Source organism: Neobacillus niacini, from assembly GCF_048572935.1.
Classification (GTDB): Bacteria; Bacillota; Bacilli; order Bacillales; family Cytobacillaceae; genus Neobacillus; species Neobacillus niacini.
Window position 1 is genome coordinate 3,947,884 of sequence record NZ_CP183883.1, and the last position, 57,671, is coordinate 4,005,554.

Here is a 57,671-nt window from a genome sequence, read left to right on the forward strand (position 1 = left end):
GTCGAGGTATACCCGTTATTGCACTTCTAAAACATCATCGTAGAACTGATCAACATTTACCTTGCTGTTTGCATCATAAAGAGTAGAAAGCAGTTGCACTAAAAAATGGTTAGCGTTCTGAACTCCCCCGCCGAACATTCCTGAATGCAAATCCGTAATCGCCGTTATAAGGGAGACCTCCAGAGCACACAGACCTCTTAAAGAATACGTAATAGCAGGAACTCCTTTATCCCACATATCAGAATCGGATATGACCACTATATTACAGGCAGTTTTTCTTTATTTTCGGATAAAAACTGTGGAAGATGAGGACTTCCGACTTCTTCTTCTCCTTCGTTGCAAACTCTTACTTATAGGTGTTGGGAGTTACATACTAATATCCAAATTTATTTATCTTGGTAACAGGTCTAGTCCCTGATATATCTTTGTTCTGATTGTTTCAGGATTTGTAATTTCAACTAATGGAATATCTCTTGAAACGGCTTTTTGTATACCCCAATATCGTTTTTGTGCTTTTTCTATCGGCACGCTTGTCCAAAGACCATTCTCTTCATTGATATTAAACAAATTATTGTACCTAAAAGGACCATAGAATATCCAGTGATCTGAAATGGATGGCATTTTGGTCCATTTTGAATAATCAAAAGTGTATCTTGTTAGAGAGATTGTCGGATAGTCATTGGATTCTAAATCGATCTCCAATCCAAATAAGGAGCCAGATTTCAATTCTAATTCTCCTGGAACATCAGGATCTGTTTCCAATTGATATAATTTAATAAAATTAGTTGGTAACCACCCAGTTGGATCAGTATCTGATTTCCAGCGTAAAAATCTCGGTGTAAGAGAGATAAATCCTTCTTCTTCACCAATTCTATCTAACTCCACAAACAAGCTATCTAAGTTTTTATATGTTTCTAGTAAAACATTTACTGCATTGTTAATATTTTGCCCTAGATTATTGGTTACTAAACACATAGTAATCCTCCTCGTATATGTTTTGGTTTGACCAATTATAGTTATGTAATTTTGTAATAGTTGCATTAAAACAATAGAAATCATATTTTTCCACCGTTTTAGAATGAATATCTGTTGAGAGTCCCTTGTATCTCGAAAACCCTTTTTTAAGTAAGAGATTTCGTAAATCATTGATGATCATTTGTTGACCTGGATCTAGAGAAACAGAATCAATTTCCCGTAGTGAATCGAGAACGTCCTCCCAGCATAAAAATCCAAGAAACACACCAGGGGCAATTATAGAACGTGACTGTATTGAATGCATTACCTCCCGCATTATTTTAAATGGAGCTAAAAAAATTAAATATGGTGTTTTATCATGGGAGATATCCTTCAACATCCTTGAATAACGTGCTAACTGATTACAGCTATCCTCATACTCCAAACCTACTTCGGTCTTTTCATCCTCTGAGGAAATGCCGCTTAAATATTTAATCTCTATTCCAATGTTGATCGTACCAAGTGGGATAAGCAAATCAATTTCTCCTTCTTCATGGCGGTACCAAAACTGCATGTCTGTCAAATAACCATTTTCTAAATGTATACGATTCATCCAATCTTGAGAAATCTCTTTTACATTAAATCTAACTGGTAGAAGGATTGGTTTCATCCCTATTTCAAAGGGAAGGTAACGCATAATACCAAAAAAGTCACCTGTTAATTTATCTTCAGACCGTTCTAGGTTATTGCTCTCAGCAGAAATTTTATTATGCAATTCTGCGATCAACTGACACACCTCCATAACAGTAAAATTTCTCTAACTACTTTTCTTCTATACTAATAAGCGATTATTCCAAAGGGTAACGACAATATCCATCTGGGAATTGTGTGCCTTAACTTCACCCCCAACCACTTTGTCCCAAAGTTGGTTCACATCATGGACCAATGATGGATCTTTCTTAATTAGTGCTACTGCCCTAATCCCATATTCTTTGTTTTTTGTAGACTTCAAATGATAATTACCTGCAGCTACTCCTTTTATGCATCCCTCTTCAAATAACCCTAAAAATGTACTTCTTGGGCACCCTTTTAATTGACTGGATGTCCCCTTCCCGAAGATGTCAGTCGTAGCTTGATTCCATGCCTCCCTTGGTGTTACCAAAGGATTAGTGCTTAATAATGAGACTGCTTCGATAGCAGATTGTCCATATTTCCCCATGGAAACTTCCACCTTTTCCACCAATTTAATTTGCATTCTTATTCGTGCTTTATAGGCTTTTAAATTACTTGACTTAACTAAACCGATATATCATCCTTTGATTCATCTGTTAGGTTAAAGTCTTTTTCCATTATAGTAAGTACTATTTCATAGGCTTCGTACTGACCTATTAGGTATCTTCTATTTGAATGGCCCACTTCTCTTTTGACCTTCTCTTTTGTATGATCTTGGAAAATTTTAATTAAATGATATAAATTTTCTATCTTATCTTTTTTATAGGTTTTTGCCATACAACCATCTCCTTCAGTTTTGTAATCAATAAAAATGTGTTCTATTTGCTTCATCTATTAAATTCAATGCAAAAGAGAGATTTTCCCCAACATAGCAATACGTTACTCCCCCAGCATGAAGAGATTTACGTTCGTGATCAGTAAGTTTCCAAACTTTGCTTTTAAATTCATCCAAGTGTGAAAGTCCATCCAAATTTACATAATTAAGTTCCAGATATATCCTAGAATTATTATCAAATGCTATTTTGCCAATACGGGCATTACTTCTCTTGCCGTTCGGAAGTAAGAGAATCCAGCCTTAATTTCTTCTCATTAATAGATGCAAACCGATAAGTAATTTATTATCCTCTCTGTCTGACTATAAAGTTGTGACGAAACAATTGTAATCTGATGTGTGTCATTCAACTTATTTGGTAAACTATCTTCGAATATTTTTAATATTTAATCATATGAAAGATTCTGAACCCTGGAAGCATAATCTAATGCATAGGCAACTACTTCTCGAGGTGTTTTATTTTTCTTTAATTCAATAATATGTAGTTTTCCATCTCCATCTATAGCGAGCATTTCAAAATATTTACCATACTCAGTTTGAACTTGCCTACCAATTAATAAAAGACCATTAGAAGAAATGAAAATCTTTCTACATTTTACCTTCTAATATTATTTCTGATTCAATAACAGAGAATTCCACTTTTTTTATACCTTCATTAATCTTCCATATCCCAACTTCATAAGCTTTTAATCACAATTCTATATTATTTAATTTATTAAAGAGAAAAAACTATCATTTTTAACACTTAATGTTGTAGTATAATATTACCATAATTTTCTAGAAGAAAGGTGAGCAATGTTGTCAAATACTAAATCTTTAACACACGATGCCATAATGAAAGCTTTAGATTGGTCTTATGATAAAGCAATTAATGGGGGTGTCCCTGGAATTGATACCGCTTTAGAGTTAGCTGATAGTTATTTGCAAAAAAATGGTACATTAGATGAAAAAATTAAAAATTTAATACTATGGCAAAACACCAAAAGTGCTACTAGTGGATTTTTAACAGGTTTGGGAGGACTTATTACATTACCTTTTGCTGTTCCCGCAAATATTACGAGCGTTATTTTAGTTCAAATGAGAATGGTTGCAGCCATTGCCCATATGGGTGGTTATGATGTAAAAGATGACCAGGTTAAATCTTTTGTTTATGCCTGTTTAGCTGGAAATGGAGCTAAAGATATTCTTAAAAATGCAGGCGTTCAGATAGGAAAAAAACTTGCAGTAACCGGTATTAAAAAAATTCCTTTCGAAGTAATAAAAAAAATCAACCAAGCTGTAGGCTTTCGTTTACTAACAAAGTTTGGAGAAAAAGGAGTCATAAATTTAGGTAAGATGGTGCCTTTAGCAGGAGGAATTATTGGCGGTACCGTAGATGCAGTTGCTACAAATACTATAGGAAATGTTGCTTACAAGGTGTTTATTCGAGAGCAAAACGCTAAAAGAAATGATGAACCTGTAATTATTGATATGTTATAGCATTACATTAGTAGGTCTGTTTTAAATAAGTTGGAGGATCTATAATGATTAATCTTCTCAATATTATTTGTACTACATACATAAACCCTTTGCTAAAATAGCAAAGGGTTATCTTTTATCCAGGTCTGGTTTCTTATTTCATGTCCATCTTGTTTAGACATAAAGGAGCTGGTGTATTAACTTAAATATCTAGGAACTTTATCCTACCTCCATCGCAGGTATTATAAACTATTGATATCAAATTTTAATAAAAAAACTTGGAGTGGTTGTATTAGGAATTGTAATGATGTATTTTTCCGAAAGATAATGAAATGATTACTTTCTCATTCTCCACGAATTCCCTTCCTATTTAGTAGACGATTTAACCCTTAAATAATTTCTAGGCAATTAATGTAATAGCGAAAAATCAAGTATTAAATTTAATTATTAGATACGCCCTCTGGTTATTCATATTTAAATATTAAAGATACATGAATAATTAATTCTTAGAAAGAATCTCATTAAAGGCAATGATAACCTCGATTTCCGATTGTATCTTTAGAATATACTCATAATCTAACTTCATCCTTTTTTGTATTTCCTCGGGAGCATTTTCGATATTTTTTTTATTTTCCTTTAACTGTTCCAAGGTATTTTCTTCCTCTGAAGCCTGCTTTTCTGAATTGTCCCATATCTTAACCACATCAATTGCATCGGAAACGACCATTTTAATGTTTTGTTTTTGATAAATTAATGTAGCGAATGTATCAAAAGTATCTATCGATTCATTAGTTAATTTCTCTAAGTCCCCAATTAAATATATATAGTTTGTAGTTAACTCTTTATTGATTTCATGTAGTACTACTATATTCTTTGTTTTATCGTATTCATCACGTAAAGTTATAATTTTGTTTATTGAACTGTTTAATTTCTTACTTAATTCCAAAAATTCATTTAATTCTTTTATGTTAGTTATGATTTCACTAATAGTTGCTGAAAGATCTCCTATAGGACTAACTTCGGAAACCTTTTTTACCATCTCTAACTTACTTAAATACTTTGCCTTATCTGTAATATTTTTGATTGCTTCAATATCCTCAAAATAAGGATCTAATTTTTCATTAAACCAATTCGTTTGTTCGAGTAAAAGTTCAGAAGTAACCTGGTAATATTCATAGTTTTTTGCTAACTTATCAAGTTCCAATTCTAAATCTCTAATAGATTCTTTTTTCTTGTTTAACAACTCTTCTTGAGATACATCATTTGTTCGTTTATTTGTTTCCCCCTTAGCTTCAATTGTCGTCCCTAGTAAAAATAATGTTACTAGGCAAATTGGCAAATATGTAAACAATATTTTTTTCCTTGTTTTCTCTCCCCACATTAATGTCCATTTAGGTTTAATTAAACCGCTTATACCTAACACAAAAGAAAGTATAGACACAATCGCTAGTATAATAATATCTATCACTGTTTCTTTCCTCCTAAAAAAATGATGAAAAAATTCTGCTAATCTATAGAACAGAAGTAAAATAATCTGAAGACTATTATCATTCTAGTATATTTGTTTGATATGATAACTTTTACAATAAACCCGGTAATTAAGTTTGGACTTTTTCTATATGGGTCTATCATCATCGATTTGTCAGATTGTGACGCAGTATCTTTTTAAGTGACTGATGTAACCTTCTTTTCTGGTTCCGGTTCCTTATATGCAGTCAAATGAAAATCCAACTTTTCATATACTTGGGTAAGCCATCCCCCCAGTTTAACGCTGCCACTAACAATCTTTTTGCCTCGCTAGAAGATCCATAATTCAGTTCATGAACAGCCTTATTCCCTATAAACCGCATGGAATCTAACATTTCATAAACTTCAGGAGTAATAATTCCTTCCTTTAAAAGGAGGTCAATTCGTTCCTTTTGACTCATTCTATAGGGTTCATACAAACTTTCAAAAAGAAATATTTGTTTGACTACTTACTCACCAAATAATCGTAACTTAATGAGTGCCGCATTAGGATCTGTTTGAACGGACTTTTCCGCTTGGCGAGCAACCTCATATAATTCACGCCATTTTTTTGATAGAAAAATAAAATTACTTCCCATTTTTGCCCACACTTTCTATTAATAATCATAGTCGCATAGCAACTTAATAAATAATAACCATGACTTTAGATTCACACTACTCCTTTCATTCGCCACAAAATGACAAAATTCCTTCTTAATCCACAGTCTTTAACCTTCTGGTATTCAAACTTATCAAACTTTCCATTTTTCTTTACAGGAAATTATGTCATAATATGGGTAATATTAGTATAATAATACTAGTTTTGAGGATGATAGTATATTTGTTAAAAAGCTTTTGTCCAGAAGAGTATGGAGATTATTTTAGGAGGCAGATGAATTATCTGGAATGGACGATGATAGAGATACTGGGCGGCTTTATTCAGCAATTTAGTAACAAAAAAGGCACCCATAAACATTGTTGTTTCAACATTTGTGAGTAATTAATCGTTTTAACCAGGAACTATTACCTTTACCCTTCTGAATCCACCAACAAATTAGAGTTTTAACTCATGCCGACTTCAATCCTAATTTCTTTTGATCCTTCAAATTGTTATAATAAAGTCATTGTATATTCTGCTAAAGGGGGGGGACTTCTTGAACTATATGAAGGATTTCATTATTCTAATTTTACTTATCATTATTGCACTTTTATTAAACTTTAAAGTATTTAATCTTAGCTTAGGTGAAGGAGATTTTATAGCTTTTGCTGGAACTATTATAGGTGCAATAATAACAATTTTTGCTATTCAAACTACCATAAAAATTCACTCTGAACAAACTCAACAACAATTAGATCAAATGAGAATTGAATCTGAACGTATAGAGAAGGAAAATCAACGAATTAGAAAAGAACGTTATATGGAAAAGGCACCAATATATATAAAAAGTTTAGAAGAAATAGAACAGGAAATTAATAAACTATTAAAATTTGAGGGTGAGTATAAAACTGAACATTTTGTTTTATCAGAATTTAAATTATCGCAATTTTACTCTTCAAAATTAATAGAAGTAGACGGTGTAACTTACGGTATTTTAATGCGACTAACACAGTATTTTGACGATCCGCGGTACAAAGCGTATGAGGAGTGGGCTGATCGAAAAGTAACTATTACTGCTTATCTAAATTCCCTTCGCGATCATAAAAAGATCTTAATTAATAATTTGGTCAATTACTCAAAAGAGGAAATTGAAGAAATAATAAAATAAAAATAAGTCGTATAATTTCTCGAATTAGAAAAATGATGGTTACATAAATTAATCGTAGGACTTTATCTGCTAAATAAAATAAACGAAGCAGAAGTTTTAATTCCTGCGTTGTCAATTTACTCTAAGATTATAGTAAACTCTAAATCATTAAACCTTTTATTGTCAGTTGCACCTGCAGTTGCTTTATTAATTTCAGATAAATTATTCCCTACATGATGGTATCTTGTATCTAAAATTGTCATGCCAAGAGTGAGATGTTTTTTTGTTTCAACACCTACTTTCGCTCGAATTGAGGAGATTAAAGTGTCATTAATGGCAGCAGCAATTGCCATAGAATCTATGAGACACTTTACGATTCAAATCCTCTATTCGTTACAAACTCTATCATGTTTACTAGAAAGGCAGAATTCTTAGTTATCAGATTTTTAAAACCTTTTTAATCCGATTAGAAATGTTGACATCAAAATGAGTCGCAATAACTATTCCAATTGCTTCTTGTATTAAACACAATCTCAGCACCTTTTGTTGCAATCACCAAGTCAATACCGTAGAGTATAGTCATATTTTGCTTAAATAGATAATTTAATTATGACTCCTTTTAAATGAACATGGTAAATGGGATTCCCCGTTGCATTAAAAGCAGTAGTTCAATGGGGGACTGTACCCATTAATCTCTTATCATAAAAATACAAATATCTTTAATCTTTAATTACATGATTTAGTCTATGGTTAATCTTTTCATGGCTTTTGTTCCTTTCCTTTTGATTGTCTACACATGTTTTCATGTCCTCATGTTCAGGATCATTTACATCTGCCATAATTCGTAGATACTCCTCATATCCCCCTTCTCCTCCTACATCCTCAGGCGGTCTCTCTCCAATTATGCCAATCAAAAACGGTTTGAATAATATTATGTAGATGTCTAAAGGAATAAGTATAAGGTACTAAACCCTGGCGCAAAATTACATGACCTTCTAAATTGATTTTTATTTTCAGTTGATACATGTCGATTTCAAGAACATTTTCTATAGCTTCATGATCCTTCTGACCAAAATTAGGCCGAGGCATTTGAGCATTTATTCAATCGAATAGTACCCTGATTTGTTCGAATACCTTGTTTTATTATTCATCAAAACAATCAATATTGACAAAATTACATACCATGCCATGAAACTAATAGGGCTGCTCATTCCCTTTTGGAGAATTCAGCTCACTATTCTTTTTTCCAAGCTGATTATGCAAGGATATCGTAGATTGGATTAAATTTTTTCATCTTCTCATTTTTTGATTTCTTCATCCATTAATATTTATAATACAACAAAAAAAGAGTGCTAAAACCTTTGAAGCTTTTGCACTCCATTTGGAATATTATGTTTATTTTCTCCTCAAGAATGGAACAACTTCCTTTTCAACAGTCTTCTCAAAATTGATCTATGCCAAAATCGACTCAATTTTTTCAATAACCTCACTCGTAAGTCAATTTCAACGGCTTTGACATTTTCTTCTACTTGTCTTGGTCTACTTGCACCAATTAATGCGTTAGAACATTGGGCTGACGTAAGTTCCATGCTAAAGCAAGGCTAGGTAGAGTAATTTCTAATTCTTTGGAGATCTTCTCTAACTGCTCTACCTTCGTAAAGGTAGCCTGTTACAATTCCCTGAGCGAGAGGAGAAAAGACCACATGTCCGATCCCATGTTTTGAACTCACCGGAATAATTCCCTTTTCAATATAGCAATTTAACATGGACTATTTCTACAATTATGAATTACTGCAGGATTTGATATGACCTTGTCCACTATAAATCAAGAAAATAAATCCGGTTTTTCTTTTAGTAAGTGATTCAGCAAGTCTGTCATTTTCACTGTGTCACACACCCTTACTGTTGCGTCCCCAAATTGTCCTTTGTACATAACTTGATTTTTCAGAAAAACATCTTCAACTCGATTGTATTTTTCAGAGGTATGACCCATATGTCTTCTTTGCGGTATCGAAATTTCCGTTTTATCCGGTAATATGGTGTAAAGCATTTCGTGATCATCGGTCAACCGACCTGGTATGTCAAGCCACTCCTCGACCCCATGAATATATGTACATCTTCGTAAATCGACTCCGATTAACAAGATGGTTGCCTTCTGATCAAGTAATTTCCCCCAACTTGATTCGCGTGCACAAGGTGTGTCGAAGTGTTCATTTCCTGCAATAAATTCATGTGCTCCTTTTCCTAAGGCAGCTACCGAATGCGTTGGATGCCATGAGCGAACAACACCCGGACGTTTTCGAAACAGTTCCGTTAGTAATCCCACACAAGATGGTGAGTCATTGACATAAAATCGAGGATTCTCCGCCTTAATATACGACCATGTATGGGTAGGAAAAACCAAAAGACCATTTTTCATATATTCTGTAAGTGCATCAAGGACAGTATCCGCACCACCATCTACTTGTCCAATACTTTTCATGGATGAATGAACAAGTAATGTTCCATTTTCGTCGATTCCCAATTCTTTAAGATGCTTTAATAAATCTTGTTTATTGTACATTCCAATCAACCTTTCAATCTTTAAATACCAAAAGAATACCATATTAGGAATATTTGTCTATGTTTACAGGAGATTTCAGGAAATAGAGATAGAATTCTTATATGAAAAATCTGAATTCATGTTCTACACATATGACCATATATTCAGCAAACTGAATCAATCCTATCAGTACAGAAATGTGACATTTCTGTATAATCCTCACTTATTGAGTGATAGGTTTGATTAATAGGAAATTAACAACTGTCTTGTCTTCAATCTTTCAAAAAAAGATGCCAGGTACCTCCCAATTTCTCGGGTGATACCTGGCAGAATCTCGTGAATTGCATCAAAGGACAGTTCAGGTACAAGCATATTTTGATTCACTCAATCCATTTAATCTACAAAAACGCCCCAACCGTCAGAGTAACCACCATGTGGTTTACTTAAACTATTTAATTGATTCTGTATTTTGATTAATTCATTATAATTTAATAACATTCTTTTAGAGCAACAACATGCCCACTCTTCGGTTTCGTCATCTTGTTCTAAGAAACAATTGAACCCTTCTTTCTTTAGCACTTGCGTTAACACTTCACCTGTTGCTTTATCAGGCACGGCAACAAAAAAATCCACTGATTGTTGTTTTTTAAAATCTAATCCATCTTTATATAGACTATGTAAAGCCTCTCCATCAGCATCATTTGGAAATTTCATTTGTTTTCCTCCATATTCTAGTACATCATTGTTTTTATTATAATTTACTTATATCTTTTCGACTAACCATAAAACTTATTATTCCAAAAGATATACTCCTATGTGTAATTACCCCATTAATAATAAACAAATAAATATATTGTTTTGTTTAAAACTGTCACATTACGTTCTTGGATCAGCACCTAGTATGCTGCCAATTGTTATCTATTAAAGCACTAAGATAGGATTTACTGTCGGAAAAATACTTATTTGAAATGATTTCATTCGAAATCACATAGGTTCCAAATAAATCTCCCTTTGTTATTTCAAAGTAATAGGTTTTAGGCATAATTAGACTTACTCTTCTCTTTATATCATCCCGAATGATTTCTATCCACTGATTATTTTGTTGATCTTTGCCTTCATGGTCCACAATCGTGGACCAGATGGTATAATCGCTTTTTATTATAACGAAGAGATCTTTTTTGTGAATTGCGGTAGGATTTATATGGGCCATAATTGGATCAGCGTATACAGCAGTAAAGCCGCCAATGCATTCTACTTTTTCTCTGCTTATGAATTCCTTAATCATTAACTTCCTCCTAAACCAATAAAATTTTCTTTGTTTATTTCTTTGTCTCATCCAACTATTTATACGATAAAAATTGGAAAAAGTTTCAATAAAAGGACTCTATCGCCTTGTTATCAAATCCATTTTGGTTTATAAGATGAAATCTCTTATATAGGTACGGATTTTTCCTTATATTTTAGAACGGAGCATTCACTCTATCGAAAACTTGATTTTCCATTTCCTCATAAATTCATAAGCTTTTATACCCATCCCGGAAGCAAGGGCTAAAATAGTAAATAGTAGATTTCTATTAATGGGTTTTCATTTTTTTTCTTCTAAAAAATCAAAATTATACTTGCCTGAGTTCTTCTTAAGAAGCTGATGCCTTTTTGGCGGGTCCAGATATAAGAGGAGAGGACTAGCTTGAATCCCTCTTTCCTTCGTGAGTCGTTTTAATTGATTGGCTGTTTGTAGTTTATTGTTAATAGCAGCTAATTTTGCGTCGACAAGCAGGAAATAACCGTTGCTCAATTCTACCTCGGTCTTGTTGCCGATTGCTTTAGTGTTGACAATATGGTCGGGATTAAACCAGATGCAGTCTTGATTTTGAGGTGATTTGCTCGGAAAAAGGCAAACGCTTTGATAGGGATTTACAATAATTGGACACATAACCGTCTTATTAAGAATGTATTTTGCTCCGGCTATTGCTCCCCGTAAATCAAAGCCTATGTATTTTAATGTATCGTCTAATAAACATAGTGGCGGTCTGTCCACCAGTAAAGTCGTTTTTTCTAACATGATTCTGGAACACAGCTTTCCATTTTGATCATATTCACCCATGACAAGGATCACTTTCTTATCAATATAGAAATTTTTAATTATAATTGTACTCCACTCCTTAATTAAAAGATGTATGCGGTTCCCCACAAATCTACTAAACGCTAACTAGGACTTTTTTGCTGCAGACTATATTAAACAAAATTCGTCTTAATTCGGATGAGTTTTGACAAAGATGCGACATTTTTTTATGAATTGCTTACTTTCATGTCCTCCGAGGACAATAAAATCCTTTATTCATTTGGTTGCAACCAATCCCAGTTTGGCTCTATGCCATCTATAAAAGAATGTGATATAAGGGTTGGAGTCCCCACTGCAGATACCTTATCCAAATAGAATGTCTTGAAATAGTTCTTTAAAATGCCATAAAAGTAGGCGATTGGATTTTTTACAAGATGGGTCCTTTTTATTTTACCTATCAGTTGTCTAAAGGCATGAATGGAGATATCTAGTATCTCTTCTGTATCATTCGTACACTCAAAGCGAAAAGCAGTAATTTGCACCATATGCCAATATTCTTCGATGGTTTTTGCATCGCTGAAAAAGCATTTTACCAGGTGGACAAAAGGTTGTGGTACTCTGCTGCTTACATAGGAATAATCTAATGTTGACGGTTCTTCGTAACGTTTATTTATCTTTTGATTATTTGTTTTTAAAAGATTACTAGTTTTATATTGGTGGTTCATTTTTTCCTCCTTGGGTAGTTCATTCGATGGAAAACGATTAAACTGATATAAATTGCTAGACTGCGAACCGTTTTTCCTTTCTGTTTCAAAGACTGTAATAATCCCCAATTCCTTTGCTTTCAAAATCATTCGTTTAAAGGTAGACCTGGATATCCCATTATCATCATATTGTGCATGAATGGATTTTAAGATGGTTCCGATTTTGGCATTGCATACGCCGGGAACTTTGGCTGCAAATCGCACGAGCCTTTTTAATCCGACCAGCTCTCCCTTAGTAAAATCATGCTTGTGTTCTAATAACCACATTTCGGTATGCTGATTAAATTCCTGAAGCGAACTAAATTGAGAAAACTGCTTAAATTCTTCTGTATTCCTCGATTTTATACTCATGATTACAAACTCCCTCTCATCACCATGTTTTCGTTTTCCTTCGTGAGATTTTTACGTGAAAGCTCACGGCCGGCACTTCTACAGTAACGAGATTGGCTGAGTAAATCGAATTGCCCAATTCTACTTTTGAGGGCATTTTTAGGGCGAAACGTCAAAAAACGCCTTCAAAAATGATTTTTGAAGGCGTTTTTTGCATTTTGGGTGGATTTTCAATTGAATTTGGTTAATTTCCTCCTGTCGAATCTCAAATGCTACGATCCAAATGCGGCCATTCTAATTAACCCAAGTATTTATGGTATAGCGACTTTGCTTCAGTAATATCCTTTGTTCCGTGTACTAAAACCCTTCCGTCTTTAAAAATGACTAATCGGTGAGTATCCATTGTATAAGATAATAGGTAAGGATTTCGCTGTACCGTTCCCCCTTGATTTATGAATCGTTTTTCTAAAGCTTCCAAATTACGTACAACAGGAACTGAAGGTCGTATTTGGACAGAATCTCTTCCACAAAGTACAGCTGACTTTGTTTGATTTTCAAAGGATAAAAATGGATAAGTGCGTTTCACGCCACAAGTAGGGCAATCCTCATTTTTCAGTTTATCTACATTTATAGAAGTATAATGGTTTTTCCATACATCAAAAGAAACGAGTTTGTTTCTTAATGAATCCCAATCACCGACCAAAATTTTTAATGCTTCACTTATTTGATGAGAAACAACCATGTTAACCGCGGGATTAATAATTCCTGCTGTATCACACGTTAATCCTCCTAGCGGAACTGTTTCTAGTATACAAGATAAGCAAGGCGTTTTTTCTGGAATAATGGTGTAGGATATTCCATAGCTTCCAACGCAAGCACCGTAGATCCATGGAACTCCAACCTTTTGTGAAACATCGTTTATAATCATTCTTGTTTCAAAATTATCAGTGGCATCAATGATAAGATTCACCTTTTCAGCCCACGTTTCAAGCTCTGCGACTGAGGCATCCGCAATGAATGCCTCAATGTCCACAGTAGAGTTAATGTCTGTTAAACGATTTTTAGCAGCGATTACTTTGGGAATTCGATTATTTGCATCATTCTCTGTATATAATTGCTGCCGCTGTAAGTTAGACCATTCTACATAATCACGATCAACAATCGTTAGTTTACCGATTCCAGCACGGACGAGTGCTTCGGCACTTGCTGTTCCAAGTGCCCCTGCTCCTATTATGAGTACATGCTTATTGAAGATTTGTTGTTGTCCCTCTTTTCCAATAGGTGAAAATAGTTCTTGTCGTGAGTACCGATTATTCACCCGATACTCATTCCTTCCTTTGGACTGCTTGCTGAAGCGTATCTCTTTTTCTCGATTCGACCGGCTTCATAGCCCAATCGTCCAGCTTCAATCGCTAATCTCATTGCTTTTGCCATTTTTACCGGATCCTTCGCTGCTGATACAGCCGTATTTAATAACACACCATCGGCCCCTAATTCCATAGCCAATGCTGCATCAGCTGGTGATCCAATACCAGCATCCACGATAACGGGTACAACCGCTTGTTCGATAATAAAGCTGAGGTTAACAGGATTGATGATACCTTGACCAGAACCTATCGGCGAGGCTCCTGGCATAATCGCATGACAGCCTGCTTCTTGAAGTTTCCTAGCTAAAACTACATCGTCAGAGGTATAAGGGAGGACGATAAAGCCTTCCTTCACCAATTCTTCCGTTGCCTTTAGGGTTTCAATCGGGTCAGGAAGTAAGGTTTTATCACAGCCGATTACTTCCACTTTAATCATGTCGCATAGGCCTGAAGCTTTCGCTAGTTTTGCGATCCGGACAGCCTCTGCTGCTGTTTTCGCTCCAGCCGTATTTGGCAGCAGCCTATATTTATTGGTATCTAGCTGTTCTAAAAAATTAGGCTGGCTTGCTTCAAAAATTTTCATTCGTCTAACCGCAAACGTAAGAATTTCTGCTTCGGAAACTTCCACCGCTTCCTTTTGGATGTCAAAGCTTGGATACTTTCCCGTTCCAAGCAACAAACGAGACTGAAAGGATAATGAACCTATTTTTAACATATCAACCGCCTCCTACAAAATGGACTATTTCGATTCGATCTTTATCTGATAATCTAGTACTTTGGTGATCTACCTTGTTTACGATTTCACCGTTTACTTCCACAATAACGACCTTATTATGAATTTCATAATGTTCCAGAACATCGGATATAAATACTACCTGTTCTGGTAATTGGATTAATTCCCCATTTAATACTACCCTCATGTATTTACCTCCAATCCTACTTTTTCTTTGTGTCTTTCTAAGTGAAAAGCTGAGAGTAGATCATCATTTTGCAAACTGTCTGCTACTAAATCAGCTACTAATTTCCCTGTAATAGGACTTAATAAAATCCCATTTCTAAAATGCCCGGCAGCAACAAATAACCCCTTCCATCTTGGATGCTCACCAATATAAGGAAGTCCATCTCCTGTCTGAGGTCTAATTCCAGACCACACTCGCTCCCATGCAGCATCCTGAATCTGCGGAACCAGTTGAGTGGCTCTTTCTATTAATCTTGCGATACCCTTAGGTGTAACGGAGTTATCATATGTATTTTCAATCATGGTCGCACCGATATAAATTTCCCCATTCCGTTTTGGTACGAGATAACAGCGTTTATCTGAAAAAATCGTTGTGTTGATGATCGGCTTTTCCGACCTAACGGAAAAGCATTCGCCTTTCACGGGATACACATGAATCTCCATTCCTGATTCACGCATTAATTTTGCAGACCAAGCTCCAGTGGCAACGACAACTTGATCACAGTTTACAATGCCATTGCTGGTTATAACGCCTTTCACCTGACTGTTTTCAAATTTAAAAGAAAGGACCTCCGTATTTTGGCGTATTTCCGCCCCGAATTGGACAGCTGCTTTTGCAAAAGCTTGTGTTAACTTTGCTGGCTGCACATGACCATCATTCGGGAGATACATTGCACCAGCTAAACTAGGTGACAGGGATGGCTCCATTTCTCTTAATTCCTTTGTATCAAGCCATTTTATTGCCGGATCCCACTTCCTTTGAAAGGTGACCTGTTTTTTTACTTCTAATGCGATTTCTTCGGATTCTGCAATTTTAAACATTCCTTTATTCACATACTCAATATCGACTCCGCTGTATTCAAATAACTCACCAGAGAGATCAGAAAACATCTTCTGACTTTTTAAAGCCATCTGGAATAAGGGACCGTCTTGTTCCAGCTCCGCTTGTGCTGCTAGCATTCCTGCAGCTGCACTTGAAGCTTGGCAAGCCAATTGATTCTTCTCAATAATGATTACTTTTCTTCCTATTTTTGATAGCTGATAGGCAATCGAGGCTCCGTTAATTCCACCACCGATTATGGCAACATCAAATGAATTTTCCAATTTATTCACCCCCTTTATTTAATGCCTTACGATAAGCCTTTACTGCCAATAATGGGTCACGCGCTTCTAAAACACCTGACATAACAGCAATCCCTTTTGCCCCTTCCCGTAGAACCTGCTCCGTATTATCAGGTGTTATCCCTCCAATGGCAATCACATCAATATCTAAATTTGATAGCATTTTTAATTCCTCAAGACCTTTTGGGATCTTACCTGGTTTTGATTGAGAATGGAAAACATGTCCGTATAGAACGTAATCTGCACCCTTCTCTTTTGTTTTTAGACCTTCATGATAGGAATGGATAGAACTCCCTATCCTAAGCTGAGGAAAGTTTTCTTTTACACTGGCTGCATCTAAACTATGAAAGGCTAATTGAACGCCTCTCGCCCCTGTTACGAGTGCAACATCTGCCCGGTCATTAATCATGATCTTTGATAGTGGTATGTTATTTTTTGTTAAAAGTTCGACGGTTTGAAATAGTTCCCTAGCACTTTTTTGTTTTTCTCGTATATGAATGGCCGTTATATAGGGATGAATATCCTTTACAATTCCCACTAACTGTTCGATTGCCATTTTACCATTGGAGATAATATGTAACTCTTTGCCATGTACACTCGTTAAAATACAAGTCCCTCCTATATGAAGATTCTGCTTATCAATGATCAAGTAAACAGCAAAAAACCACTTCCTATAGTAAGAAAGTGGTTGAAAAATTTGAAATAAGCATTTGCTCTCCAAATATTGAATTTCCCACTTCCCTACGCTGGTATTACCCAGATCAGGTTCATAGAGTCCCGAAGTAGCACTTCAATCTCAGCCTTTTAAAAAGGCACCTCTAGCGGATTTGATTCATCTATTCATTTGAAATAATCACCTTACATGGTTAATATTAGCACACTGATTAGAAATGTCAATTTTCTGATTTTGATTATTGGAGGGTATAACAAGAGAAAAAAGGTGCGAGGGAGCATTAAAGGGATACCCCTAGCACTTTTCTTGTAAATGAATAAAACAAAAAGAATAGAGTTTCCAAATCATTTGAAGATTTAGCACTCTATTTGTAATGTCCTTTGATCCTCAACTATTTGTTTCGATTTCTGAAGGACTTCATTCGTTTTCCTTTCTTCTCCCGTTAACTGTTTTTCTACTTGTTCAATTACGGTATCTAAATGTCCCTTTACCAATTCTAGTTAATTTCTGATTCTGTTCCACACTAATCATGTAAAACCCTCCCGATAAAATCAGTTTTAAATTTTCTATAATTAGATTAACAGAATCTTTTTTTATATTTAAAATGTTTATTTTGTTTCTTATTTATAGCTTTTTTATATAAATCGAGACTAGGGGGACGGTTCTTAAAGTGGACAATCGAAAGTTTTGCGCGCAAAAAGGCACCACTAGTGGTTAAACCTAGTTGTGCCTTTGCTGTTTTCTAGGTAGAAAACCCTACGCAAAAGTTTTAATTGTCAGAGAAGAATGAAGTCGTGGTCCCTGGTCTATGGGAATTTAATCTTTTTGATGACGGGTAGACTCTGAGCTCGTTTCATTCTTGGAACCTGCCTAGGGTTCCTAATGATGAAAGAATTTATTAGAAGAAGGCAGTGATTTAGTGTTCACTGAACGAAAAAAGAAGGAGACCAAATTTTTGGTTGTCTCCTTCTTTTCGTTTCAATTCATGAAGTTGTCTTCTATATCGGTTTTTACTTTTTAAAAAAATGTCGCCAATGGCCCAATCTGACACGCCAAGGACATGCAACAGTTACCTGTGTTTTTAGAGAACTTCCATTTTCTGAGCACTTTTAATCAGCTTAATCTCTCCATTTTTAGGGATTAATTCACTGATGTTTTCATATTTGTCTTCCCTTTTTGACTGGTTTAAGTTCGCCGCTACATATTCCTTAAAGGAGTAGCAAAAGAGTTTACGGGCCACTCTTCCTCTTTCACCAATTAACTTAAACCAATTTTGCCCTACATAAAAAGGATTCGTTAGGATTCTATCAATAACATATGCTATACGGTCATCTTCTTCCCCTGGATTAAATCTAGTTTTAGTAGAAAGAGCCAAGATAAAATAATTTTTAAATTTATCTATTTCTAGTAAATGAAAATGGTACTTCTCACGCTGCATTTGATTAATATTTCTTAGAACGGTTTTGATACTTTTTTCAATATCAATCTCAAATTTACTCGCATCTCTCCAAGTTGATAAACGAGAATCAAAAATGGAAAGTGTTAGTATATAATATCCTGCATACTTTTTGGGATCAAATACTTCATTATTAACTTGGCTTTCATCTTCTGGTATTACAACAAATTTTTTATAGTCAGCAAAGAAATTTTCAATCATATCGAATCCCTTCTTTCATACCTAGTTTAATTTGCTGAATAAAATGACTTAATCTAAATCTCTCTACAGCTAATTTCATTATGGAAAAAGTACCAGGGTGATCTACTCATTTTCTTTTTTATAGCGCAGTTCTTCTCGTAAACTGTCAAAATAACTTATATGGTCCAATGAATCGTGGTTTGTATGTATATATTTCTTTATTCATATTTAAAGTCCTCCTTATTCTTTCAAAAATCCTCATCTTTCACGGTTTTTAATTAAAAAGTCCTATGAGCGAATTGATAATTTGTCGTAACAGGTCTTTTGGCCGAGCCTGTTCCAATACAAGGCAGGGATTATTGTAAAAAACAACAAAAATAGAGTGCTAAAACCTTTAAAGATTTAGCACTCTATTTTTAATGGTGTATTATTCTTCTTTTTAAAGATTGGCTCTGTTATAACTAAATGTTGATATGAAAAAATAAGCGGAGAAATTCCGACTGAATTGCGAAATATCCATATTTTCTTATATATTAAGAGGAGTTTTTCCTTTTATATGATCCAAACCTTTGGATTTTGTCCTATTTAGAGCAGTTAAGCGGAAAATCTCCGCTTATATTAGCTTTTTGAGCTTCCTCATATACATTAAAAGGAAATCCTCCGCCTATGATTTTCCATACCACCATGAAAATCAACAATGAATAATAACAGAGCCTAAAGATTAAACTGCTTACTTATCAATGGAATGAGCTAAAATTGTTTCTATGCCAAAATCCCCTCAATTTTTTCAATAACCTCACTCGGAAGTTCAATTTCGACAGCTTTGACATTTTCTTCTACTTGGCTTGGTCTGCTTGCACCAATTAATGCGCTTGAAACATTTGGCTGACGTAAAATCCAGGCTAACGCAAGGCTAGGCAGCGTGATTTCTAATTCTTTTGCAATGTTCTCTAATTGCTCTACCTTCGTAAAGGTAGTCTCATTCAACATCCCTTTCATGAAGTTGTTGATTTCTGCATTGGAGGCTCGGCTATCCTCTGGAATGGTATTTCCTTTATATTTTCCTGTTAAAATTCCCTGAGCGAGAGGAGAAAAGACCACCTGTCCAATCCCATGCTTTGAACTCACCGGAATCACTTCTTTTTCAATATAACGGTTTAACATGTTATATACAGGCTGGTTCACGACAATTCGATCTAAAAGGAATTTATCCGCTACAGAGACGGCTTCTTCAATCTGAGCCGCACTCCATTCACTTACACCAGCATAAAGAATCTTCCCTTGACGAATTAAATCATCAATGGCTCTCAATGTTTCTTCCACTGGCGTTTCTGGATCATAGCGGTGACAGTAAAAAATATCAACATAATCTAAGTTCATTCGCTTCAAGCTCGCATTGGCTTGTTCAATCACATGCTTCCTCGATAATCCGCGGTCATTCGGTCCTTCACCCATTGGCCAGAACGCTTTTGTCGTAATGACATAGGATTCACGTGGATATTCCTTTAATGCCCCAGCCATCACGCGTTCCCCTTCACCACGCTCGTAAACATTGGCAGAATCAAAGAAGTTAATTCCTAGTTCATAGGCTTTATGTATCGTTTTCTCAGCCGTGTTATCTTCAACCGTTTTTCCGTAGGTTAACCAGCTTCCTAAACTTATTTCACTTACCTTTAACCCACTATTCCCTAAACGTCTGTATTTCATCGACATCAAACCTCCCAGAAAAATTAGAAAAACGACCTTCAGATACCACTATATAAAATTCGGACTATTTTTACAATTATGAAATACTCCAGGATTTGATTTGACGTTGTCCCTATAAATCGATTAATCTGGGTTTTCTTCAAGTAAGTGATTTAGCAAGTCTGTCATTTTTACTGTGTCACATACTCTTACAATTGCATCTCCAAATTTTCCTTTATACATATCATGATTCTTTAGAAAAATATCTTCAACTCAAGCGTATTTTGAGGTAAATGGTTAGTGGTTGTGATCAACTATGTTTTTTTAATTTACCAAACATGTTCGCTTGATTTTGTGCAAATTGTTTTGTTGGTTTATTTTTTATCACTTTTTTTCTATCTAGCAAAGTTGGTAAACTCATGCCGAGAATAATGGTTACAATACCTACTATTTGCAAAGTAGTAACACGTTCACTTAATAAGATAACTGATACCATTACCGCGATTGGCAATTCAATCGCACTTAGTATCGATGACATACCCATTCCAACTTTAGGAACTGCAATGGTAAATAATAAAACGGGAATAATCATACCAAATAGGCCCAATGCCAAACCATATATCCAAAGTCCTTCATGAAACAAAGTCCCATTCCAAATAATTTCTGGAGACTGAAAAACAGTCGACATTAAAAAAGCAAAGAAAGAAACTAAAACTAACCGGCAAGAGGTTGTCAAACCTGCAGTTGCCTTGCCATTCACAAATAAAAAGAAGGAATAACAAAGAGCTGCTGCTAACCCCCATATCCACCCTTTAATAGGTATTTGGGATATATCAACATCAATCAAACCAGCTGCTGGTATCGTTCCTGCTACTAATATGATTAAAGAGATCAATTCAATTCGGTTTGGAAATCGGCGTCTTGTTATACAGGAAATTAACATGCCTATCCATGTAAATTGAAACAGGAGTACGACTGCCAAAGAAGCAGGCAAAAAGTTCAAAGAACGACCATACAAAATATTTGTTAACCCTGTTAAAATGCCTGCAAATATAAGAATTTCAATTCCCTTAAAGCTTATTTTGGATCTATTTGTAAAAAGGTAAATACATAAGGCTATACAAAATCCGATAAAAAATTGGCTGGTAACTGCCTCTGAGACTGAAAAACTACTACGCATCGCTAGTTTTATGATGGTGGAAACTACACCATAACTACTCGCTGCAATAACGATCAATAAAGGATACATATACATCTTCATCATTCTACATCCTCTTTTATTTTTTTATGAAAAGGTACGAAAAAAGGAGCATTTCCAGATGAAAATGCCCTGTTTAAATTCCTCTATTAACGCGTTTGTGAACTAGTAACGTTATCGTTCTTTTCGTAACTCCCATGCAATCCGCGCACTTTCTTCTAATTCTTCTAGTATATAAAATGCTTCCATAATATCTTTTCCGGGTACGACCGGTCCATGATGGCTTAAAATCCAGCCATCAGAATCCTTTACACGTTTTTCAAATGCATGAAACAGTTCTTGACTTCCCGGTTTTTCATAAGGAATTAAGCCAACATTTCCTAGTTTCATTTTCAAATATGGTGTATGATCCGGTATACAATCTGATTCATTTAGCCCAGGTAAACAACTCCAAAGCACACTATACGTACTGTGTGTATGAAGAACTGCACCTATATCTGGTTTTGCTTTGTATACGGACAAATGTAACGGCCATTCTTTACTTGGTTTTACGTGGTGATATTGATTTCCATCCATATCAAGAACTGCAAACTCATCTGGTTTCAGCGTTCCAAAGCATGTTCCAGTAGCCGTAATATAAATTTTATCTTCATGTAAAAAGCTTAAGTTCGCGACGCTTCCCGTAGCTTTTCCACGTTGAAAGAGACTATGGGCAACCCATATCGCATGATTAATCTTTTTATCTAATGAATCTCTCATATTTACCACTTCTCTCTATTATGTTAAAGATAAAGCACGCAGGAAAAAATCAGAAGTTCCAAAGTTTCCACTTTTAAATACGATTCGAATTCGGTAATCCTCTATCGGTATCATGATGGGTACTCCGGGTGCAATACTATCTCCAATATGGTATCCATTGAAACCAAGCCTTTTTGCTACTGCCCCACTCGTTTCACCACCTGCCACAATGATTCTGTGGAACCCAGCTTGGACAGCAAGTTCTGCTAAATCTGCAGTTGCTTTTTCTAATTTTTCTGCAACTTCTTCTTTGCCTTGTTGTTGAATTCGTTTTACATTCTCAGGAGTGTCACTGCTATATACTAAAATCGATTTTTCTTTATTTTGAGAAATCACATTCCAAATCTTCTCTACGGATTCTTCACCTAAAAGTAATTTCATCGGATCCACAAAATACGTTTCGCCGCCATATTTTTGATATTCTAAAATCTGGTATCGTGTCGCTTCACTGCAGCTCCCTGCTAATAGGAACGCAGGTGACTCAGACCGTTCAAATCCATTTGCTTCAACCTTTTTTTTAAACATTTTCGCCAATGGGTATGCTAGACCACTACCACCCGTAATAAGTTTCAGATTTCCAAATAACTGGACCAGCTTTTGGGAATCTTCTTCTTTCTCGTAATCTGGTACAATATAAAATTTTTCATGCTTATTTTTCATTCCTGCAATGAACTCGTCTACTTCTTCCTTATTGGAAGAGTCTGAGATTTTTACACTAGGGAACATGCTTTGTGCATTCATTAAACGAACAAGATCACAATCCGACATTGGTGTAAGCGGATGATCCTTCATTGGGCTCTCATGCAATGGAACTCCATTGACATATAAGCACCCTTCTTTAACCGTACGCCCATTTACCGGAAGCGCAGGACAAAGAATTGTATAAGGAACATCTAGCTTTTGCATAACCGCATCACAGATTGGCCCAATATTCCCCTCAGGTGTAGAATCAAATGTAGAGCAATATTTTATATAAAATTGTTGTGCACCTTGTTCTTTTAACCAGCTTATTGCCTCAAGGGAATCTTTAACAGCTTCTTTTGGATCTTGGGTACGGGTTTTTAAAGCAATTACACATACCTCCGCCTGTTGAGCCTCATCAACGTTCGGTACTCCATTATATAAAACAGTACTAAGTCCACCTTTTACAAAAAAAGAAGCGATGTCACTAGCACCAGTAAAATCATCTGCAATAACACCAAAGCGCACTAGATTCACCCCCTTATGATTTTTTAAAGATGATTACTGACACTACTAATGGTGATTATTTAACCATTTGAGCTTCTTCAAAGTTCTTTTTACGTACCTTTACACCTAACAAATCTTCAAAGTACCGAATCATTGCATGCTTGTAGTAATTTCCTTGTCCGTTATGTAATGCAAGTTGATACGTTTGCATGGTTCCGCTCAAAGTTGGTAGTGGAATTTGGTATTTTACTAATACTTCATTCATACTTTCCATATCTTTATATGCTCTTTCTAGTGAAAAGCTATGTTCAAAATTCCCTTCTAAAAGTTTAGGAATCAGTGTTTGTGAAGCAAAACTAGATCCTGTTGCCGTCATTAATATGTCACCGAGTTTTTCTGGATCTAAACCAAGTTTTACACCAACTGGTAATAATTCACTAAAGCTCGCACAACAAATATTTAATGCACAGTTATTAATCATCTTCGTAAGCTGTCCAGCCCCGTTTTCACCCATGTAAAGTATCTGTTTCCCCATTCGATCAAGCATAGGTTTTATGGTGTTAAATAATTCTTCATTTCCCCCACACATGATACTAAGTGTTCCATCAATCGTTGTTCTCGGATGACCAGAAATTGGACAATCCATGTATTCAATTCCATTCGCTCTGCAGGTTTCAGCAATTTCAATTGCACCTAAGTAACTTATCGTGCTAAAGTCAACAATCGTTTGACCTGGTTCCATATACTTTAATAGACCGTTTTCGCCTACGATAACTTTTTTTACAATCTCTAAGTCTGGCAGACAGAGAAAAATATAATCACTATCTACTGTATCTAGACTATTCGTTGTGGTTTTAATTCCTTTTTCCTTGAATGGTTCAAGAGAATTTGTATTTGCATCACATACAAGATAATCAAATTCACCTTCCTTTTCACCTTTTGCAAGATTAAATGCCATACCCGTACCCATTACGCCTAATCCAATAAAACTTACTTTCATTTAAGAACACTCCTTTTTTTAATTTATTCCATGGCTTTTTAAACACCCTCTAGCAGAAAGACTATTATTAATATTCGGACTTTTTGAAATAGAATTTAACTTCCAACCTTATTTAGTTTTTCACTTTCTAACGCACTGATTATCGCTTTTACCGCTTCTTTTGGACTTGTCAACACGGGTAGTCCTAAGGTACTGGTTTCCTTTTCTGCAGATGCCTGTGTAATCTGCGCAAGAACGATCACTTCACATCCTCTTTCTTTCAATTCCGCTGCAGCAAGACAATTAAGTCGATTATGTTCTTCCTCATTTCCTGCTTTCAATTCAGTCATAGCCTGTGTATCAATTTGTGTATCTATTTCAACTTCTTTACCCAACTCTTTGGCAATCTTCTTCAATTGGGCTTCTGTTAAGGGTCCGGTTGGTCCATTCGTTACAACAACACCTATTTTATTATAATTTTTGACTGCCTTTTCTAACATTGGACGATCTACGGCCATTATCGGTACTGATACAAATGGCTTCACAGAATCAATAATAGGTGTAAGTACGGTGCATGCAACAATAATTGCATCAACACCTGCCTCCTGTGCTTTAACTGCAATATCTACAAAATCTCGATATGATTTATCATCGATTCCATTAATTTGGTTAGCATAGTACTGAATATTTTCATCAACGAAATTTAAAACCGTTACTTCCGGGGCTAAGTTGTTAAATGCTGCATTTAAAGGTGGTACAGCATTACAGGTTGCATGAATAATACCAATTTTCATATCAATTCTCCTCCTATTTTAGTAGAATTAGCATTTCATTCATCTGATTACTTTTAGCGTATCTATCATTTGGTCAATATTTAATATTTTCTTATTTAAATTTAGTGCATGGCTTAATCGACTGATATGAGGCTGTTTTAGCATTGCTTCTTCCAAAATGTCATGATTCCAGAATATTTCCTGCTTCGTACTATCTGCGACTACTCGCTTATTTGCCATTACGATAACTCGGTCAAAGTTTTCAACGACAAATTCCATATCATGTGTAATGGTAATAATGGTTTTTCCTTCTTGAACTAATGAATCAATAATGGAACCTAATCTTTTAATGGATAGAGAGTCTTGACCAGCGGTTGGCTCATCTAAGATAATCGTCTCTGTATCCATCGCAATCACCGAGGCAATCGTTACAAATTTTTTCAGAGAATAAGGCAAATTATACGGATGTATATCTAATAAATGCACAATTCCCGTTAATTCTGCTGCCTTCATTACGTTTTCTTCAATTTTCGCCTCCGGAAAACCAAGGTTTTTAGGGCCGAACCTTATTTCACTTTTTACATTTTCATGAAAAATTTGATCATCCGGGTTTTGAAATACATAGCCTACCTTTCTAGCTATCTGAGCGGTTGTATAGTCTTTTGTATTTAAGCCTCCAATAATGACATCACCTTTTGTCGGTTTTAATAGCCCATTCATCATTTTCACTGTTGTTGTTTTCCCAGCGCCATTTTGTCCAATTATGGCTACCGATTCACCCTGTTCGAAAGACATGCTGACATTTTCAACAGCCGTAAAACCATTGGGATAACGATAAGTAATGTCATTTAACGTTAAAAAACTCATATTTTCACCCCTTGTAATGACATCCATTCTTTCATTACTTTAATAGAGTCGCTTTCTGTAATAGGAATTCTTCCGGTATTCATATTGTGTTTCCTCATTTGTAAATCTAATAGTGTATATTGGGTTAATCCTATCCCAAAGTCCTGCGTATCTTCGTGAGAAAGAACATCTTCCGTTCTTCCTTGTCTCTTAATCTGTCCATCCTGAAGAACGACCACATAGTCTGCATACTCCGCAATTAATTCAATTTTATGCTCTACTAAAATAATCGTTTTTCCTTTTTTCTTCATAATATCTATTGCTTTAAAGATTTCCTCCGTACCCTGCGGATCCAATTGTGATGTTGGTTCATCGAATATTAAAATTTCTGGCTCCATCACGATAATCGACGCGAGAGCCACTCTTTGTTTTTGCCCGCCTGAGAGTTCATTTGGATTTTTGTCTTGTATGTAGCCAATGCCAAGTAAGCTAATTATTTCTTGAACTTTCTGCCTAATAACGCTGACTTCAACTCCTAAATTCTCAAGACCAAAAGCAATCTCATCAAAAACGGTTTCTTTCACTCCACTGATTTGAGTGAAGGGATTTTGGAAGACAAATCCCACCTTCTGCGCAAGATCACTTGTATCCCAATCACGCACATCCTTCCCGTCTATCAATACTTCACCACTAATTTCTCCCTTAAAAAAATGTGGAATAAAGCCTCGAATAACATTACAAAGTGTGGTCTTGCCTCCGCCATTTACCCCTACAAAGGCATAAAACTTTCCACTTTCAATAGTCAGATTAATATCATGCAAAACCTTTTCACTGCCAGTAGGGTACTGGTAAGATAGATTTCTGATCTCTATGCCACTCATAAGAAAAACCTCCAGATCAAGATGAATACAAATAAAATCAATAGTAATTGCCAGTAGGGTACTGGTAAGATAGATTTCTGATCTCTATGCCACTCATAAGAAAAACCTCCAGATCAAGATGAATACAAATAAAATCAATAGTAATACCCTTACTACTGAATCACTCTTAGTCTTTTCTAATTGATGTAAACTTGTCTTTTTGGTTCGGGCGGTGAATGCCCTGGATTCCAATGTTATAGCTTTCTCATCTGTACTTGAAAATGACGATAAAATCAGAGGGGTTAATGCCGGAAAAAATGCTTTTATACGGATTCGAAGATTCCCTTCCGTTTCCACACCGCGCGTTTTTTGTGCATCCATTATTCTTAATAAATGCGTCCTCATCTCGGGAATAATATTAAGTGCGGATGAAAGCACATAGGTAGCTTTCGGCGAAACTCCTAATATTTCTAGAGAACGGGCTAAGTCATTTATTTTTGTAATCTGGAAAAATAAAACAATAGCTGATCCTACCGCTAAAATTTTGGAAGTTAATTGTAAACTAAAGTCAATTCCTTCTTGTCTAATGGAGAATATCTTCCATGACCATAATATGGTATCTCCAGGATAGAAGAATGATTGCAAAAGAAAAATCATGAAGACGATCGAAAGCAGTCCCTTAAAGACAATGTCTACATATAGCTTTGTTTTTCCAGCTAATATGGCTATGATTAAGCACAACACGGGGACCAAGTATGAATATAGATAACCTGGTAACAGTAATGGAGTAATCATCAAAAATACTGCAAACAAAAATTTCGTAGTTGGATACAGATTTAGAATAAAGGACCCTAGTTTTTTCATATTTTTATCTCCCATTTCATTTTAAGGTTCATTTTTCCCCTTTTTTCATGGTGAAAAAATTGGGTTTTAATACTCTCAAACCTCTCTTATGTTTCTAAGATATATGCGGATAGTAGTAAAACGCCATAATGAGGTGAGTGGTGAGGTTCAGCATTGCTATCCACATTCTCACCCACCCCTTGACTATAACGATCTATAAACCTATCGTCTTATTATTTGTCTTATTTTTTATATATAAGTGTCCATAGTTTTGTTTAGAAAGGTATTGATCTGACATCTTCCGAACAATCATATAGGCCACAAATATTGAAAGTATTTTATCGATACTTTCAACAAATATCTTTTGAGTAACAACAGCAGTCCAAATTTCTTTTCCAGAAGCTAAGACAATTGCCGTTAGTGCATCTGAACCGGTTCCGGAGGCCCCGCCAAAAACAATAACCGTTGTCGGAGTCGCGATTAGTATTGCAACAATCGCCACAATAAAACCAGTAATGGCAACCTTCCAAACTTTTGTTGTCATTCCCTTCTTAGCTAATAAACCTACTACAATTCCTGAAGCCATGGCAACCGGCATGAATGCTAATTGAGTAGGGTTAAATATGCCAAAAATGAGTTTTGAAACCCCTCCTGTTATTGCTCCAACCCATGGTCCAGCTACCATCGCAACAATCATCGTACCAATTTGATTCAAGAAAAGCGGTATCTTTAACAATTCGACTAGTTCTCCAGCAACTACATTAACGGCGACACCAATGGGAATAAGCAAAATTGCAAAAAGTGTAAAATCTTTTTTAATCCCTTTCATATTTCGTCCTCCTTTTTATATGGGTTTTACAGATATTTCGCCAAGTTGCTCTTGAAGTAAATTGTATTTTAATTTATAAGGCTTGACCTTTTAGGTTCTAAGGTAGACACCCGATCGGCAAACCGTTTTGCCACAGTTTCTCCATCAACCCCCATGAGGATTGAGGTATTGGCTTCCGGATGACCCCACTGCCCTGTAAATTCTGCGACAGTTTGACCAGCTGTCAGCACCCCCGCCGTCTCAATCGAAACAAATGCTGGCTGCACCTCAAAGAGTTCTGGCCAAAGTGCATAGGCAACGACAGGCAAGTCATTGAAAAAGACACCTGTTTCCGTTTCTGAAGTAAGCTGCGCTTTGCTGTAGGCCTGACGGCGGAATTCGGCTGCCTCAAAGAGGAATTCTCCGGGACGATTACCCGAATCCCTTATACGATCAAGGTTTTCTTTCGAAATCCTCACCTTTGTACATACATCGAGACCAACCTGAACGATAGGCGCACCCGACTCGTACACCATCCGTGCGGCCTCTGGATCACAATTTAAATTGAATGTGGCCGTAGGAGTAATGTTTCCGGCAACACGGACTGCACCACCCATAATCATGATTCTTTTCACCTTTTGTGCAATACTTGGGTCAATGGAAAGGGCAAGTGCCACATTTGTCACTGGTCCTATCGCCATAATCGTGATTTCATTTGGTGCATCGTTAACGCGCTTCACAATCTCCATCGCAGCATACCCTTCCGCCACCGAAGCGGAAGGTATTGGGAGTTCAACACCACCGAGACCGTTATCGCCGTGAATGTGCTTGGCAAATTTTATTGGGCGTATTAATGGTTTGACAACCCCCTTGTAAACCGGAATATCTGTTCTTCCAGCTACTTCAAGTAAAGCAAGAGCATTGCGTGTCGAGGTTTGAACCTCTATATTCCCATACACCGTCGTTATCGCTTCTACTTGAAGTTCCGGGGACGCTAGCGCCAGATAAATAGCCGCAAGGTCGTCAGTACCTGGATCCGTATCAATAATTACTCGTTCTACCATACTTTCTAATCCTCCTTGTCTCTTAAATTTATAACGCCTTTTATAGGAAAATATCGAGAGATGCATTAGCACCAATCCTCATTTGAATGAGGATTCGGTATATAAAAGGGGGCTAAGTTGGCCCCCAAAAGCCTTCGATACTATTCTATTAAAATTGCGCGTACATTCGTGCTACTATACCAATTGATGGTTTCTTTCTCTGTTGACTCCCTCGCAGAAACGACGTGTTTTCTCTTCGTCAACTGGGTTCGTCATGATATCGTCAATCTTGGCGCCATATCCAAAGACCGCACCATCTGCATATTTGAGAAGACCTGCAGTTTCGACTTTCATTCCACTGCCGATAATGATAGGAACATCAGGGACTGCACGTCTTACTGCCTCTAAATTCTCAACGGAAGGAGGTTGTGCAGATTCCTCACCGACAAGAATAATTGCGTCCGCCATACCACGATAGGCTGTATCCCGAGCCAAGACATCTATAGGTCGAGCCGCCAAAGGTGCCGCATGTTTTGTCTGAATGTCAGCGAAAATCTTGACTTTCTTTTCCAAGCCTAGGAATTTACGATATCTTGCTACTAAGTGCGCTGTGCCGTTGATAAGACCCTGGTCGGTCACGTACGCATCGGTTAGGACATTTAGTCTGATAAAATCAGCCCCGACTGTTCCAGCGACCGCTAGCGCAGATTTCCAAGAGTTTCTTAGGATATTAATCCCCATTGGAAGTTTCACTTCGCGACGAATTTCGTGGGCAATCAAAGTCATTGCTGCCACTGTTTCAGGTTCTTCTGTTTCAGGGTAAAACGGATAATCGTTAAAGTTTTCTACCATTACAGAACTGGCTCCGCCTCTTTCAAGACTTTTCGCATCGCGGAGCGCGGCTTCTAAAACTCTATCGAGGTTTCCATCGTAAAGTGGTGATCCAGGTAGCGGTCCTAAATGAACCATTCCCAAAACTGGTTTTTCTACTCCAAAAATAGTAGTAAATGATGTTTTCATAATAAATTCCTCCTAATTAGTTTAATTTGGTTCATTGAAAACCGAGGCATTCAATACTTGGTAATGTTAAGTTTACGAGTTTATATTTACCGCTTAATCAATAGAGCTGTTCTTTCCCTTTCTACACCCTCGCAGAAACGACGTGTTTTCTCTTCGTCAACTGGGTTCGTCATGATATCGTCAATCTTGGCCCCATATCCAAAGACCGCACCATCCGCATATTTGAGAAGACCTGCAGTTTCGACTTTCATTCCACTGCCGATAATGATAGGAACATCAGGAACTGCACGTCTTACTGCTTCTAAATTCTCAACGGAAGGAGGCTGTGCCGATTCCTCGCCGGCAAGAATAATTGCGTCCGCCATCCCACGATAAGCTGTATCCCGAGCCAAGACATCTATAGGTCGAGCCGCCAAAGGAGCTGCATGTTTTGTCTGAATGTCAGCGAAAATCTTTACCTTCTTTTCCAAGCCTAGGAATTTACGATATCTCGCTACTAAGTGCGCTGTGCCGTTGATAAGACCTTGGTCGGTCACGTACGCATCGGTTAGAACATTGAGTCTGATAAAATCAGCCCCGACTGTTCCAGCGACCGCTAGTGCAGATTTCCAAGAGTTTCTTAGGATATTAATACCCATTGGAAGTTTCACTTCGCGACGAATTTCGTGGGCAATCAAAGTCATTGCTGCCACTGTTTCAGGTTCTTCTGTTTCAGGGTAAAACGGATAATCGTTGAAGTTCTCTACCATTACGGAACTGGCTCCGCCTCTTTCTAGACTTTTCGCATCGCGGAGTGCGGCTTCTAAAACTTGCTCGAGTTTTCCATCATATAGGGGTGATCCAGGTAGAGGTCCCAAATGAACCATACCTAATACTGGTTTTTCTACTCCGAAAATAGTAGTAAATGACGTTTTCATAACAAATTCCTCCTATAATTATCTTATATTTTTTCATGTATTTAACATGGTTGACTTGTGGTCATGCTGATTGAGATCCAACTATCGCAATCATTTGCAGATTCCTATGAATCTTCTACTTGTCGATGTGAATTTCGAATGGGCAAATTTATTCTTTGTGGCCGGTTAAAGACAAATCTAATTCAATCTCGTCGATTGGCAGTGCAACATCTGCATCCATACTTGGTGCCCGGAGCTGCGCTGTGAGTCCGCCATCTATAGCTAGGACATGGCCTGTAATGTAAGAAGCTTCCTGTGATGCCAAGAAACGAACACCCTTACCAACGTCTTGAGGCATTCCGAGCCTGCCAAGTGGAATCAGATTGTCAGGCGAGGACTCTTCTCCTACAGCAGTTCTGTTTTCAACCCATATGGCACCCGGCATCACGGCATTTACTCGAATTTTCCATGGAGCCAGATCAAGTGCCAAAGCTCTGGTAGCGGCCTCGATTGCACCTTTCGTCGCGTCGTATGCGACACGGTTACGATGTGCGCGTGTAGCTCCGCCAGAACTCATATTAATAATGACACCACCCTCACCTTGGTGAACCATGGATCTTGCAGCCATTTGGCTGCAGTGGTAAAGACCATTAATGTGTATATTCATTAGGTTCTCCCACATAGCGTAGTCAGTTTTTAGAAAGTGTCTTTCCGAAAGCGGGCCGTGACCAATGCCTGCATTGTTAACCAGCACATCTATACCGCCTTGGAAATGGCGGGCTGCTTCAAAGAGTCTTTTTACATCATCGCTAGACGAGACATCCGTGTATACGAAAAGCCCTTCTCCTCCTGAATCAACAATTTCCTGTACACATCGCTCACCTGCGTCAGCATCAATATCGGCGATGACTACCGACGCACCAATCTCAGCGAAAGCTAGGGCGATACCTCGCCCAAGCCCCTTTGAGCCGCCAGTCACGATAACACGTTGCTTTAATCTATCACTCAATTTATTCACACCCCATCTAATTTCAGTTCTTAATATGTCTGGGCAATGTTCGGTTGACAAAAGAATTACTTATTCACCAAAATCACTACTTCTAATTGCTTTAATAAAACGCTAATCGGCTAACTTATGAAATTCAAATATGTAAGCCTTTTCATTATTCCGAGTGAAGAATTCGGAAAACAAAATTTTCTAGATTGTTTAATTTGTTTAACCACCCCCTTTAAATTTTCTAAAGGATCAGGTATTCCTATTTTCCATCATTCGTTAACACTGCTTCCTGCCCAAATTCTATAGAGGTATAATCCTCCAATGAATCAGAAATCCAATATTGTAAATCGGCTTCCCTATTATGGGTGTACACGGGTTTCCCGTTTACAAGTTTCATAGGGATATCGTGTCCGGGCACTAAAATACTATTTTTCTTTTTATTCCACAGACTCCATAGATAATCAATTGAATTTTGGCTTTCTGATAGATTTAGTGTCATATCTACATTACGTGATAAAAGTTCGGCCCTATTTTTTGCGGCATCACCACTAAATATCAAATCATAGTCACCATTGTCTATACTGTAAGCGATGTGACCTGGTGTATGCCCCTTCGTTTGATGAGCAATAATACCAGGAACAACTTCTTCGAGATGGTCGACTAACCTTATTTGTGGAGAAGAATTTAACTCCTTCACATACAGTTCAGGTACATGCCATCCTCCAGGCGGTTCATCTAATGCCCATATCATATCCACTCGTCCTACTACGATGGTCGCGTTAGGAAACAAAGTCCAATTTACACAGTGATCCCAATGAGTATGAGTTAATAAAACCAATGATATGTCACTTGGTGATAACCCTTTATCACGCAGCTTATCTACTATTAGTGGCCTGACACCAAAACTGCCGACGTCAATAATAATATTTTGGTTATTTTGAGACAATAAGGTAACTGTACTCCATCCAAGTCCCCCGTGAGTCGATGACTTTCCAGGAAATCCTTGGATAAATATGTTGTAATCAAACATCATGATCCCCTTTCAACTTAGTATTAAAGGTTTACACTTTGAACTACATGAAAAAGAAATCCAAGAGGTATTTCAATAAAAAAACAAAATACTCGGAAAATAGAAATAAGATTGGGAAGTAAAGTCTAAGGAAGTAGATTTTTTGATTTAGCTATGAAGAGTAACTTAACAATTAAATTGTCTTACCAACAAATTTTATAAGTGTAATGTAAGAGACTATAGAAGAGTTTGTAGTTGGTCTTAATCATTGGAGTAGTTTCAAGATGGTTATGGAGGTTTATTAGATTTTAGGTTTCTTGCATTGATTGGGCAACTTCATATATACCCGTATATTCTTCATGTGGAAAAATATCTCACATAAATTTAATTTCTTTCTGGAAATATTTTCAAAAAAAATGATAAAGATAAGTAAATTTTATGGAAACGTTTCCACTTGTTAAAACAAATTATACATACCTTAGCAATCAATTTCAATACTTTTTTTGAAAATTTAAAATATTAAGTATTTACATGATGTTTTTAATGCGAATTTTTATTACACCTTCCTTATGTCTTTTTAGGAATAGATATAATAAAAGTCCTCTTTCATCTTATAGATCCTTACCGCAATACTGTCGCTTCAGCAAATATTGCTGTGAGGATCTACAAGATGAACAAAATAAATGGAAACGATTCCATAAAATATAACCAATTATATCGAAAGGTTGTTCAATAATTCTTGGAAGTTCAATAACCTTTTTATGAAAAACATTCTAAATCCTCTTGGTACAGATTCTAAACTCTTTACCTAACTATGAATCGCCCTCGTTGATTCTCTTTCAATGAAAGTTGGATAATACACAAGTGTTTCTTTTGATTTTTGCTTTTCCTTAATTGATTTAACTATAATTTCTATTGCACTTTGCCCCATTTCTTTAATAGGTGTATGAATAGTTGTCAGCATAGGAGACAAAATTTCTGCATATTGAGAATTATCAAAACCAACAACTGATAATTGTTCGGGAATCTTAATTTTAAGCTCCCTTGCAGCTTTATAGATCCCTACTGCAATACTATCGTTGCCAGCGAATATTGCTGTAGGTCTTTTGTTTTTTTGTAATAATTTCAATGCATTTTTATATCCACTTTCAATATAAAATTTGTCAAAAACAACAAAATCGTCATTAATTGAAATTCCACTTTCATTTAATGCAAATTTGTATCCTTTATACCTTTGAATGGTTGAATAAGCATCCACTCCACCAGAAATAAATGCAATATCTCTATGCCCTAATTCTAATAGATGACTCGTAGCCTTATAGCCACCATCAAAATTATCGACTAAAACTTCATTAACAGATAAATTTTCGAATTTGCTTCCTAAAATAACAATAGGAAGTTCCGGAAATTTTTCCTTCACTTCTCTTATATTTTTATCTTTCACTTCCGGAGATGACAGAATGATCCCATCGACTCCCTTTGCAATCAATAGGTGTATATACTCTGCTTCTTTTTGTAAATTGTTATCAGTATTACATAAGAAAATGTTAAACCCATGACTATTTGCTCCATCCTCTACTGCTCTAGTCAGGTCCGAATGAAAAATATTTTTAATATCGGGTATGATTAAACCAAGGGTTAATGTTTGTTTCTTAATCAATGCAGCAGCAACTAGACTCCCATTATAATTAAGTTTTTTCACTGCTTTAAGAACTTTTTCTCTGGTTTCTTCACTGGTATACCCACTCATATTTAGTACTCTCGATACAGTAGAAATTGATACTTTAGCTTCCCTAGCGACATCCTTTATTGTTACCATCACACTCACATCCTTATGGAAACGTTTCCTTATTATTTACTATTATTATATTTCTATAAAACTTGTCATTTTCCTCCCATACTAGGGTGGATTATTTTTACCTTATTTTGTGCAGTACACTTTTTTCTTTCCGTTTCCGTATGGACCACGGGTCATTTCCCCACTCTCTCTTCTTTTTCAATAGCACCTAAAAGTGCCAGGCACAGAACTAAATATTGTGAATCAATGTTAACTCCAAAAAGAATCCTTCCTAAATGAATCAATGACGTGATTGAAAACATTTTGATGCAATTACAAATTTCTACATAATACTGCATTTTTCCTTCTTTTTTACGAAAGACTGTAGGCGGCTAGACCTAGGAGGAAGAGTTCGAATTAAGATTTATTGTAATAGTAAGATAACGTTCTTCTATTAGATTACAAATAAATTCATACACCGCACTCATTAACAACCAAAAAGAAGCTAAAATGACAAAAAGTCACCTTAGCTTCGGATTTTTTACAATGGACTAATTTTATCCAACACAAGAATGTGAGTCATTGACATAAAATCGAGGGTTTTCCGCCTTACTATACGACCATGTACGGGTAGGAAAAACCAAAAGACCATTTTTCATAAATTCTAAAAGTGCATCAAGGACAGTATCCGCCCCACCCTCAACTTGTCCAATACTTTACATTGACGAATGGAGAAGTAATGTCCCATTTTCGTCAATTCCCAATTCTTTAAGGTGATTTAACAAATCTTGTTTCTTATACATCACATTCAACCATTCTCGTAAGTCTCTACATTAACAAATACGAGAATATTGCGGAAGAGAACTGGTTAGTGCCTAGCACTTTTATCCTCCTATAGCTGAGATAGGAAGTAGCCCAAAACAGTCTTAATGTACAAATAAAATTTTGGCAATGAGGCAGGTAAACCTTCCCCATGCATCTCTAAAATCTGTTCTTTCTCGGGTCGCCTAAGTATGTTAATAGTATTTCTATAAATGTCTGTAAGGCCTTTGTTTGATAGGTGGCAGGGGTTAGGATGGAGAAATTGCGTTTAAATGGGAGTCCATTTACGTGAATAATGCCAATGTAACCGTTTGTCAGCTCCTTCTTAATGGCCCAGCTTGATAACAAACTAATGCCTAGACCTGCTTCAACTGATTCCTTGATCACTTGGGTACTGCCGAATTCCATGACGTTTTTCGGGGTGAAATCATATCTCCGAAACAGATTTTCAGCAGCTTCCCTTGTACCAGAGCCCGCTTCCCTCAGAATCCAGGTTTCTTCCGCCAAATCAGATAATCTTATTTCCCTCTTTACACTCAGAAGAGGATGACGAGGTGAGGCCACAATAACCATTTTATCCTTAGAAACCACTTTGGAATGAAGTGCAGCATTTTCATAAAATCCTTCAATAATGCCAATGTCTAACTGATGTTTTTTTACTAGGTCAATGATCTCCTTTGTATTTTGAATCCTGATGGACGGATGAATGAGGGGATCTTGCTCCTTCATCTTTGCAATAATATGCGGCAGGATATACTCGCCAAACGTATAGCTAGCCCCAATCGCTATGGTCCCGCCTGCCTTATTTGTCAGGTCATCGACCAATGTCTGCATTTTGGTATAAAGGGTAATAATTTCCTTTGCATGATGAAAAACAATCTCCCCTGCCTTATTTAGGCGGACGTACTTATTATTCCTTTCCAGGAGCCTTGAGCCAATAGATTGTTCTAACAGTCTGATATACTGGCTAACCGCAGGCTGGGTCATATGCAGCTCCTCTGCTGCTTTTGAAAAATTCTCCTTCTCCACCACTTTAATAAACACTTCTAACTGTTGGTCCATCATCTGCCCCCTTATTCAAAATCATCCATGTATATGGTTTTACTTATCATAACTATTATATATAATTATTTTCCTTATACACCAATTAAAAGTAGTATTAAATTATAAAATGAATAAATTCAGGTGATTAGAATGGAAAGTCAAAGTGCTAGAGTTTTACCTTTGAGCAAACAGGACCAACCACTGCAAAAAAAATCTAAACCAAAACCTTCTGCTCCTTTATTGTTGCTAGGGGGAATCGCTTTTACCTGTATCATTGCAGTGTTCGGTTTTGCCTTAGCGAAAGTCTCTGGATTTGATCGTGTAGGACCGCTTGCCTGTGCCATCGTGATTGCGGTTATTTACCGGCAATTTTTCGGTTATCCAGAAAAAATTCGGGCAGGAATTCAATTTTCCGGCAAACACTTTTTACGACTTGCGATTATTTTATACGGGTTAAAGTTAAACATTGACGTGGTGCTTCATCAAGGGATAGGGTTGATTGCACGTGATATCGGTGTCATTGCTTTTGCGATATTGTTTACAATATGGCTAGGAAAATTACTGAAAGCGGAATCCTCCCTTGTACTCATGCTGGGTGTTGGTACCGGTGTTTGCGGGGCCGCAGCGATTGCAGCCGTTTCCCCGATTATCAAGGCCAGAGATGAAGATACAGCCATCAGTATAGGAATTATTGCACTGGTGGGGACGATTTTTTCGATAACCTACACCATCTTAAGACCATTTCTACCGTTATCGGCGATTGAATATGGAATCTGGAGCGGAATCAGCCTTCACGAAATCGCCCATGTTGCCTTAGCAGGGGCACCCGCAGGTCCAGATGGCCTGGCCATTGCCCTGCTGGCCAAATTAGGTCGTGTACTCCTACTTGTTCCATTGTGTTTTATTTTAATGTATTGGGTAAAAAAACGTTGTTCAGGAAAGACAGCAGACACTACCATTGAATTCCCTTGGTTTCTCATCGGCTTTATCTTGATGAGTTTGTTCGGAAGCTATATCCTTGGCAAATCCATCCCTGTTTCAAAAGTAGCCATGGATGGGATTTCAACAGCAACCACCTTTATCTTAACTTCCGCCATGGTCGGACTCGGTTTAAATGTCAGCCTTCGTGATCTCCGGACCAAAGCAGGACGGCCGCTGATAGCTATGCTGATTACATCCATCATCCTTTCCATTGTTTCCTATTTTATTGCGTAAAGAGTGAGTATTGACCTCACAGCAAAAAGAGGGATCCTATGCGATCCCTCTTCTTTGTCTATCTATTTAGATCAGTTCTAAAAACGAACAAATCGTTAAAATCCCTTTATCAAAGTTTTCTAAGTTAAAATGTTCATTCGGAGCATGGAGATTTTCATCCGGCAAGCCGAATCCCATTAAGACAACTGGAGTATTTAAGGTGTGGTTGAAATCCGATACAATCGGAATCGAACCCCCTTCTCTTTTATAAACAGGTGCTCTTCCATATACCTTTTCATACGCTTCAGCCGCTTTTTGAATCATCGGATCATCGATTGGGGTTAAGAATGGATTGCCCGTATCTTGTAGTGTTACTTTTATCGTACATCCTTTTGGTGCATGTTCTTCTAAATGCTTTTTAATCAAGCCCTGAATTTTTTCCGGATTTTGATTATTGACTAGACGGCAGGTGATTTTGGCATGCGCTTCGTTCGGAATGACGGTTTTTGTACCTTCCCCTTGAAATCCACCCCATAAGCCGTTTAATTCTAATGTTGGCCGCGAACTGATTTTCTCTGGATATGGATAATTATTTTCCCCACCCGTTAATTCCGCTAAACCTAATTGATTTTTTAACTTTTCTTGATCAAAGCCTAGTGCTTTAATTTGTTCCTTCTCAAATTCTGTCAAATCTAAAACATCATCATAAAACCCTTCAATATTTACCTTTCCATTTTCATCATGAAGAGTAGAAAGTAGCTTCACTAATAAATGGTTAGCGTTCTGAACTCCTCCGCCGAACATGCCTGAATGCAAATCCGTATTTGCCGTTTTAAGGGAAAACTCGAGAGCAGCCAGACCTCTTAACGAATAGGTAATCGCAGGAACGCCTCTATCCCACATATCAGAATCGGAGATGATCACCACATCACAGGCTAGTTTTTCTTTATTGTCCGCTAAAAACTGTGGAAGATGAGGACTGCCTATTTCTTCTTCACCTTCAATACAAAATTTTAGGTTAACCGGTAATTTATTTTCTAGTTTCAGTAGTGCTTCGACAGCTTTAATATGTAAGAATGTCTGACCTTTGTCATCTGTTGCCCCTCTGGCATAGATTTTTTCATCGCGGATGTCTGGTTCAAACGGTGGTGTTTCCCATAAGTGAAGCGGATCAACGGGCTGGACATCATAGTGACCGTATACTAATACAGTGGGTGCATTTTCCTGATGAAGCCAGTCTGCATAAACAATTGGATGACCTTTTGTTTGGACAATTTCAACGTATTCCATTCCAATCTCTTCTAACTTATGGGCGATCCAGGAAGCTGCTTTTTGAATGTCCTCTTTATGCTCAGATAAAGAACTTATGCTTGGAATGCGAAGCAATTCTTTTAACTCTTCAACATTTTGCTCGTGCTGCTTGGATACAAATTCGGATAATTGACTCATGTTCTCACCTATTCTCTTTTAGTTTCAATTCTATTTTACACAAAAAGTAGGAAAATAATAGAAAATCAGCTCTAAAAAACCGTTCAAGGCTTTTAATTTAGATATGCTGTTGTTTTTACTCTTATATACACAATCATAACTTACCACGGTTAATAATGGCTAACCGTGGTAAGTTATGATTATTTCATGCATGATAATCTACTTAACAACTGATTTATCCTCAGTTTCCTTGTCCAATACATTTACAATGTAATCTTTACCCCAGTCGTACATAGCCTCTAAAATCGGTAAAAGTTTTCTTCCATGTTCCGTTAATGAATATTCAACTTTCGGTGGAACTACAGGGTACACTTCACGATGTACAATTAAGTGGTCTTCAAGTTCACGTAATTGATTCACAAGCATTCTTTGGGTAATACCAGGCATAAGGGATTTTAATTCACCAAATCGTTTGGTTCCTTCTTTGCCTAGGTGCCATAAAATTAACATTTTCCATTTGCCACCAATAACAGAAAGTGTTAATTCTTTTTCACAGTTAAATGTTTTTTCTCCTAAATTAGGCATGTAAAGATTCACCTCCCCCTTATTTTACCCTATAGTATACTTTTTAGCACTATATGCAGTAAAAGTGCGTACTTTTAATTTCACAACATACTAAGTATACTAAACAACGTGCTAGTGAGTAAGTTATTTTTCATAAGGAAACATTTTCTCATGTATGATTGCCACTTAGCACAACAAATTACAATTTACTATAAGGAGCGAATATAAATGAAATTACAATTAGCATTAGATCTTGTCGATATTCCGGGAGCAATTGAATTAGTGAAAGAGGTTGAAGAACATATTGATGTTGTCGAAATTGGTACACCTGTGGTAATCAATGAAGGTCTGAAGGCAGTGAAAGAAGTAAAAGCTGCTTTTCCTAACTTAACCGTATTGGCTGACTTAAAAATTATGGATGCAGCTGGATATGAAGTAAGTCAAGCCGCAGCAGCAGGTGCTGACATCATTACGATTCTTGGAACTGCAGAAGATGAGTCCATTAAAGGCGCGGTAGAAGAAGCTAAAAAACAAGGTAAACAAATCCTTGCTGATATGATCGCTGTCAAGGATATTGCAGCCCGTGCAAAAGAACTAGATGAACTTGGTGTCGATTATATCTGCGTTCACACAGGTTACGATCTTCAAGCTGTTGGAAAAAATTCTTTCGAAGACCTTGCAACGATCAAGAGCGTTGTTAAAAATGCACAAACTGCCATTGCAGGCGGAATCAAATTAGAAACACTTCCTGAAGTTATTAAACAACACCCGGATCTAATTATCGTAGGTGGCGGGATTACGAATAAAGAAGATAAAAACGCTATTGCACGCGAAATGCAAGAATTAATTCAACAAGGGTAATTCAACGATGAAGACTACACAATATTTAGCCGAAGTCATTCAAGAATTAAGTCAAACTGTCCACTTCATTTCTGATTTAGAAGCAGAGAAATTAGTAAACCAGATTTTGGAATCCAAGAAAATCTTTGTGGCTGGTGCGGGCAGATCTGGATTGATGGGTAAATCTTTTGTGATGCGCATGACGCACATGGGGATTGATGCCTATGTAGTGGGTGAAACAGTAACTGCTAATTTAGAAAAAGACGATCTATTAATCATTGGGTCAGGTTCAGGAGAAACCAAAACCTTAGTTGCCATTGCTGAAAAAGCTAAAAGCTTAGGAGGTAAAGTCGCAGCTATAACCATTTCTCCTGAATCAACGATTGGAGAATTAGCTGATATTATTGTTACATTACCGGGAGTAACAAAAGATCAATCTGAAGGTAATTACAAGACCATTCAACCAATGGGTTCCCTATTCGAGCAGACAATGTTGTTATTTTATGATGCCTTAATCTTGCGTTTTATGGAGAAAAAAGGCTTAGATTCTACTAAAATGTATGGAAAACATGCGAATCTCGAATAGATTACACATAATAATGTGGAAATATAGTAAAAAACGTATTCAGAATTTGCTTATTTACTGCATATCAACTCTAGTACATCATTAAAAAATAAGATAAAAACCATCCATTATAGTAACGGGTTAAGTTATCTGTTACAAAATTTAATTTTTTAAAGCAAATAGATCATCAAATTGTAATATAAAATGATGGTCTATTTTTATTGGTATACAGGCATTTATATTAGTAAATTTTGTTTCTTGTTACAGAATTGTATACCAATTTGCAGACTAACAGACACTTCTGTCAGAGTGAAAATTACGGTACATTTTAATCGGCAATTCTGCTAAATTAGGGAAATGAAAAAATCGCTAAACTGAGTGTTAGCGATTTTTATTTATGATTTAGCCCTTTTTAAATTAAAGCGCCCACTAGTGGAATATCTGTTAATTTTTTTCAGGTTAAACTCGGTTATTATTAATGAATCATTCAATTTTATTAAGTCCATTTCTTTTTACTAATTCCTTCTCTTAAACAAAATGAATTCCATATAAAATAAGTGCTAACATCATTAAAACATACATTAACTGGATTTTTTTCATACGGTTTCACATATTTCATCACTAACTACCTCTTCTAACTGCCTTTAGGAGATAATATCCCAGTTTTAGGGACTTTATGAAAAGTATTTAATAAATCCTTACTTCATACCCGATTTTAGAGGTGCTAGATTTACACAGGAAATATTGGTAAATGGTTTGTTGAACAAAGCTAATTCCATCCAGTATTCAAATGAAGTGTATAGGGAATAATCAATCCAATAATCAACTAAATCCTCATAAGCTTCTTTAACCGTTTTCACTTAATTGATTAAATTCTTCAATCCGATTTTTCGCCAAAAATAATCATCCTTATAGCAATTTTTTCATTTGGTTTTAAACTTGTCTAACCTTCTTAATCGTTTTAAAAAAAGCATGATAAATTACTATTCAGATGTTACTTTCCCCTTTCTGCAGCCTTTGGTGGCTGTTCCAACCAACCATTCTTAATCATTAATTCTGCTGCATTCTCCACAAACTTTCCAAGTTCCATTAAATTAGTCGCATACATGAACCCTATATCATGCCTTCCATCCACGGCTACTGCATTTCCAAATGATCTTATTTTCATGGAAAACATGTCCATTTTATGGAATAACATGATTTTATCTGAAAAAGGAGAAAAAGTGGAAGTTGTTACTAAATCATCAAAGAAAGGTGGTGCAGGCAAACTTTGTTCATGCAGTTTTTCCATAGACTTTTGTACGCTTTCCGATGTCATGTTTCTTCCCCACTCGAATAGTTTCCTTACGTCCTTATTTTTTGCCACTTGTGCAAACGCCATAATGAGTGCTTTGCTGGTTGCATTATTTTCAATACTATCGTAAAGATGGGCTATTTCTAGTGCATGCAATGGTCGTACATGTCCAAAATAACCATTCAAAAAATCATAGTGAATAAATTCTACCTTTTCAGGAATTGGGATTAACGGTGGTTTCATGATGAAACCCTTATGCATTAAAATGTCTTTGATTTGTCTCATTAAAGCAATGGTAGAATCCATACAATAAATAAAAAACTCTTCTACATCCTTCCTAAAAACAAGCGGCACAGCAATGTTATAAATACTCATACCTGCTTTGGCAACGTATTTCAAATAATGAACATAGTATTCATCTTTAAATAAACGGGGAGCACCTAAATTGACATCCTCTTCGCCAAATCCTTTGGGTATCGGGAAACTCTCTTTTTCAAAAATCTCTTTTGTAGTTTTTAAAAGATCTTCAGATAAATTTAGTGCATTTTCTAATAAAGTTTTAATATCCTTGTCCTCAACGTGTTGAAGATAATAGCTTAAAATGCATTTTGACATGCTATTCCCCATATAGGTAGCCCAAAGTTTGCCCATTTCGGCTGATGTGAGGTCTTCACTTAGGTCAGATTTTGGTGTATCTAAATTAATTGGTTTAAGGGTGTACATGAAAAATCTCCCTTTTTAGTGTTTTACTTAGTATTCACCGTATTAAAAATCATATACTGGACATTGCTTACAAACATAAGTTCCTCGATTTTTCTGTATACTTTAATACCATTACCAATTAAAAGATTGAAAACGCTGTTGAATAAATAACAACAGCGTTTTCTTATGTGATTATTGTTGTGTTTTATCGTTATTATTCTTCAAGTAAACTGCTTCGTTACTTTAAGAACATTACTTCACAATCTTTGGTATGGGTACAAGATGGCTACTGAACCAATGTCCGATTATTGATTTTTCCTGAAGATAAGCCAAAGCTAAGAAAAAATGAATCTTAGATCAACACTCCAATAAGGTTTAAGAAGATGTTAGTTTTATAAATTCTTCTGCATCTTGGACGCATAATTCCATTCCTTTTTCCCAGAATTCCTCTGAGGTAATATCTTCTCCTAAATGTTTCATAACTAAATCTTCCACATTCATACTTCCTGAATCACGAAGTAAGTTCAAATAATCTTTTTCAAAACCTTTCCCTTTCTCCTTTGCCTTTGCATAAATGCCCAATGCAAATAAATACCCAAAAGTATATGGAAAATTATAAAAAGGCGATTGAGTAATATAGTAGTGTGGTGTCCAAACCCAAGAATAAATCGAAGGTTGTTCTAGGGAACCAGCATACGCCTCGTTTATTGATTCTTCCATTAACTGATTTAGTCGATTGGCTGAAACAATACCTTGTTTCCGCTCTACATAAAATCTCTGCTCGAATAAAAATCTCGAATGAATATTCATAAAGTTCATTACACTACGTTTTAATTTTTCATCCAGTATAAATATTTTTTCTTCTTTAGAATTTGCCTTTTTCATAGCCATTTCAAAAATAATCATTTCGGTGAAGGTTGAAGCAGTTTCAGCAATGCTTAACGGATAACGCTTATTCAACCCATTAACAGACTTCATGGCATGATTATGGAAAGCATGACCCAGTTCATGAACTAGAGTTAACAAATTTAAAAAAGTACCGCTAAATGTCATAAAGACTCTTGATTCACCTGTTAGTGGAAAACCAGCACAAAATGGAATAGCAGACTTATTTGGACGATTCTCCGCCTCTATCCAACCTTCATAGAAGGCTTTCCTAACAAAGCATTCCAATTCGATTCCAAACTGACTAAAATATTCGGAAATAAGTTTAGCAGCTTCCTCGAATGTTATCTCTTGATTACTTTTTGTAATGGGAGCCCAAAAGTTATAAGCCTTCATACTAGAATCGCCTAGCATTTCAGCTTTTCGCTTCAAGTAATTCGAGAAAGGTTGTTTATATTTACTGATTACTGTCCACATCGTATTCAGTGTTTCTTCCTTCATTCTGTTTTTTTTCAAAGGATCTTCTATTACATTTTTATTCCCAAGTTTGTTATTTACTTGTATACGAAAGCCAGCAATGTGATTTAATATTTTACTAAATAATTGTTCTTTCTCTTTCCATATAGACTCTAATACATAATGAGCTTCCTTACGCACTTCTTCGTTATGGTGCGACCGCAAGTTAATGGCTTGTCCAACTGATAAATTTTCTTCTTTTCCGTTAATTTGAATATTTACGTTAATACTACTTACTAGATTATTATAGAAATGTCCCCAAGCATGGTATCCATCTACCATTAAATCTGAAATTAAATTCAGCTCCGCTTCTGACAAATTCTTATCTGCATTTTCACGCCATTCATTTAGAATAAATCTATATTCCTGTAATTCTTCGGTTTCTAGTATGCTTTCCCAAACATCTTCCTTTGTATTTGTTAATATCTTCTTTACTTTCGATAATTCTTTTTCAAAACGGGATTCTTTTTGAGCAACTTTTCCTCGTAAAATAGCAGCATCTTGATCCTTTGGATTTTCTGCGAGGAGACAAGTGACAAATGAATTAGCTTGCGATAGATACAATTGAATGGTTGCAATGTTTTTTACTAAATGGACCACTTTAACTAAATCATTTTTTGATAGTGTAGTAATAAATGTTTTAACACTGCCTTCTAGTTCATGTACAAGAGCTTCTAATAGATTAATATGTTCTAAAAACTGAATTGATTTGCTTCCCCCTCTAAAAACCTTATCTAAATCCCACACTCTTTGATTGCTTATTTTCTCCATTAGTTACATCTCCAAAATATGTATATTCCAACGAAAACGAACATGTATTCTTATCATACCATATTGTAAAGGTGAAAAATCCCTACAATAACAAGAGACATTGATTTTTTAAGATCAATGTCTCTTGTTTTCTATTCTGCATCCGTTATTGCAATAAGAAAATGAATCGTTATTAGCAGCCAGTTAATAGTTAAGGAAATAATTGCAAATAATAAATATCAAATCACACCTAGAAATCATTAAGGACGTGGATATTATCAAAACAATAAAAATATCAGTTTTATGTATTGTTCTAACCTTTTCTTTTTCATTTGTTGCTAACGCAAACTATACAAGTGAAGAATTTCAACAATCGTTTTTTAAAATCGGCTATAAAGGTATTTACGAGGCGTTAGATGAAAATAATAAACATTTTAAACAATCTATTGCTTTACCAGTTCAATTACCATCAATTACTTTCACCCACGGTTTCGGCAGATTCAGTAATCTTGATGGTGAGTCGAATGATAAATTAGAAATCAACTACTTGAATAAGGATGTACCACAGAATCACTATAAGATTTTTGTCCAACCTGTTAAATATGGGCTTGAATTCAGAGAGGATCTTATTGACCAAAGGCTAAAAACAAAAGACGGCAACGAAGCACTTTACAGTACGAAAGCCGTAAGAGATTTTAACCTCTTAGTTTTCAAAAAAAACGAATTCCAATATATTTTGAGTGTAGATAAAAGAATCTCTGATAAAGTGACGCCTGAATTATTAGTTGAAATTGCAGATTCCATATCGTAAAGTTGAAAAAAGCATCCGAGTGTTTAAATTTTATTAAGGGTCAAGAGATTTCTTATAACCATTATCAACATTGAATTCATATTTAATAAGGGATAAATTAAAAAGGATAGGTGAGCAGTAGAAATTATGCTCTACCTATCCTTATTTTTGTACTACAAATGACCTCATTTACTACACAACAAAAATATAATGTTGTTGTGCTACCGCACCTGATTGTTTAAGTACAATTCTTCACAATCTCATTCAACCTGTTAAATCAGGAATAAGGTATACCCGTTTTTCCTTTTCATCGATAGTAATAATAAAAACTGCCTCTGTGTCGATTTTATTTTATTTTCTAATTTCTGCCGGTATATGGATTGTTCCTTTTTGATTATAGGTACACTTATTTTCTTTTTCAAAGCCTTCTTTACTTGTTAATACAATTTTTTTACCATCTATAAATATATTGATATTAAAAAATAAATCGAAATGATTCCTAAATTCATTTACAAACACATAGATTTATTTTAGAATGTAAAACGTAACAATTTCGTTTTATCTCATTCTATAAAAAATTTTATATATTAAAGGAGTAATTCTATGAAAATTTCTACACTTATGTCTACCTCTGTTCTAGCTTTAAGCCTTTTGTTAACAGGTTGTGGATCCAAAGAAGTTGTAAAAACTGGAGAAAATAAAGAAAAAAACTCTTTAACAGTCTATACCACCATTTATCCGCTTGAAGATTTCACTAAAAAAATTGGCGGAAGTTACGTCGAAGTAAAAAGTATTTATCCCCCAAATGTAGATGCCCATTCCTTTGAGCCTTCTACTAAAGACATGGTTGCACTAGCCAATTCAGATTTATTTATCTATACAGGAGTTGGAATTGAAGGGTTTGCTGAAAAAGCAACAGAAGCTTTGGAAAAGGAGGATGTACAAGTCTTAAAAGCCGCAGATGGAATCGAACTCATTGAATCCACTGATGATCATCATCATGATGATGAAGAAGGACATTCTGATGAAAATGAAGGTGAACACACAGAATCGGAAAACCATGAAGGTGAAGAACATAATCATAGTGACGTAGATCCCCACGTATGGTTAGATCCTGTACTTTCTATCACTCTAGCAAATAACATTAAAAACTCTTTAAGTAAATTAATGCCAGAGCACGCAGCAGAGTTTGAAACCAATTTTAATCAGCTAAAAAGCGAGCTCGAAAAACTGGATCAGGAATTTAAAACGACTATTGAGAGTTCAAAAACGAAGAATTTATTAGTTTCTCATGATGCTTATGGATATTGGGAAAAGCGATATGGCATTGAAGCGATTTCCATATCAGGTTTATCACCCACACAAGAACCAACTCAGAAAGAACTGCAAGCAATCATTGAAGAGTCTACAGAACATAACATTCATTATGTGATTTTCGAGCAGAATGTTTCAACAAAGGTAGCAAAAGTCATCCAAGAAGAATTAGGAGCAAAGTCTCTTAGTCTCCATAATCTAGAGGCAATAACAGAAGAAAACATTAAACAAAAAGATGATTACTTCAGCATCATGCGAAAGAATTTAGAAACGATAAAGAAAGTTTTAAATGACTAACAACATACTGACTAATCAATCCCGGCCATTTTTGCGGCTGGGATTCCCTTTACATAAATCTATCAAGGTATATTTATAAAATTTTTTCATACTCTATTAAATGTACAAACTATTTAATAGAAACTGGAGGTATTTATGTATCGCATTGTTCGCAATAATATCATTGAACTTACGGGTATTATGATCATTGTATTAGCACTTTTAATGCTTTCATTTAGTACTAGCTTTAAACTTTCATTCGATGTACCTCCTTCTCTATTAAATCTAAACACGATATTTCTAAGTATTTTAATAGAGGCACTGCCATTTGTTCTAATAGGAGTCCTCATTGCGGGTGTGATTCAAATATTTGTCACCGAAGAACATATTCAACGCTGGATTCCCAAAAATAAGGTTTTAGCTATCATCATGAGTTGTATAATTGGTGCCCTCTTTCCTGCATGTGAATGTGGTATAGTTCCTATCGTCCGTCGTCTTGTTGGGAAAGGAGTACCCATCCACGCTGCCATCGGTTTTATGCTGACAGGTCCGCTCATTAATCCCATTGTGATTGCCTCTACTTATATGGCATTTGGGAACGATTTTAAGATTGCGGGATTAAGAATGGGGTTAGGTTTTTTTGTCGCTTTAATGGTTGCATTGGTTGTTAGCATTATTTTTAGAGGAAATCAATTAAAAACTCCTATTCATACAAGATCTTCACATACACTCTCTAAAAAAGACTCTCTTTCAACAAGATTTTGGTCCATGTTAACCCATTCCATTGATGAGTTTTTTGATATGGGCAAGTACCTCGTTATGGGAGCTTTTTTAGCTGCATTTGTACAAACCTATCTACCTGCAAAAACTCTCTTGGAAGCTGGCAGCGGACCGATATCATCTCTATCGCTCATGATGGGATTATCTTACGTTTTATCGCTTTGTTCTGAAGCAGATGCATTTATTGGTGCTTCCTTCAGCAATATTTTTCCAACTTCAGCCATACTAGGATTCTTAATCTTTGGTCCAATGATGGATTTAAAAAATACCCTTATGATGTTGAGCGTATTTCGAGTGAAGTTTGTTTTCGGTGTGCTAGCTTTAATCATTTCGATTATCTTTATGACGATCATGCTTGCGCAAAGCTTTATTTAAGGGGGAAACGTCGTGAGATTCCATTTTCAGCAGGCTGTCAGAGCGTTTATTTTACTAGCTTTTTCAGTGATGCTTTTTAAGCTTCATTTTACTGGGGAAATGACGAAGTTTATTAATCCCAAATATGAGGGTTTAAGTCAGTCTGCTTCTGTATTATTTCTAATTTTGTTTATTATCCAAACGACAAGAGTATGGACCGTTAAAGAAAACAATCAGCATCACCATTGTCATCACGATGCACACGACCATAACTGTAGTCACGACCATGGAGATTCCCCTTTTAGTACAAAAAAATTAATCGCTTATCTTGTTATTGTTTTTCCTTTGATCACGGGGTTCCTGCTCCCTTCAAAGGTTCTCGACGCATCTATTGCTGATAAAAAAGGCGGGCTGGCCGTACTATCAAATCAGAGGGCAGAGAAGAAACAAGAGGAGGAGCCTGTACCTAACAATAATCAACAGGAAGATCCTGTTATTAATGAGGATCTTGTAGACCTTTCGCGTATAGAAGACAACATTTATACAAACGAAGAATACGAACAATTAATACAGCAATTAGAACAAAGTTCCACTATTGAGATGAACGATCATGTTTTTTCTACCTATTATGAAGAAATGCATATGGACCTCGATAAATTTAAAGGTAGAGAAATCCATTTAAAAGGATTTGTTTATAAAGAAGATGGGCTTGAAAAAAACCAGCTTGTACTAGCAAGATTTTTGATAACACATTGTGTAGCAGATGCTGGCATCGTTGGATTTATATCAGAGTTACCAGAAGCATCGTCACTAGAAGTAAATACCTGGATTGAAGCGAAAGGCGTTTTGGATACCACGAATTATAATGGCACTAAATTTCCAATCATAAAAATTACCAACTGGAAAGTAATTGATGAACCGAAAGAACCTTATCTCTATCCAATTAGCGTGAAAATCCTTTAGAAAAAGTAGCCTTAGTTCTAATTGAACTAAGGCTATTAATATTGACGATATACATAAGGATCTTCTGGTGTACTAATCGTCTCCCATGATGTCACTTTTAAGTACGGGATGGTCTTCTTAAAGGGCTGATAATAGATGGTTTCCAGTTTTCCACTTACCGTAAGCCACTCATCATTTTTAGGGTTAACATCCTCCGGAAGCTCCACTAACATTCCAAACACACCCGAGTCTGCAACACAGTGAATAATTCCAAATCGAAAAAGAAATTTTTGGTTCACAGCTAATTCATCTGTGCTATAGGAGAATCCTGTTATTTTTACTTCTTTGCCAATAAATTGTCCAGGATAATTATAGATGGATTCTAAATCCGTTAAATAGTTACTTTCATTCAGTTCAAGCATATCTTTTTTCAGTAGTTTCTTTAACGATTTAGCCATTAAGTCATCGTAGTCATTTTGTCCATAATAAAGACTTGTATCAGGTTGTAAAAATTGATGCTGGCTACTTGAATCGCTGTCTGCATAAACAGGAAAATAAAAGCCCTTTTTCTCAACAATATTCGAATCAAGTGTTGCGACAGGCAGAAATAGACCAGTCAAAATCGGAATAACAAATACTCCATAGGTTATTGCTTTTTTCCACCAAGTATTTTCTTCATTTGAATGCCCACAATCATCTCCACATTGATCATGATCGTGATCGTGTTGATCTTCTTTCAGATAAAAATAAATACTAAGGAATGTGAAAATGGCTAGAATATAAATGGCAGAGTAAGATAAATAAGAATATTTCATATTGATATACTTAGAGATATCTCCTGATGCATGCAAATGCATAAATAAATACGTTAATCCAATTAATATGAGTGTTCTTAACATATCAGCACCACCACCTCCCTACTTAATAAATAACGTTATTATGGCGACCAAGACCGTTATATAGCCCATTAAATACAGAACAAATTTCACTTTGAATGTTCCTAAGAGCATTAACGTATTTTTAATATCCAGCATTGGTCCAAAAACAAGAAAGGCAACAAGGGAACCTGTTGAGAATGTACTTCTAAATGATGCTGCTACAAAGGCATCCGCCTCTGAACATAACGAAAGAACATAAGCGAGACCCATCATAACCAGGTTAGAAGATAACGGACCTTGTCCAATGTCCAGCAAGGTAGCTGTTTTTACCGTGGTTTGAATGACTGCCGCAACAAACGCACCAAGGATTAAGAATTTCCCAACTGAAAACAGCTCATCAATTGAATGCTTTAGCATGCCAATAAATTTTCCTTTAAATGATTTCCGGTGAACATGGTCAGCTACATCATTCTTTAACTGAGAATCCTTGAATTGTATGGAAAGTAACCCACCCACAATGAGAGCAACCAGTAAGGCGATTCCTCCACGATAAAAAACCATATCCCAATTGTTCCCAAATGCAATATAAGTGGAAAACAACACGATAGGATTTATCACTGGACCGGTAAGCATAAAAGGGATTGCTGCATAAAGCGGAACACCTTTTGCCATTAATCGTCGCGTAATTGGAACAATTCCACACTCACAAGCAGGAAAAATAGCACCTATCAAAGCAGCAGAAATAACGGCAAGTATTTTGTTTTTCGGAATGATCCGAGCCATCATTTCTTCCGTTACAAAAATCTGGATAATCCCTGATATTAATACCCCTAACAAGATAAAAGGCAATGCCTCAATTAAAATACTTATAAAGATCGTATTCATTTGCAAGAATAATTCGCCCTTCATACTTAACGACCTCTCTATTTTAGTCTTTTTCTAAGGATAAATTATTAAAATATGAAAATCACATTAAAAAGCACCTATAAAATTCTATAGGTGTTATCAAATAAATTCAACAAAATGTCAATGTATTAATTGGAATTTATTTGTAATACTATATAATATTCATATTTAGACATATCCCTTCCCCTTTACAATTACCACTAAGTATTTCCCTTTCTTTTACCATCTTTCCCCTTAATTCAATAAAAGATGGCCACTGTACTGGCAGCCGCATTTTAAAAGAACGACCCCGTATGCAAGACAACTACAAACTCTCAGGCAAGTGATTTTTATACATTTCTATTGCATTTGTATTTTCTTTTAGAACAGCCACAATTTTGGGATGAGGCTTAGCATAAATTACTGGATACTCCTTTTCATCAAGTCCTTTATTAATGGGAAAAGCTAATTTTTCTTCATCAATTGAAAATTGGGCGTCAATTCCCTCTTTATTTCCACGAGCATCAACCCTAATCCATTTATTAAGTGATTTAAGGAATATGGCATTTAAAGCGTGAATACAATACCCTTTTTCTGGAGTGTCAAATAACATCAATCTTTGATAACAAAACCCTGTTGGTATTCCCTGTGAACGCAATAAAGCCGCTAATAGGTGTGATTTTGCATAGCAAATTCCCTCTTTAAAGTCTAATACGTCCGAAGCTTTACAAGTAACTCGGTTCGATTTTTTATCCCAAGAATGAGATATTTCATCACGAACAAATTCAAAAGCTATCCTTGCTTTTTCAATTTCCGTTTGAGATGGATTAAAAAGATCATCTGCTTTCTTTTTTATAATTGGATTAGAATAATTAACTTCTGTTAATTCGAGTAAATAGTCATCTAGTTTTTCCGATTCATAAAACAGAATCATCAATCCTTCTCCCCTCAACACGATCTATATAAATATTAATATCTATGAATTATTATACATTTATTTATAAAGTAGATTAAAGAGTTTAGTAGTTAACCTACCCTTTTTGTGAAAATAAATTTTCAATGGAAACTTTTTCAATTCCAAAACGGTCTAATTAATTAAAATTATTAATTCAAAAATTTAGGTGTTTAGAGGCGAAATAATAATGAAAAAAACTTTAGATAGATTTATCCTTATTAGAAAAAGCTGCCTAAATGGCAGCTAAATGCTAAAACTACAGCGTATTTAGTAAACTAACCTTTTTCAACTTGTAGTATTTTTTTATGATTTTGTTGTCTCCACTGCACAGCATGATGACTCCTGAACAATATCTTCTAAATCTCCTTTAGTAAAAAAGAATTCCCATTCGTTTCCTTCAGGATCGGTTACCCAAAATTTATCTTGGGTTGCATAGCAGCAATTAACGTCCATTTCTTCACGAGCAAAGAAACCTAATTTCTCTAAACGCTCTTTGTGCTTGAATACTTCATCCCGATCTTCCACTTGAAATCCAAAATGGCCTACCTGATTTCCTGATACTTTATCCTTTAAGTTTAATGTGAAATTTAACGCTGGGTCATTCAGTAGAAATTTGGCATAGTCTGACCTTACCTTCTCAGGCTCAGTATTAAACACTTGAGAATAAAACTTAATCGACTTTTCTAAATCCGTTACATTTACACCAACATGGATCTTCATAAAAAACATCTCCTTTAAGTTTTAGCGGCGGAATAAATCAAATATTTTTGATTTATAGTTCGTAAATCAATTTTTTTTGATTTATAGGTACAGTATATTAGCAAATATTTCTAATTACAACCCCTTTATCAAAAAAAATTGATTAAATAATATAGATCAAAATAAACTGGTCTGGAGTACATAATATTGACAGCCTAAATCAAATATTTTTGATTTACGCCAGTTGACACATGAAAATTTTGGATATATGATGAATTCATCAAGATTATTTGATTAAAAAGAAGGTGTTAATATGAATGAGAAAATTAAATTAAAAGACATATCATTAGAACAGACTTTTGAAAAATATGAATTAAAATTTAAAGCCATTGCTGATAAAAAAAGACTACAGATAATGAATATCCTAACCCAAAATGGTGCAATGTGCGTCTGCGATCTTGCTCCAATGATGGATATGGCCCAGTCCAAGCTTTCTTATCATTTAAAGATTTTATTAGATGCCAACATTATAAAAAAAGAAACACGTGGAACCTGGAGTTATTATGAGCTGAATCAAGAAGAACTTAATCATTTGTTATCCCATGAACTATGCTGTATTTTTAAACCTACGTGTTGTTAAATTTTTTTATTCAATATATCAATTTTTTTTGATTAATACATCAATATTATTTGATTAACTGGAGGGGTTCATCATGTATTTTAATGAGTACGAAAAAATACAATTAATGAAATTACGCCAAGAGGGAGTTGAAAAAAAGGCTACAAAAGCTTGGCAAATGTATGTCTTACAAAAAGAATCTTTTTTGCAAAGGATTATATCGAGATTTAGAACCAGAAGGGATACCACCATCGTAAAAAACAATTGTGAGTGCGTGTGTTGTTAAGATTTAATGCAAATAGAGGTTGCCAGATAGACAGTTAACCATGGCGGTATGTTGAAAATAGAGTATTACTTTTATATCTAAATTGATTCAGGATTTAAAAAGTAAAAGGACCTGAAAAGGTCCTTTTCTAACAACATCTACCTGTATTACCTATCATTGAAATACCTTGTCCATTTCCACTTCGATCAAGAATAAGGTCTTCTGTATTTGGTTCAATGATAGGGTCAATTGCTACCTTTATTTGATTAATTGTCATGATAATATCATCTGCTTCTGCACCATCCAGGCGCAGTCCAATCCTTGGCTGCCCTCAGCCATACCCATCAAAAAAGATACGAATGCAATCAGCATTTTGTTCTTTGAACATTTTTTTCAACTCATTACGAGCTTCGTCAGTGATTCTCATGTCCCTTTCCTCCCGTATGACTTATATATTTATAATTACTCCCCGTTTCAGCAAAACGCTGAATCCGGCCACCAATTTCATCACGAACCCTTTTATAAGTTAGTTTTAGGCTGCATGTTAATGATGAACACCCTAGCAAAAAGCCAGGGTGTTGGCCAGGTCTCTTTCTCTTCTAATATCTTCGGTGTCGTAAGCGCTGTACCTACTATAAATAGCCGTTCCGCTTCCAATTCACTATGCTTATGGAAAACATGGATACCTATTTTACAAATAAAACCACGTCAGCATAGAATTCACCATCCAAAACAACTTCGTAACGCCACAATCCACTATATGGTACTTCGAAAGTGGCGGTAAATCGTTCTAACGTAGCGTATCCTGCTGAAGGTTCATTCATTATAGTCGGGGGTACAGCTGTAATTCTTTCCGATGTTTCTTTGTGATAAGCATAAATGGCTAATTCCTTCCCCTTAAAGGTTTCGAATGATGCAGTAAAATGAAACAAATAACCAAAAGGTTTCCCTGCCTCAAAAAAAGGATCTGGAGCCACTGACAATAATGTTACTCCATCTTTTACATATTCATCATGGGATTTCCAATCTTCCTTTGGTTCATCATACACCCGAACAAACACAGTGCCAAAAAGTTCATTACCGAAATATGCATCTAACTTCCACATTCCACTCTTGGGTAGTGACATCAGAGACGGAGTGTGTCGGTCTGCTCCGTTATTTGGACCGCCTACCTCTATACCTTCCAATACATTTATTTGTTCATTATCATTTTCGTGAGTTGCCACTACTTTTAATTTCCCTTTAAATTCTTGATTTTCTCCCCAAAAGTGCCACATATACTTTTGAGTTTTATTTGGATAAAATCTTACTACTTCATTATTTTCATAAATAAAGCCTAAACGCTGTTTTTCACCAATCATGGTGTAACCACCTGATTTAAATAAAGAACTTTCTTTCCAACTTTGAGTTTGTTTTTCGGCATTTTTATCTTTTACTTCATTAACTATACTGCCAGACCACTTTTCTCCTATCGATAGATCGGCAACAATGATAAAGAAAACTAAGCTGAATACCGTTGTTAACAGTTTTGGAAACCACTCGAACCGGTTTCTCCTATTTGGATTCTTTACTGCTTTTCTAATTTTAGCTTTCTGCTCTTTTGTAAAATGAGTGCCCTTAAGTACAGTATCATCCATAGCTTTTCGAAGATTATTCAACTGTTCTTCCATAGAGTTCACTTCTTTCCAATGAATTTTTTACGAGTTTTCGCCCTCTATTTAGCCTGGTTTTGACTGTATTTTCATTTAGGGCTAGTAGTTCTGCAATTTCTGCTATGGACATCTCTTCATAATAGAAAAGAATAATGACTTCTCGATACTTTATTGGTAATGAAAGGACTGTTTGTGACAGTTTTTCTTTTTCATTATTCAACATCAACTTCATTTCTGGAGATAATTCCTTATGACTAAACTGTTTTAGCAAGTTATTGTTAAATATATATCTTTTAATAAAAGTGCTTTTTAACAGATCTTTTGAACGATTGATTGTTATTCGAAATATCCATGGTTTAAAATAAACGATTTTAGACACTTTATGATATTGGTTATAGCAAGTGATAAAAACATCTTGAACAACATCTTGTGCCAATCCCCAATCTTTAAGGTAGTTGAATGCTAACTTTGTTAATCTTTCACCATATTCTTGCATAATCAAATCGAGCCAAACGTCGATATTATTTTCTACAAAATTATCATCTTCTGTACTGTAAGCCATTTGCTCACCACCTTAATTTGCTATAGCTATAACGACATACAGTTATTAAAAGTTTCATTTTATTTCCAAAATTGCTTCAAAATTTATTTTAAAATGCATTTGTTGAATTGTCATATAGATAACCTGTTTTTAGAACAAAGCGATAAAACTAGGAATTAATGAAAGGACGCAATGTTATACTAGCCATCCTAACAAATCAAACAACGTTCCTCTTATATGTTCCTGTTGCATATAATACAATGGACTGCCCATTTATTGGGCAGCCCACCTTTGGTGAATGAATCTTGATTAAGATTGGAAACATACTATGTATTCAATAAATGAGCTTCGGTGCAATTCCCCGAGTTCATATTTTTATTAAAGATCCCATGAGAGTTGTTCTATTGCTTTTTTCTTTGTTTGGGCAATTAAGTCTTTGCCACGTATCCCTTTATTATATCGTTGTAATAGTGTGGTGAGTCTTATGCCAGTTTCCTTTGACCAGCCTGATAAGGATTTGGTAACCCCATCGATTTCAACCTGAATGATTTTACGATTATATGCAAATAGTTCTTCTCCCCTAATACCAGATTTGTAACGTTTACTAATAATGGTATTAGATAGTCCCTTTTCTTTAGACCATTCATTAATGGTCTTTGTTTCATTTCCAACCGTAATATATACTTTTTGAACTCCAACAGGCAATAATAAGTCT

Annotated in this window: 60 protein-coding genes, 2 pseudogenes and 1 riboswitch (1 of these 63 running past the window's edge); of the genes and pseudogenes, 10 read left to right on the forward strand and 52 right to left on the reverse strand. The window is 35.8% G+C overall.

From position 1 onward, the window contains the following. Nucleotides 1-390: 390 nt before the first annotated feature. From ACN6MT_RS19460 to ACN6MT_RS19475, 4 genes are all read right to left on the reverse strand, one after another. Nucleotides 391-975, reverse strand: coding sequence for a hypothetical protein (locus ACN6MT_RS19460; protein WP_419887607.1), 585 nt, complete (start codon nt 973-975; stop codon nt 391-393). After that, nucleotides 956-1,741, reverse strand: a complete 786-nt coding sequence (locus ACN6MT_RS19465; protein ID WP_419887608.1) for a hypothetical protein — start codon at nt 1,739-1,741, stop codon at nt 956-958. Before ACN6MT_RS19465 ends, ACN6MT_RS19460 begins: the two co-directional genes overlap by 20 nt. Before the next feature lie 45 nt (nt 1,742-1,786). Then, the gene (locus tag ACN6MT_RS19470) at nt 1,787-2,173 is read right to left on the reverse strand and encodes a DUF6979 family protein (protein ID WP_419887609.1); all 387 of its coding nucleotides are present in this window, start codon (nt 2,171-2,173) and stop codon (nt 1,787-1,789) included. Nucleotides 2,174-2,250: 77 nt separating this feature from the next. After that, nucleotides 2,251-2,463, reverse strand: coding sequence for a hypothetical protein (locus tag ACN6MT_RS19475; RefSeq protein WP_419887610.1), 213 nt, complete (start codon nt 2,461-2,463; stop codon nt 2,251-2,253). An 850-nt stretch (nt 2,464-3,313) separates the two neighbouring features. Between ACN6MT_RS19475 and ACN6MT_RS19480 the strand changes: the two genes are divergently transcribed. Beyond that, nucleotides 3,314-3,997, forward strand: a complete 684-nt coding sequence (locus tag ACN6MT_RS19480; RefSeq protein ID WP_419887611.1) for an EcsC family protein — start codon at nt 3,314-3,316, stop codon at nt 3,995-3,997. 478 nt (nt 3,998-4,475) lie between these two features. Here ACN6MT_RS19480 and ACN6MT_RS19485 read toward each other — a convergent pair whose 3' ends face one another. From ACN6MT_RS19485 to ACN6MT_RS19495, 3 genes are all read right to left on the reverse strand, one after another. Continuing rightward, entirely contained in the window at nt 4,476-5,444 is a 969-nt protein-coding gene (locus ACN6MT_RS19485; protein ID WP_419887612.1) for a hypothetical protein, read from the reverse strand. Nucleotides 5,445-5,691: 247 nt separating this feature from the next. Then, nucleotides 5,692-5,904 (reverse strand): DUF4145 domain-containing protein, encoded by a 213-nt coding sequence (locus tag ACN6MT_RS19490; RefSeq protein WP_419887613.1) that lies wholly within the window; start codon nt 5,902-5,904, stop codon nt 5,692-5,694. Nucleotides 5,905-5,952: 48 nt separating this feature from the next. Next, on the reverse strand, nt 5,953-6,081 hold the full coding sequence (locus tag ACN6MT_RS19495; protein ID WP_419887614.1) for a hypothetical protein: 129 nt from the start codon (nt 6,079-6,081) through the stop codon (nt 5,953-5,955). A 555-nt stretch (nt 6,082-6,636) separates the two neighbouring features. On the opposite strand from ACN6MT_RS19495, the gene ACN6MT_RS19500 reads away from it, so the two are divergent. Beyond that, nucleotides 6,637-7,248, forward strand: coding sequence for a hypothetical protein (locus ACN6MT_RS19500; RefSeq protein ID WP_419887615.1), 612 nt, complete (start codon nt 6,637-6,639; stop codon nt 7,246-7,248). Nucleotides 7,249-7,364: 116 nt separating this feature from the next. Here the strand turns inward: ACN6MT_RS19500 and ACN6MT_RS19505 are convergent, their stop codons facing one another. The 33 genes and pseudogenes from ACN6MT_RS19505 to ACN6MT_RS19665 all read right to left on the reverse strand — a co-directional run bounded on the left by ACN6MT_RS19505 (nt 7,365) and on the right by ACN6MT_RS19665 (nt 37,286). Continuing rightward, nucleotides 7,365-7,580 (reverse strand): hypothetical protein, encoded by a 216-nt coding sequence (locus ACN6MT_RS19505; protein ID WP_419887616.1) that lies wholly within the window; start codon nt 7,578-7,580, stop codon nt 7,365-7,367. A 366-nt stretch (nt 7,581-7,946) separates the two neighbouring features. Further along, nucleotides 7,947-8,141 (reverse strand): IS1096 element passenger TnpR family protein, encoded by a 195-nt coding sequence (locus ACN6MT_RS19510; RefSeq protein ID WP_419887617.1) that lies wholly within the window; start codon nt 8,139-8,141, stop codon nt 7,947-7,949. Further along, nucleotides 8,110-8,316, reverse strand: a complete 207-nt coding sequence (locus tag ACN6MT_RS19515; RefSeq protein ID WP_419887618.1) for an IS1096 element passenger TnpR family protein — start codon at nt 8,314-8,316, stop codon at nt 8,110-8,112. Before ACN6MT_RS19515 ends, ACN6MT_RS19510 begins: the two co-directional genes overlap by 32 nt. 363 nt (nt 8,317-8,679) lie before the next feature. After that, a pseudogene (locus ACN6MT_RS19520) lies at nt 8,680-8,996 on the reverse strand (aldo/keto reductase); the annotation flags it as partial. Nucleotides 8,997-9,052: 56 nt separating this feature from the next. After that, nucleotides 9,053-9,790 (reverse strand): AAC(3) family N-acetyltransferase, encoded by a 738-nt coding sequence (locus tag ACN6MT_RS19525; protein WP_419887619.1) that lies wholly within the window; start codon nt 9,788-9,790, stop codon nt 9,053-9,055. Nucleotides 9,791-10,162: 372 nt separating this feature from the next. Further along, entirely contained in the window at nt 10,163-10,483 is a 321-nt protein-coding gene (locus ACN6MT_RS19530) for a ribonuclease E inhibitor RraB (RefSeq protein ID WP_419887620.1), read from the reverse strand. 175 nt (nt 10,484-10,658) lie between these two features. Then, on the reverse strand, nt 10,659-11,054 hold the full coding sequence (locus ACN6MT_RS19535; protein ID WP_419887621.1) for a hypothetical protein: 396 nt from the start codon (nt 11,052-11,054) through the stop codon (nt 10,659-10,661). A gap of 300 nt (nt 11,055-11,354) precedes the next feature. After that, nucleotides 11,355-11,873, reverse strand: coding sequence for a competence protein ComK (locus tag ACN6MT_RS19540; RefSeq protein WP_419887622.1), 519 nt, complete (start codon nt 11,871-11,873; stop codon nt 11,355-11,357). A gap of 230 nt (nt 11,874-12,103) precedes the next feature. Further along, nucleotides 12,104-12,946 carry a hypothetical protein gene (locus ACN6MT_RS19545; protein WP_419887623.1) on the reverse strand — a complete coding sequence of 281 codons (843 nt, stop codon included), beginning with the start codon at nt 12,944-12,946 and terminating at the stop codon, nt 12,104-12,106. Between the two features lie 277 nt (nt 12,947-13,223). Continuing rightward, nucleotides 13,224-14,243: a thiazole biosynthesis adenylyltransferase ThiF gene (locus ACN6MT_RS19550; RefSeq protein WP_419887624.1), complete on the reverse strand. Its 1,020-nt coding sequence runs from the start codon at nt 14,241-14,243 to the stop codon at nt 13,224-13,226. Then, a complete protein-coding gene (locus ACN6MT_RS19555) occupies nt 14,240-15,007 on the reverse strand; it encodes a thiazole synthase (protein WP_419887625.1) in 768 nt (255 codons plus the stop codon). Before ACN6MT_RS19555 ends, ACN6MT_RS19550 begins: the two co-directional genes overlap by 4 nt. A gap of 1 nt (nt 15,008) precedes the next feature. Next, a complete protein-coding gene (gene thiS, locus ACN6MT_RS19560; RefSeq protein ID WP_419887626.1) occupies nt 15,009-15,212 on the reverse strand; it encodes a sulfur carrier protein ThiS in 204 nt (67 codons plus the stop codon). Then, nucleotides 15,209-16,354: a glycine oxidase ThiO gene (gene thiO / locus ACN6MT_RS19565; protein ID WP_419887627.1), complete on the reverse strand. Its 1,146-nt coding sequence runs from the start codon at nt 16,352-16,354 to the stop codon at nt 15,209-15,211. Before thiO ends, thiS begins: the two co-directional genes overlap by 4 nt. 1 nt (nt 16,355) lies before the next feature. Beyond that, nucleotides 16,356-17,093 (reverse strand): thiamine phosphate synthase, encoded by a 738-nt coding sequence (locus ACN6MT_RS19570; protein ID WP_419887628.1) that lies wholly within the window; start codon nt 17,091-17,093, stop codon nt 16,356-16,358. After that, a riboswitch (TPP riboswitch) is annotated at nt 17,094-17,202 on the reverse strand. It lies immediately after the preceding gene. A 924-nt stretch (nt 17,203-18,126) separates the two neighbouring features. After that, nucleotides 18,127-18,702 carry a hypothetical protein gene (locus ACN6MT_RS19575; RefSeq protein WP_419887629.1) on the reverse strand — a complete coding sequence of 192 codons (576 nt, stop codon included), beginning with the start codon at nt 18,700-18,702 and terminating at the stop codon, nt 18,127-18,129. Nucleotides 18,703-19,443: 741 nt separating this feature from the next. After that, nucleotides 19,444-20,388 carry an aldo/keto reductase family protein gene (locus tag ACN6MT_RS19580; RefSeq protein ID WP_419887630.1) on the reverse strand — a complete coding sequence of 315 codons (945 nt, stop codon included), beginning with the start codon at nt 20,386-20,388 and terminating at the stop codon, nt 19,444-19,446. 289 nt (nt 20,389-20,677) lie between these two features. Continuing rightward, complete coding sequence (locus ACN6MT_RS19585; protein ID WP_419956488.1) at nt 20,678-21,622, reverse strand: EamA family transporter; 945 nt, start codon at nt 21,620-21,622, stop codon at nt 20,678-20,680. A 117-nt stretch (nt 21,623-21,739) separates the two neighbouring features. Next, nucleotides 21,740-22,324: a class II aldolase/adducin family protein gene (locus tag ACN6MT_RS19590; RefSeq protein ID WP_419887631.1), complete on the reverse strand. Its 585-nt coding sequence runs from the start codon at nt 22,322-22,324 to the stop codon at nt 21,740-21,742. Nucleotides 22,325-22,342: 18 nt separating this feature from the next. Next, a complete protein-coding gene (otnK, locus tag ACN6MT_RS19595) occupies nt 22,343-23,572 on the reverse strand; it encodes a 3-oxo-tetronate kinase (RefSeq protein WP_419887632.1) in 1,230 nt (409 codons plus the stop codon). 55 nt (nt 23,573-23,627) lie between these two features. Further along, the gene (locus ACN6MT_RS19600; RefSeq protein WP_419887633.1) at nt 23,628-24,551 is read right to left on the reverse strand and encodes an NAD(P)-dependent oxidoreductase; all 924 of its coding nucleotides are present in this window, start codon (nt 24,549-24,551) and stop codon (nt 23,628-23,630) included. A gap of 95 nt (nt 24,552-24,646) precedes the next feature. After that, complete coding sequence (locus ACN6MT_RS19605) at nt 24,647-25,324, reverse strand: aspartate/glutamate racemase family protein (RefSeq protein ID WP_419887634.1); 678 nt, start codon at nt 25,322-25,324, stop codon at nt 24,647-24,649. 39 nt (nt 25,325-25,363) lie between these two features. Then, on the reverse strand, nt 25,364-26,170 hold the full coding sequence (locus ACN6MT_RS19610) for an energy-coupling factor ABC transporter ATP-binding protein (protein WP_419887635.1): 807 nt from the start codon (nt 26,168-26,170) through the stop codon (nt 25,364-25,366). Beyond that, nucleotides 26,167-27,030, reverse strand: a complete 864-nt coding sequence (locus tag ACN6MT_RS19615) for an energy-coupling factor ABC transporter ATP-binding protein (protein ID WP_419887636.1) — start codon at nt 27,028-27,030, stop codon at nt 26,167-26,169. The genes ACN6MT_RS19610 and ACN6MT_RS19615 overlap by 4 nt, the downstream gene beginning before the upstream one ends. A gap of 93 nt (nt 27,031-27,123) precedes the next feature. Beyond that, the gene (locus tag ACN6MT_RS19620; RefSeq protein WP_419887637.1) at nt 27,124-27,873 is read right to left on the reverse strand and encodes an energy-coupling factor transporter transmembrane component T; all 750 of its coding nucleotides are present in this window, start codon (nt 27,871-27,873) and stop codon (nt 27,124-27,126) included. A gap of 193 nt (nt 27,874-28,066) precedes the next feature. Next, nucleotides 28,067-28,681, reverse strand: a complete 615-nt coding sequence (locus ACN6MT_RS19625) for an ECF transporter S component (protein ID WP_419887638.1) — start codon at nt 28,679-28,681, stop codon at nt 28,067-28,069. Between the two features lie 68 nt (nt 28,682-28,749). Continuing rightward, entirely contained in the window at nt 28,750-29,724 is a 975-nt protein-coding gene (locus ACN6MT_RS19630; protein ID WP_419887639.1) for a nucleoside hydrolase, read from the reverse strand. A gap of 174 nt (nt 29,725-29,898) precedes the next feature. Further along, nucleotides 29,899-30,723, reverse strand: a complete 825-nt coding sequence (locus ACN6MT_RS19635; protein WP_419887640.1) for a BtpA/SgcQ family protein — start codon at nt 30,721-30,723, stop codon at nt 29,899-29,901. A gap of 86 nt (nt 30,724-30,809) precedes the next feature. Then, complete coding sequence (locus ACN6MT_RS19640) at nt 30,810-31,640, reverse strand: BtpA/SgcQ family protein (protein WP_419887641.1); 831 nt, start codon at nt 31,638-31,640, stop codon at nt 30,810-30,812. Nucleotides 31,641-31,788: 148 nt separating this feature from the next. Continuing rightward, a complete protein-coding gene (locus tag ACN6MT_RS19645; protein ID WP_419887642.1) occupies nt 31,789-32,628 on the reverse strand; it encodes an SDR family NAD(P)-dependent oxidoreductase in 840 nt (279 codons plus the stop codon). Nucleotides 32,629-32,875: 247 nt separating this feature from the next. After that, nucleotides 32,876-33,649: an MBL fold metallo-hydrolase gene (locus tag ACN6MT_RS19650; RefSeq protein WP_419887643.1), complete on the reverse strand. Its 774-nt coding sequence runs from the start codon at nt 33,647-33,649 to the stop codon at nt 32,876-32,878. Nucleotides 33,650-34,433: 784 nt separating this feature from the next. Next, nucleotides 34,434-35,444: a LacI family DNA-binding transcriptional regulator gene (locus tag ACN6MT_RS19655; protein ID WP_419887644.1), complete on the reverse strand. Its 1,011-nt coding sequence runs from the start codon at nt 35,442-35,444 to the stop codon at nt 34,434-34,436. Nucleotides 35,445-35,962: 518 nt separating this feature from the next. Then, nucleotides 35,963-36,205 (reverse strand): annotated as a pseudogene (locus ACN6MT_RS19660) (AAC(3) family N-acetyltransferase); the annotation flags it as partial. A gap of 178 nt (nt 36,206-36,383) precedes the next feature. Then, complete coding sequence (locus ACN6MT_RS19665; RefSeq protein WP_419956489.1) at nt 36,384-37,286, reverse strand: LysR family transcriptional regulator; 903 nt, start codon at nt 37,284-37,286, stop codon at nt 36,384-36,386. A gap of 132 nt (nt 37,287-37,418) precedes the next feature. Between ACN6MT_RS19665 and ACN6MT_RS19670 the strand changes: the two genes are divergently transcribed. After that, nucleotides 37,419-38,483, forward strand: a complete 1,065-nt coding sequence (locus ACN6MT_RS19670) for a YeiH family protein (RefSeq protein WP_419887645.1) — start codon at nt 37,419-37,421, stop codon at nt 38,481-38,483. Nucleotides 38,484-38,549: 66 nt separating this feature from the next. Here ACN6MT_RS19670 and ACN6MT_RS19675 read toward each other — a convergent pair whose 3' ends face one another. Together ACN6MT_RS19675 and ACN6MT_RS19680 are read right to left on the reverse strand one after the other, a co-directional pair. Further along, the gene (locus ACN6MT_RS19675) at nt 38,550-39,911 is read right to left on the reverse strand and encodes a dipeptidase (RefSeq protein WP_419887646.1); all 1,362 of its coding nucleotides are present in this window, start codon (nt 39,909-39,911) and stop codon (nt 38,550-38,552) included. A 198-nt stretch (nt 39,912-40,109) separates the two neighbouring features. Continuing rightward, on the reverse strand, nt 40,110-40,475 hold the full coding sequence (locus ACN6MT_RS19680; protein ID WP_419887647.1) for a winged helix-turn-helix transcriptional regulator: 366 nt from the start codon (nt 40,473-40,475) through the stop codon (nt 40,110-40,112). Nucleotides 40,476-40,682: 207 nt separating this feature from the next. On the opposite strand from ACN6MT_RS19680, the gene hxlA reads away from it, so the two are divergent. After that, nucleotides 40,683-41,315 carry a 3-hexulose-6-phosphate synthase gene (hxlA, locus tag ACN6MT_RS19685; protein WP_419887648.1) on the forward strand — a complete coding sequence of 211 codons (633 nt, stop codon included), beginning with the start codon at nt 40,683-40,685 and terminating at the stop codon, nt 41,313-41,315. 7 nt (nt 41,316-41,322) lie between these two features. Continuing rightward, a complete protein-coding gene (hxlB, locus tag ACN6MT_RS19690; protein ID WP_419887649.1) occupies nt 41,323-41,880 on the forward strand; it encodes a 6-phospho-3-hexuloisomerase in 558 nt (185 codons plus the stop codon). 973 nt (nt 41,881-42,853) lie between these two features. Here hxlB and ACN6MT_RS19695 read toward each other — a convergent pair. Next, entirely contained in the window at nt 42,854-43,876 is a 1,023-nt protein-coding gene (locus ACN6MT_RS19695; protein ID WP_419887650.1) for a DUF3231 family protein, read from the reverse strand. A gap of 354 nt (nt 43,877-44,230) precedes the next feature. Further along, nucleotides 44,231-46,027 carry a M3 family oligoendopeptidase gene (locus ACN6MT_RS19700; protein ID WP_419887651.1) on the reverse strand — a complete coding sequence of 599 codons (1,797 nt, stop codon included), beginning with the start codon at nt 46,025-46,027 and terminating at the stop codon, nt 44,231-44,233. 202 nt (nt 46,028-46,229) lie between these two features. Here ACN6MT_RS19700 and ACN6MT_RS19705 point away from each other — a divergent pair, with 202 nt between their 5' ends. The 4 genes from ACN6MT_RS19705 (at nt 46,230) to ACN6MT_RS19720 (ending at nt 50,483) form a co-directional block, all read left to right on the forward strand. Beyond that, on the forward strand, nt 46,230-46,817 hold the full coding sequence (locus tag ACN6MT_RS19705) for a hypothetical protein (protein WP_419887652.1): 588 nt from the start codon (nt 46,230-46,232) through the stop codon (nt 46,815-46,817). A gap of 582 nt (nt 46,818-47,399) precedes the next feature. Next, nucleotides 47,400-48,407, forward strand: coding sequence for a metal ABC transporter substrate-binding protein (locus ACN6MT_RS19710; RefSeq protein ID WP_419887653.1), 1,008 nt, complete (start codon nt 47,400-47,402; stop codon nt 48,405-48,407). Between the two features lie 135 nt (nt 48,408-48,542). After that, on the forward strand, nt 48,543-49,541 hold the full coding sequence (locus ACN6MT_RS19715; RefSeq protein ID WP_419887654.1) for a permease: 999 nt from the start codon (nt 48,543-48,545) through the stop codon (nt 49,539-49,541). A gap of 12 nt (nt 49,542-49,553) precedes the next feature. Next, nucleotides 49,554-50,483, forward strand: coding sequence for a TIGR03943 family putative permease subunit (locus ACN6MT_RS19720; RefSeq protein WP_419887655.1), 930 nt, complete (start codon nt 49,554-49,556; stop codon nt 50,481-50,483). Nucleotides 50,484-50,518: 35 nt separating this feature from the next. Here the strand turns inward: ACN6MT_RS19720 and ACN6MT_RS19725 are convergent, their stop codons facing one another. From ACN6MT_RS19725 to ACN6MT_RS19740, 4 genes are all read right to left on the reverse strand, one after another. Then, nucleotides 50,519-51,361 carry a TIGR03943 family putative permease subunit gene (locus tag ACN6MT_RS19725; protein ID WP_419887656.1) on the reverse strand — a complete coding sequence of 281 codons (843 nt, stop codon included), beginning with the start codon at nt 51,359-51,361 and terminating at the stop codon, nt 50,519-50,521. A gap of 18 nt (nt 51,362-51,379) precedes the next feature. Further along, nucleotides 51,380-52,249 (reverse strand): permease, encoded by an 870-nt coding sequence (locus ACN6MT_RS19730; protein ID WP_419887657.1) that lies wholly within the window; start codon nt 52,247-52,249, stop codon nt 51,380-51,382. A 301-nt stretch (nt 52,250-52,550) separates the two neighbouring features. After that, nucleotides 52,551-53,159, reverse strand: a complete 609-nt coding sequence (locus ACN6MT_RS19735) for a transglutaminase-like domain-containing protein (protein ID WP_419887658.1) — start codon at nt 53,157-53,159, stop codon at nt 52,551-52,553. 324 nt (nt 53,160-53,483) lie between these two features. Beyond that, nucleotides 53,484-53,900, reverse strand: coding sequence for an ArsI/CadI family heavy metal resistance metalloenzyme (locus ACN6MT_RS19740; RefSeq protein WP_419887659.1), 417 nt, complete (start codon nt 53,898-53,900; stop codon nt 53,484-53,486). 292 nt (nt 53,901-54,192) lie between these two features. Between ACN6MT_RS19740 and ACN6MT_RS19745 the strand changes: the two genes are divergently transcribed. Then, a complete protein-coding gene (locus ACN6MT_RS19745; protein ID WP_419887660.1) occupies nt 54,193-54,519 on the forward strand; it encodes an ArsR/SmtB family transcription factor in 327 nt (108 codons plus the stop codon). 392 nt (nt 54,520-54,911) lie between these two features. Here the strand turns inward: ACN6MT_RS19745 and ACN6MT_RS19750 are convergent, their stop codons facing one another. From ACN6MT_RS19750 to ACN6MT_RS19765, 4 genes are all read right to left on the reverse strand, one after another. Next, nucleotides 54,912-55,040: a hypothetical protein gene (locus ACN6MT_RS19750; protein ID WP_419887661.1), complete on the reverse strand. Its 129-nt coding sequence runs from the start codon at nt 55,038-55,040 to the stop codon at nt 54,912-54,914. Nucleotides 55,041-55,449: 409 nt separating this feature from the next. Next, nucleotides 55,450-56,433 carry a hypothetical protein gene (locus ACN6MT_RS19755; protein WP_419887662.1) on the reverse strand — a complete coding sequence of 328 codons (984 nt, stop codon included), beginning with the start codon at nt 56,431-56,433 and terminating at the stop codon, nt 55,450-55,452. Beyond that, nucleotides 56,414-56,977, reverse strand: coding sequence for a sigma-70 family RNA polymerase sigma factor (locus ACN6MT_RS19760; RefSeq protein ID WP_419887663.1), 564 nt, complete (start codon nt 56,975-56,977; stop codon nt 56,414-56,416). The genes ACN6MT_RS19755 and ACN6MT_RS19760 overlap by 20 nt, the downstream gene beginning before the upstream one ends. 357 nt (nt 56,978-57,334) lie before the next feature. Continuing rightward, nucleotides 57,335-57,671 carry the 3' portion of a hypothetical protein gene (locus ACN6MT_RS19765; protein WP_419887664.1) on the reverse strand. The gene runs 179 nt beyond the window's last position, so the window shows 337 of its 516 coding nt (coding positions 180-516); its start codon lies off the right edge, out of view; the stop codon is at nt 57,335-57,337.

Coding starts and splice junctions, on each gene's coding strand:
- ACN6MT_RS19540 (WP_419887622.1), bottom strand. CDS start 11,873: ATGGGTGAATATGATCAAAATGGAAAGCTGTGTTCCAGAATCATGTTA.
- ACN6MT_RS19680 (WP_419887647.1), bottom strand. CDS start 40,475: ATGCCTAATTTAGGAGAAAAAACATTTAACTGTGAAAAAGAATTAACA.
- ACN6MT_RS19495 (WP_419887614.1), bottom strand. CDS start 6,081: ATGGGAAGTAATTTTATTTTTCTATCAAAAAAATGGCGTGAATTATAT.
- ACN6MT_RS19760 (WP_419887663.1), bottom strand. CDS start 56,977: ATGGCTTACAGTACAGAAGATGATAATTTTGTAGAAAATAATATCGAC.
- ACN6MT_RS19670 (WP_419887645.1), top strand. CDS start 37,419: ATGGAAAGTCAAAGTGCTAGAGTTTTACCTTTGAGCAAACAGGACCAA.
- ACN6MT_RS19715 (WP_419887654.1), top strand. CDS start 48,543: ATGTATCGCATTGTTCGCAATAATATCATTGAACTTACGGGTATTATG.
- ACN6MT_RS19585 (WP_419956488.1), bottom strand. CDS start 21,622: ATGTATATGTATCCTTTATTGATCGTTATTGCAGCGAGTAGTTATGGT.
- ACN6MT_RS19750 (WP_419887661.1), bottom strand. CDS start 55,040: ATGACAATTAATCAAATAAAGGTAGCAATTGACCCTATCATTGAACCA.
- ACN6MT_RS19740 (WP_419887659.1), bottom strand. CDS start 53,900: ATGAAGATCCATGTTGGTGTAAATGTAACGGATTTAGAAAAGTCGATT.
- ACN6MT_RS19480 (WP_419887611.1), top strand. CDS start 3,314: ATGTTGTCAAATACTAAATCTTTAACACACGATGCCATAATGAAAGCT.
- ACN6MT_RS19695 (WP_419887650.1), bottom strand. CDS start 43,876: ATGTACACCCTTAAACCAATTAATTTAGATACACCAAAATCTGACCTA.
- ACN6MT_RS19460 (WP_419887607.1), bottom strand. CDS start 975: ATGTGTTTAGTAACCAATAATCTAGGGCAAAATATTAACAATGCAGTA.
- ACN6MT_RS19605 (WP_419887634.1), bottom strand. CDS start 25,324: ATGAAAATTGGTATTATTCATGCAACCTGTAATGCTGTACCACCTTTA.
- ACN6MT_RS19655 (WP_419887644.1), bottom strand. CDS start 35,444: ATGGTAACAATAAAGGATGTCGCTAGGGAAGCTAAAGTATCAATTTCT.
- hxlB (WP_419887649.1), top strand. CDS start 41,323: ATGAAGACTACACAATATTTAGCCGAAGTCATTCAAGAATTAAGTCAA.
- ACN6MT_RS19530 (WP_419887620.1), bottom strand. CDS start 10,483: ATGAAATTTCCAAATGATGCTGATGGAGAGGCTTTACATAGTCTATAT.
- ACN6MT_RS19650 (WP_419887643.1), bottom strand. CDS start 33,649: ATGATGTTTGATTACAACATATTTATCCAAGGATTTCCTGGAAAGTCA.
- ACN6MT_RS19515 (WP_419887618.1), bottom strand. CDS start 8,316: ATGCCTCGGCCTAATTTTGGTCAGAAGGATCATGAAGCTATAGAAAAT.
- ACN6MT_RS19710 (WP_419887653.1), top strand. CDS start 47,400: ATGAAAATTTCTACACTTATGTCTACCTCTGTTCTAGCTTTAAGCCTT.
- ACN6MT_RS19475 (WP_419887610.1), bottom strand. CDS start 2,463: ATGGCAAAAACCTATAAAAAAGATAAGATAGAAAATTTATATCATTTA.
- ACN6MT_RS19555 (WP_419887625.1), bottom strand. CDS start 15,007: ATGTTAAAAATAGGTTCATTATCCTTTCAGTCTCGTTTGTTGCTTGGA.
- ACN6MT_RS19610 (WP_419887635.1), bottom strand. CDS start 26,170: ATGAGTTTTTTAACGTTAAATGACATTACTTATCGTTATCCCAATGGT.
- ACN6MT_RS19640 (WP_419887641.1), bottom strand. CDS start 31,640: ATGAAAACGTCATTTACTACTATTTTCGGAGTAGAAAAACCAGTATTA.
- ACN6MT_RS19600 (WP_419887633.1), bottom strand. CDS start 24,551: ATGAAAGTAAGTTTTATTGGATTAGGCGTAATGGGTACGGGTATGGCA.
- ACN6MT_RS19535 (WP_419887621.1), bottom strand. CDS start 11,054: ATGATTAAGGAATTCATAAGCAGAGAAAAAGTAGAATGCATTGGCGGC.
- ACN6MT_RS19505 (WP_419887616.1), bottom strand. CDS start 7,580: ATGGCAATTGCTGCTGCCATTAATGACACTTTAATCTCCTCAATTCGA.
- ACN6MT_RS19580 (WP_419887630.1), bottom strand. CDS start 20,388: ATGAAATACAGACGTTTAGGGAATAGTGGGTTAAAGGTAAGTGAAATA.
- ACN6MT_RS19630 (WP_419887639.1), bottom strand. CDS start 29,724: ATGGTAGAACGAGTAATTATTGATACGGATCCAGGTACTGACGACCTT.
- ACN6MT_RS19615 (WP_419887636.1), bottom strand. CDS start 27,030: ATGAGTGGCATAGAGATCAGAAATCTATCTTACCAGTACCCTACTGGC.
- ACN6MT_RS19675 (WP_419887646.1), bottom strand. CDS start 39,911: ATGAGTCAATTATCCGAATTTGTATCCAAGCAGCACGAGCAAAATGTT.
- ACN6MT_RS19620 (WP_419887637.1), bottom strand. CDS start 27,873: ATGAAAAAACTAGGGTCCTTTATTCTAAATCTGTATCCAACTACGAAA.
- thiS (WP_419887626.1), bottom strand. CDS start 15,212: ATGAGGGTAGTATTAAATGGGGAATTAATCCAATTACCAGAACAGGTA.
- ACN6MT_RS19625 (WP_419887638.1), bottom strand. CDS start 28,681: ATGAAAGGGATTAAAAAAGATTTTACACTTTTTGCAATTTTGCTTATT.
- ACN6MT_RS19755 (WP_419887662.1), bottom strand. CDS start 56,433: ATGGAAGAACAGTTGAATAATCTTCGAAAAGCTATGGATGATACTGTA.
- ACN6MT_RS19525 (WP_419887619.1), bottom strand. CDS start 9,790: ATGTACAATAAACAAGATTTATTAAAGCATCTTAAAGAATTGGGAATC.
- ACN6MT_RS19700 (WP_419887651.1), bottom strand. CDS start 46,027: ATGGAGAAAATAAGCAATCAAAGAGTGTGGGATTTAGATAAGGTTTTT.
- ACN6MT_RS19665 (WP_419956489.1), bottom strand. CDS start 37,286: ATGGACCAACAGTTAGAAGTGTTTATTAAAGTGGTGGAGAAGGAGAAT.
- ACN6MT_RS19545 (WP_419887623.1), bottom strand. CDS start 12,946: ATGAGTATAAAATCGAGGAATACAGAAGAATTTAAGCAGTTTTCTCAA.
- ACN6MT_RS19635 (WP_419887640.1), bottom strand. CDS start 30,723: ATGAAAACATCATTTACTACTATTTTTGGAGTAGAAAAACCAGTTTTG.
- ACN6MT_RS19470 (WP_419887609.1), bottom strand. CDS start 2,173: ATGGGGAAATATGGACAATCTGCTATCGAAGCAGTCTCATTATTAAGC.
- ACN6MT_RS19730 (WP_419887657.1), bottom strand. CDS start 52,249: ATGAAGGGCGAATTATTCTTGCAAATGAATACGATCTTTATAAGTATT.
- hxlA (WP_419887648.1), top strand. CDS start 40,683: ATGAAATTACAATTAGCATTAGATCTTGTCGATATTCCGGGAGCAATT.
- ACN6MT_RS19575 (WP_419887629.1), bottom strand. CDS start 18,702: ATGATTGAAAATTTCTTTGCTGACTATAAAAAATTTGTTGTAATACCA.
- ACN6MT_RS19590 (WP_419887631.1), bottom strand. CDS start 22,324: ATGAGAGATTCATTAGATAAAAAGATTAATCATGCGATATGGGTTGCC.
- ACN6MT_RS19745 (WP_419887660.1), top strand. CDS start 54,193: ATGAATGAGAAAATTAAATTAAAAGACATATCATTAGAACAGACTTTT.
- ACN6MT_RS19735 (WP_419887658.1), bottom strand. CDS start 53,159: ATGATTCTGTTTTATGAATCGGAAAAACTAGATGACTATTTACTCGAA.
- ACN6MT_RS19725 (WP_419887656.1), bottom strand. CDS start 51,361: ATGTTAAGAACACTCATATTAATTGGATTAACGTATTTATTTATGCAT.
- ACN6MT_RS19490 (WP_419887613.1), bottom strand. CDS start 5,904: ATGAGTCAAAAGGAACGAATTGACCTCCTTTTAAAGGAAGGAATTATT.